Below are 53653 nucleotides of genomic sequence, written 5' to 3'. Positions count from 1 at the left end.
GGGGCAATAGTGCATCGCTCCCCGGGGAGAGCACGAAGGACACCGTGAAAACCATCGCGCAGGGAAGGCCGGGCGACCGGCAACACCTGTCGTCCACCCCGTGCGCGCTTCTTTCGCACGCGGGACTTCGGGTGCCAGCCGGCGCCCGGCCTTCCCTGCGCCCTTGCTTTCAGAGGGTGCAAGACCAATGCAAAGCTCGGGCAGAACACGCCGCGAGAATAAGCAATCACGTCCATCGCCCAACAACGGGCTCGTGCCCCGGACGCAGCGCAGCGCGCCCCCGGCGATGCGAAGCATCGTCCGGTGCGGCGTGGTGCGCTGCAGAGCCGGGGCCCATGCGTGAGCGGAACGTGCAGCCTGCTGGGTCCCGGCTCTGCGCAGCAGCGTAAGAACGCTGCAGCGCGTCCGGGACACGAGAGAGGCGCGTCTCAGGCGCCGTCATTGCGCGCGCAGCGATTGGCCCCCCGCTACGCCTTCTCCTCCAGCGCCCGGCGCAGCCGCCGGATGATGACGCCGCGGGCGCGGTCGTCGGCGGCGGCGCCGATCCTGTCGTTGATGTCGAGCATGAGCTCGGACATCTCGTTGTGCCAGTCGAGACGGGTGACGGCCTCCGGCGCGAGGCGGCGGCGATGATCGACATCGCGCACGCGCGGTTCGGGCGCAGCGAGCTCGTAGATGTCGTCCAGCATCGGCTGGTAGATCCTGGCCGCCGGAATGATACGCCCGGCGACGCGTGCGGCGAGGCCTGCAATCGCGCCTTCCTCGCCGTGGACCAGGAACAGCCCGCGCGAGATGGGCCGGCGCGCCGCGATCCAGCCGGCCATGCCGGCGCCGTCCGCATGGCCCGAATATTCGTCGATCATGCGGATGCGGGCCGCGACCTTGATCTCCTCGCCCTGGATCCGCACGGCCTTGGCCCCGTCCTGGAGGAAGCGGCCGAGCGTGCCGTTGGCCTGGAAGCCGGCGAGCAGCACGGTCGCGCGCTCGTTCCACAGCCAGCGCTTCAGATGATGGCGGATGCGGCCGGCATCGCACATGCCGCTCGCCGCGATGATGATATGGAATCCGGACAGGCGCATGATCGCCTTGCTCTCGTCCGCGGTCTCCGTGAATTTGAGATGCGGCGAGTTGAGCAGGCGCGCGGCATCGACCGACGGGTCGAGGCTCTCGGTATGGCGGCGGAACACTTCGGTGGCGCGGATCGCGAGCGGAGAGTCGAGGAAGATCGGTGCGGTCGGAATCTCGCCGTGCTCCATCAAATCGACGAGATCGACGATCAGCTCCTGGGTGCGCTCGACCGCGAAGGCGGGCATCAGCAGCGCGCCGCCGGCGCTTGCTGCCTCGCGCACCTCGGCTGCGAGATGCTGGCGGCGAAGGGCAGGGGTCGTGGCCTCGCGCACGCGGTCGCCATAGGTCGATTCCGAGATGACGTAGTCGAAATCGGTCGGCGCCTCGGGATCGGGCTGCAGCAGCTTGGCCTCCGGCCCGACGTCGCCGGAGAGCAGCACGCGCATCGGCCGTGCCGCGCCCTGTTCGGCGATCTCGAGCTCGATCGAGGCCGAGCCGAGCAGATGGCCGGCGTTCCAGTAGCGCGCGCGGACGCCGGGGATGACGTCGGTCCAGCTTTCATAATCGACCGCGCGAAACGATTGCAGCGACGCGATCGCATCGGACTGCGTGTAGATCGGCTGAACCTCCTTGCGCCCGCGCGAGGCGTTGCGCCGGTTGAGCTGGGTGACTTCCGATTCTTGGATGCTGCCGGCGTCGGGCAGCATGTAGGAGCACAGATCGATCGTGCCGCGCGTTGCCAGGATCGGCCCCTCGAAGCCAGCGCGCACCAGCTTCGGCAACAGGCCGCTGTGGTCGATATGGGCGTGCGTCAGCAGCACGGCGTCGATATCGGCGGGGCGGAACGGAAAGGCGCCGTAGTTGAGCTCCTTCAGCGTCTTCTGGCCCTGGAACAGGCCGCAATCGACCAGGAAACGGCCCGTTGCGGTCTGGAACAGGTAACTCGACCCGGTCACGGTGCGGGCGGCGCCGCAAAATCGGACGGTGATGCTCATGGCGTCGTCTCCGGAAGATGGGTGGTCAGTTCGGATCGCAACGCGGCTGCGAGACTCTCGTCGGCCAGTGTCTGGAGCGCGATCGTGCTCACGACGCTGACTTGCCCTGGGGGGCCTCGTGACCGTTGACGACGTAGCCGCTCTCCCCGGTGGCGGCATCGGCCGCCAGATCGTGTTCGGGACGGTCGAAGGTGTAGACCCGATAGAGCGGCTCGCCCTGCTCGACGCGGTCGCCGATCTTCTTGAACAGGCGGATGCCTGCGCCCTTGTCGAGCGGCGCGCCGGCGGTGCGGGCGAGGCGGTTCAGACGCAGGCAGTCGATCGCGGACACGATGCCGTCATGCGCCGCCTTGACGTCGAAGCTGAGCGGTCCGAGCTCATTGCTGCAGGTCGACGGGCCCTGGGCATCGATGATCTTCTGCATCTGCTTCAGCGCCGCGCCGCTGTCGAGCAATTCGCGCGCCCGGGCGTAGCCGGCGCCGCCGCGCAGCTTCGGATCATATTCCAGGAGGTGAGCGGCGAGCCGCAGCGATTTCTCGCGCAGATCGCGCGGCGCATCCTTGTCGTTGCCGAGCACGGCCATGACGTCATTGGCCTCGAGCACCGGCCCGATGCCGTTGCCGATCGGCTGGCTTCCGTCGGTCATGATCACCTCGACCGAGCGGCCAAAGCGGTCGCCGACGAATTCGAACAGCTTTCGCAGCCGCATCGCCTCGACGCCGCTGCTGACCTTCGCGGTCGGCCCGACCGGAATGTCGATCAACAGATGCGTCGAGCCTGCCGCGATCTTCTTGGACATGATGGAGGCGACCATCTGCTCGCGGGTATCGAGGCTCAGCGGACGTTCGACCGAGATCAGGACGTCGTCGGCCGGCGACAGGTTGACGTGCCCGCCCCAGATCAGGCAGCCGTTGCAGGCCGAGACGATCGCCTTCATCTCCTCGACGCCGACATTCACCCGCGCCAGCACTTCCATCGTGTCGGCAGTGCCCGCAGGCGAGGTGATGGCGCGCGAGGAAGTCTTCGGGATCGGCAAACCATGGGCGGCGACGATCGGCACCACCACCATCGAGGTGCGGTTGCCGGGAATGCCTCCGATGCAATGCTTGTCGACGACGACGGGGGTCGGCCACACCAGCTGCGTGCCCGCCTGGGCCATCGCCCCGGTGAGGGCGAGCAGTTCGTCGCTGGTGATGAAGCTTGCCGAGCCGATCAGGAAGGCGGCGATCTCCATGTCCGAGTAGCGATAATGCGCGAGGTCGTTGATGATCGCGCCGATCTCGGCCTGGCTCAGGGTTCGCCCGTGAATCTTCGCGCGCACCGCTTCAAGGCTCTCCGGCGGCGAGGCGGGCCTGACCGTCACATGCGTGCCCGCGCCTTGCGCGAAGCGGTGGAATGCGGGTTCAGAGAGGCCGATCTCGTCCGGGGAGACCAGCGTGTCGTCGTCCGTGATCAGCAGCGTCGCCAGCAGGACCTTGTCGCCCTGGCGAAGCTCGACGCGGCTGAAGCCGCGGAAGATCTCGGCACGCAGCGCCTTCGATTGCCTGGAGAGGACGACGACGTTCTCGCGTCCGGTATCGAGCCGGACGCGGCGGATTTTCAGTTGGGAGTGCGGAAGCTCTGGAGACATGGACGGACCGGCAGAGAGGAAACTCGGTCTCCATGCTTAGACGTCGCGGTCGCGGTGCTGTTGACCCAGATCATGGCCGGCGAGACCTGCTTGCCGGTGTGTCTTGCCGGTGTGTCTTGCCGGTGTGTCTTGCCGGTGTGTCTTGCCGGTGTGTCTTGCCAGTGTGTCTTGGCGATGTTGCCGGCGCCGGATGGCCGCATGCCGCCGGGCCGGGCGGTTACTTCGTGGCGGCGTCGATCGAGTTGAACTTGTTGTTGAGCAGGGCGCCGCCCGTGCTGTTCACGACGGTGACGATCGCGAGCGCGATGCCGGCCGCGATCAGGCAATACTCGATAGCGGTGGCTGCTTGTTCGTCGGCAAGAAAGGACCTGAGCAATGCCATCGTCAACTCCCGTTCGTCCGTCCAATGTATGCGGCGCCGTTTGCGAAATGCAGAAATCGATTCACGAAGTCTTCGCCGGGGCGCGTCAAAGCACTGGCGCGCTAGCCCCGACCTCTGGCGTTATATGCTGCCATTCGTTGACTTAAGGTTTCGTCACTCAATTTGGCCGGATTTGACGGGGTCTTTTTCAGGACCCGGCCGAGCCGCCGGGTGCGGCCTTGCCGGGGCGCCTCAGCACGGCGGCGAGGCGGCTGGCCAGATAGCTCATCACGCGCGGCTGCCACTGCACGGCGCCGTCGGTGAGGCGTTCGTCCTCGGTCGTGTCGCTGACGAGGCCGATATAGTTCTTCCTGGCGTCCTGCTTCTGCATGGCGTGGCAACCCTGGTCCAATCGAGGGCGGGACCTTGGTCGGCGCGAAGGCAATCAACGGTTAATTTTGTCTTCCGTAGGATTACGCGGTGCCTCGCCCATGCCGGGCGGCCGCCGAAGATGGCTGCGCGGTTTAACGGATTGTTGAGGCTATGGACCTGGCGGGCGGGCTCATTTGCGATTCCTGTCCGCGTTCAGCGCCCGCAGCATCGCGATGCGGGCGAACATCGTCCAGCCGCCGCCTTGCTCCGCCGCGTTGATCAGGGTCTCGATCGCGGTCTGCCAGTGGCCGGCGTGCTGCACGTCCTCGGGCAGCTGCATGATGTGATCGGCCGCCTGCTGCAGCGTCTGCAACCGGCGTCCGCCACGCAAGGAAATCGGATCGTCGAATGCCGCGGACCAGGGCATGTCAGGCCGACTGACGGGCGCGGGGAGACGTCACGGTGCGATCGCGCGTGCGTGCCGCTAGCCGGCCTTCTTCGTCCGCGCCGGCGCGCGCGCCGGCTTGTCGGCGGCCTTCCTGGGCGCGGTCGCGGCCTTCGCCGCGGCGTCCTTGCCGCCCTTGCCCGATATCGGCAGCAGCATCTCGCGCTGGCCCTCGACGCGCTTCTTGGGCTTCCTGGCCTTGGTCTCCTTGACAACCTTCGCCGCGGGCGCGGTGTCCTTCTCGTTGGCGATGCTCTTCTTCAGCGCATCCATCAGATTGATGACGTTGCCGCCGCTCTTCGGCGTCGTCTTGGCCGCGATCGGCGTCCCAGCGCGCTTCTTGTTGATGAGATCGATCAGCGCGGTCTCGTAATGGTCCTCGAACAGCTCGGGCTCGAACGCACCGGACTTCTTCTCGACGATGTGCCTGGCGAGGTCGAGCATGTCCCTGGTGAGCTTCACGTCCTGGATGTCGTCGAAATACTCCTTCTCGCTGCGCACCTCGTAAGGATAGCGCAGCAGCGTGCCCATCAGCCCGCTATCGAGCGGCTCGAGCGCGATGATGTGCTCGCGGTTGGTCAGCACCACGCGGCCGATCGCGACCTTGTCCATGCTGCGGATGGTCTCGCGGATCACCGCATAGGCGTCGTGGCCGACCTTGCCGTCCGGCACGAGATAATAGGGGCGGATCAGATAGCGGTTGTCGATGTCGGCCTTCGGCACGAACTCGTCGATCTCGATCGTGTGCGTGGAGTCCAGCGCGATGTCGTCGAGCTCGTCCTTGGTGACCTCGATATAGGTGTCGGTGTCGACCTTGTAGCCCTTGACGATGTCCTCGGATGTGACCTCGTCACCGGTCTCGGCATCGACCTTGAGGTACTTGATCCGGTGCCCGGTCTTGCGGTTGATCTGGTTGAAGGAGACCTTCTCGGTATCCGAAGTGGCCGGATAAAGCGCGACCGGACAGGTCACGAGCGACAAACGCAGAAAACCCTTCCAATTGGCGCGGGGGGCCATGGGCTACTCCAAACGCAACAGGGACAGACTTAAGAGGATACCATCGGGGAACACCGAATCATAGCAAGGCGGGACATTGAATCCTGCAACTGCGTTAACCGGCCGCGGGACGCGAGGTTGCGGCCCGATGGGGTGGCAAATGCCGGAACATCAACTCGGATCGGGCGTTGGCTCGGCATACACGGCTGCGAGGAGGTCGCGGTCATCGGAGGCGACATCCAGAGATTGAGGGCATCATGGCAACCACGCGAGAGCAGCATCAGATCGTCGAAACGGCAACCGAGGCGCGCCAGGGCGAACCTGGGCCGTCCGTTGCCGCACTGCTCGCCATCTCGACCGGGCTTGCGATCCTGATCCTCGCCGTCATCTGGTTCGTGTTCTTCCGGACCTGACGGCCGAATTCACGGGAAGGGCGGACCTTCCGAGGCGCCGCTTGACGCGGCCACATTGCGCCCGTCCTGCTCCGGCTCGTCCGGTTGCAGGGCGGGCGCAGTCGCGTTCGCCGCGAACACGTCGTATATGACCAAAAAGTAACGCGGCCGGGTTCCCGGCGTTCATATTCAGTTCACGCCGGAATTGCTCATCTGGTGCAGTGTTGATGCGGCCAATTTCTGGAGAGAAGCGTGCGCCTGCTCGTTGTTGAGGACGACCCCGATCTCAATCGCCAGCTCACCAAGGCGCTGACCGACGCCGGCTACGTCGTCGATCGTGCCTTCGATGGAGAGGAGGGGCATTATCTCGGCGACAACGAGCCGTATGATGCCGTCGTGCTCGACATCGGCCTGCCGAAGAAGGACGGCATCTCGGTGCTGGAGGCCTGGCGCCGCAACGGCCGCACCATGCCGGTCCTGATCCTCACCGCGCGCGACCGCTGGAGCGACAAGGTGCAGGGTTTCGACGCCGGCGCCGACGACTATGTCGCAAAGCCGTTCCACCTCGAGGAGGTGCTGGCGCGCATCCGTGCGCTGCTGCGCCGCTCGACCGGCCATGCCCAGAGCGAGCTCAGCTGCGGTCCCGTCACGCTCGACACCCGGACCGGCCGGGTCAGTGTCTCCGGCAATCCGGTCAAGATGACCTCGCACGAATATCGGCTTCTGGCCTACCTCATGCACCATTCCGGGCGCGTGGTGTCGCGCACCGAGCTGGTCGAGCACCTCTACGACCAGGACTTCGATCGCGACTCCAACACCATCGAGGTGTTCGTCGGCCGCATCCGCAAGAAGCTCGACGTCGACATCATCCAGACCGTCCGTGGCCTCGGCTATCTCCTGACCCCGCCGGCCGCTTGAGGCGTCCCGGGGCTTGACGGGCCGCCCGACAGGGGCCTTGGTCCGGTCATGACCTCTGACGCCCTGCCGTCCTGCGCCTTCCGGGATCGTTCCGATGGCCGCTAGCTCACTTGCCAACCGGCTATTCCTGTCGGCGACCGCCTGGCTCGTGGTGATCCTGGCCATCACCGGCGTGGTGCTGTCGTCGGTCTACAAGAACGCCACCGAGCGCGCCTTCGACCGCCGGCTCAATCTCTATCTCCGGACCCTCATCGCCGAGGTCGCCACCCCCGACGAGCCGCCGGACCGCCAGTTCCAGTCGCTGGGCGAGCCGCTGTTCGAGCTGCCGCTGTCGGGCTGGTACTGGCAGATCACGCGGACCGACACCGAGAAGCCGGAAGTGCGCTCCTCGCGATCGCTCTGGGACAAGAAGCTGCCGAAGCTGGAGGAGCAGGGCACCGAGCTCACCGCCGCCGGCATCCGGCTCGCTTACGTCGACGGGCCCGAGGGGCAGAACCTGCGCATGGTCGAGCGTCCCGTCGATCTCGGCGCCGACGGCAAATTTCTCGTCAGCGTCGCCGGCGACGACACCGAGATTTTCGACGAGACGCGCAGCTTCGACTATTATCTCGGCGGCACCTTCACCGCGCTCGGCATCGTCCTGCTGCTCACGACCGTATTCCAGGTCCGCTTCGGCCTCGCGCCGCTCAAGCGCATCTCGGAATCGATTGCCGATATCCGCTCGGGACGGGCGGAGCGGCTGGAGGGCGAATTCCCGGTCGAGATCGCGCCCCTGGCGCGCGAGACCAACGCGCTGATCGATGCCAATCGCGAGATCGTCGAGCGCGCGCGCACCCATGTCGGCAATCTCGCCCATGCGATCAAGACGCCGCTCTCGGTCATCGTCAACGAGGCCGGCAGCCATGCCGCCGAGCCGTTCGCGGCCAAGGTGATGGAGCAGGCGGATGTGATGCGCGACCAGCTCGCCCATCACCTGGAGCGCGCCCGCATCGCGGCGCGTGTCTCGATCGTCGCGACCGTGACGGAGGTGGCGCCCGCCATCGAGGCGCTGCGGCGGACCATGGAGAAAATCCATCGCGATCGCGGCATCGTGGTCGAGGCCAAGGCCGATCCGTCGGCAAAATTCCGCGGCGAGCGCCAGGATCTCGAGGAGATGGTCGGCAATCTCGTCGACAATGCCTGCAAATGGGCGGCCTCGCGCGTCTTCATCGAGGTCCTGGTGGAGACGCCGCACCAGGCGGGGGGCGGCCCGCGCCTACGGATCATCGTCGATGACGACGGCCGCGGCCTGTCGGAAGCCGAGCGTGCCCAGGTCTCCCGGCGCGGCCAGCGGCTCGACGAGTCCAAGCCCGGCTCGGGGCTGGGGCTGTCGATCGTGACCGATCTCGCCGCGCTCTATGGCGGCAGCCTCTCGCTTGGCGGCGCGCCGACCGGCGGCTTGCGCGCCGAGCTGGTCCTTCCGGGAGTGTAACGCATTGCCAAGACTTGGCTTTTTGTCCTCGCTGGGGCCCCGGTCCAAGCCAGGTGAAGGGATTCGGTCCCACTTGCTAAACGGCTTCTTAAGTGGGCCCCTCCTATGATCGCACCGGACACATCCCATGTCCGCCATTTTACCGTGCATTACCCGGGCGCATGAGCCAGACATCGATCGAGCGGCTGAGGGAATATCTCGCGCAGCTCCCGCCGCAGTCGCAGGCGCTGCTGATGCGGGAGTTCGAGCGTGCGCTCGAGCGCGGCCAGGACACGGCCGTGGCGACCCTCGTGCTCGAGCAGCTGCGCAAAATCGTCCGCAAGAGCGAGGCCGATGAGGCCCCGCCGCCACGCACGGACGATCTGTCGCGGCTGTTGTTCCAGGTGCTGGAACCGTTCCTGGTCGAAGCCGGCGTCCCGACACGGGTCGGCCAGATCCGCCGCTCCTCGTTGCAGCCGATCTGGCAATGGCTCGGCCGCGACGGCGCGCCGGACAAGGTCAATGAATTCGAGGCCGCGCTGGCGCGCATGCCGGCCGACAGCGCCGGGCAGGTCGAGGCCCTGGCGCAGAAGCTCCAGGCGGTGGCTGCCGATGCCATTTTCGAGCTGACGGGTCCCGGCGGCGGCGACAAGTCGCGCGCGCTGGCCCGGGTCGGCCCGCCCAACGTGATCGAGGACCTCTATTCGATCGGAGCGGTGCTGCAGGTCCGGGAAGCCATCGCGAGCCTGATCGAGAAGCTGCCGCGCACCTTGCGCGCTTTCGGCGATTCCCAGATCGCCTCGGTGACCTCCGCGCTCAACATTCCGGTGCTGCAGACCCCGCAGATGCTGCCCTTCGCGCTGTCGATCGTGGCGCAGCGGATGACCGCGCCGTGGCAGATCATTCGCCTCGCCATCAAGATTGCTGCCTCCGACGACGAGATCCGCGTCGCAGCGACGCCCTATGGTGTCGCGGTCACGATGGCGCTGCATGATCTGTCCTGCGTCGCCGCCGCCTTGCGCATGGACATCAAGCGCGGCCATTTCGACAACGTTGCCGGCAATCTCAAGACGTTGCACGACGGCGTCCGGGGCCTGCGCACCGAGCTCGACCTGCGCAACGATTCCGCCTGGGGCAAGCAGCTGACCTCGATCCGGGCCGACATCTCCAATGCGCTGCAATCCGAGATCGACAGCGTTCCCGGCCGCGTCCGCCGCATCCTGCGCCAGCGCCCCGAGAAGGACATTCCGCCGGGCGCGCGGATCGACGGCACCGAGGTCGAGGAAACGGCGGCGCTGATCGATTTCGTCGCGACCTGCCGCAACTATGCGAGCGAGCTTGCGATCAACGAGGTGACGCTGCGCACCTATTCCGACCTGCAGCAATATGTCGAACGCTCGACCGAGCAGCTGGTGCAATCTCTGCGCGCCGCCGATCACAAGGTCCGCACCTACAGGCAGCAGCAGGTGCAGGCCGCGATTCGCTTCTGCCAGGTGCTGTTCGGTGATGACTATGCCTCGCTGATGAGCCGGGCCGCGGAGAACGCAGCTACCGGCGAGCGCAAATCGTCGCGGGCAAGCTGATCCGAGCGCATATTTTCGTGATCACAATTTGAGGTTGACGGTGTAGGTCGCGCACCGTACGGTCCCGTGCAAGTCCGGGGAACTTCCATTTGTGGGCGCATGAAACCCGTTATCAGCTCCATCGAAATTGAGAACCGCGTCATCGTTGCCAAGTATCAAAGACTGATGGTCGGCGCCAAAGTGGTGCTGGTCGAGAAGGCAAGCGGTCGACAGGTGTCCGAGACAATCACGAGGGTTGCGTCGCCGGTTCCGGTCGGTGCGCTGCGCATCAGATTGCCGGATGCGGTCGCGCCGGGAACATACTTCCTGAAGGCCTTCAACGGCCACGGCGAGGACGCCGCGCAAAGTGTGGATTTCGAGATCGGCTAAGCCGTTGGATTTCCACCGTTTCGCGACTGCATGCGGTCGCGCCGAATTGACAATTGTCAATTGCCGCATCGTCCGGCCGTGGTGTAAAGGCACCTATGGGCGCGGTTTGCGCGCTGCCGGAAGCTTGCCAGATGACGCTATGGTTCGTGTTCGCGCTGATGACGGTCGCGGCGATTTTCGCCGTGCTCTTGCCGCTTGGCCGTAGAGCGCGCGCGCAAGACCAGGGCAGCGAGGTTGCGGTTTACAAGGACCAGCTGGCCGAGATCGAGCGTGATCTCGCCGCGGGCCTGATCCCCGCGCCGGACGCGGAGGCCGCGCGCGTCGAGATCAGCCGCAGGCTGCTCGCCGCGGCCGCCAGCGAGCCCGCGGTGGCACCGCAGTCGAATCTCAAATGGCGCCGCGCCGCGGCCGTGCTGGCACTCGCGGGCCTGCCGCTCGTTGCGGCCGGTGTCTACATGCCGCTCGGCTCGCCCAAGCTTCAGGACTTTCCGCTGGCACAACGGGAGCGCGCGCCGGGCAAGGCGCAGTCGCTCGAGAATCTCGTCGAGCAGGTCCAGCAGCATCTGGAGAAGAATCCGACCGACGGGCGCGGCTGGAACGTGCTTGCGCCGGTGCTGGAGCGGCTCGGCCGTTTCGACGAGGCGGTGCGCGCCTATCGCAACTCGCTCGCCTATAATGGCGAGAGCGCGGAGCGTCGGTCCGATCTCGGCGAAGCGATCTCGGCCGCCGCCGGCGGTGTGGTGACCGCCGAGGCCAAGACCGAATTCGAGCGCGCACACGCGCTGGACGCCGACGATCCCAAGGCCAACTACTTCCTGGGCCTTGCCGCCGAACAGGACGGCCGCAAGGACGATGCCGCCAATATCTGGCGCACGCTGCTTGCGAAGGCGCCCGCGGATGCGCCGTGGCGTGCCTTGGTGCAGTCCTCGCTGGTGCGTGTTGCCGGCGGGACGATGCCGGCGCTGTCCGACGAGACGATCGCCGCTTCCAGGGACATGGCCGAGGGCGATCGCAACGCGATGGTGCGCGGCATGGTCGAACGTCTCGCCACTCGGTTGAAGCAGAACGGCGAGGACGTCGATGGATGGCTGCGCCTGGTGCGCGCCTACCTCGTGATGGGCGACCGCGACAAGGCGGTCGGGGCGTCGGCCGATGCCCGGCAGGCCGTTGCCAGCGATGCCGAGCGGCTTCGCCAGCTCAACGATGGCCTCAAGACTCTCGGGCTCGGCGGATGACGATGCCGGAACGAGAGAAGCGGAGAACGGATACGCCATGACGCGCAAGCAGCGACGTATGACCATCATTGGCGGCTCACTCGCCGTGCTCGCGCTCGCCGCCGCGCTGGTGCTCAACGCCCTTCGCGACTCCATCGTGTTCTTCTCCACCCCGACCATGGTCGCCGAGAAGCATGTCGAGCCCGGCAAGCGGTTTCGCCTCGGTGGGCTGGTGCAGCCCGGCTCGCTCCAGCGCGGCGACAATCTCGCGGTGACCTTCGAGGTTGCCGACGGCAACGCCAAGCTGCCGGTGGCCTACAAGGGCATCCTGCCCGACCTGTTCCGCGAGGGGCAGGGCGTCGTCGCCGAAGGCGCGCTCGACGCCAATGGCGTGTTCAAGGCCGATACCGTGCTTGCCAAGCACGACGAGACCTACATGCCCAAGGACGTCGCCGATGCCCTGAAGAAGCAGGGGCACTGGAAGGACGACTACGGCGGCAAGCCTGCTGACAGCGGCAAGTCTTCCAACAGCGGCAAGACGTCCGACGCGGGCAAGCCCGCCGCGACGACCGCGCAGGGCAATCCGCAGGGAGCAGTGCGGTGATCGCAGAATCCGGACATTACGCGCTGGTGCTGGCGCTCGGGCTCGCACTGATCCAGTCGATCGTGCCGCTGATCGGCGCGCGCCTGAACGACGCCGCGCTGATGAACGTGGCGCGCTCCACGGCGCTGGCCCAGCTCCTGTTCGTCGGCGCCTCGTTCGTAGCTCTCGTGATGCTGCACGTGAACTCGGACTTCTCCGTCGCCAACGTCTATGAGAACTCCCACTCGATGAAGCCGTTGCTCTACAAGATCACGGGCGTGTGGGGAAACCATGAAGGCTCGATGCTGTTGTGGGTGTCGATCCTCGCCTTGTTCGGCGGGCTGGTCGCGGCGTTCGGCAACAATCTGCCGCTGTCGCTGCGCGCGCACGTGCTCGCGGTCCAGGCCTGGGTCGCCAGCGCCTTCTACCTCTTCATCCTCGTGACCTCGAATCCGTTCCTGCGCATCGCCAATCCGCCGATCGAGGGACGCGATCTCAATCCGGTGCTGCAGGACATCGGTCTCGCCGTGCATCCGCCGATGCTCTATCTCGGCTATGTCGGCTTCTCGATCTCGTTCTCCTTCGCCATCGCGGCGCTGATGGAGGGACGGATCGACGCTGCCTGGGCGCGCTGGGTGCGGCCGTGGACGCTGGTCGCCTGGATCTTCCTGACGCTCGGCATCGCAATGGGCTCGTACTGGGCCTATTACGAGCTCGGCTGGGGCGGCTGGTGGTTCTGGGATCCGGTCGAGAACGCCTCGCTGATGCCGTGGCTCTCCGGCACCGCGCTGCTCCATTCGGCGCTGGTCATGGAGAAGCGCAACGCGCTGAAGGTCTGGACCATCCTGCTGTCGATCCTGACCTTCTCGCTGTCGCTGCTCGGAACCTTCCTGGTGCGCTCGGGCGTCATCACTTCCGTGCACGCCTTCGCCACCGATCCGACCCGCGGCGTGTTCATCCTGCTGATCCTCTGCCTGTTCATCGGCGGCAGCCTGGCGCTGTTCGCGGGCCGCGCCACGTCGTTGAAGCAGGGCGGCCTGTTCGCGCCGATCTCGCGCGAGGGCGCGCTGGTCCTGAACAATCTGCTGCTCACGGTCGCCTGCGCGGTCGTGCTGTTCGGCACGCTGTATCCGCTTGCGATGGAGATGCTCGCCGACTTCAAGATGTCGGTCGGTGCGCCGTTCTACAACCTCACCTTCGCGCCGCTGTTTGCCATGTTGCTGCTTGCCGTTCCGTTCGGGCCGATGCTGGCGTGGAAGCGCGGCGATCTGCTCGGCGTGACGCAGCGCCTGCTCGCGGCCGGCGTCGCCGGGCTCGTGGCCGTCGCCATCGTCTGGGGCTGGGCGCGCGGCGGCAGTGCGCTGGCGCCGCTTGCGATCGGGCTTGGCGTCTTCGTCATCGCCGGCGCCGTGACCGACATCGTCGAACGCACCGGTCTTGTACGGCTGCCGTTCGCGACGGTGCTGCACCGGGCCCGCGGCCTGCCGCGCTCGGCCTGGGGCACGGCGTTCGCGCATGCCGGCCTCGGCGTGGCGCTGATCGGGATCGTGTGCGAGACCACCTGGAACAGCGAATATATCGCGACGATGAAGCAGAACGGCGTCGCCCAGATCGCCGGCTTCGACGTCAAGCTCGACGGGTTGCTGCAGCGTCAGGGCCCGAACTACCGCGAGATGATCGCCCAGTTCAACGTCAGCCGCGACGGCCAGCCCCTCAGCGTCATGACGCCCTCCAAGCGCAGCTTCACCACCCGCGGCTCGTCGACCACCGAGGCCGCGCTGCTGACGCGCGGCGCGAGCCAGCTCTACATTTCGCTCGGCGATGCCACGGCCGAGGGCGCCATTGCCGTGCGCATCTACTACAAGCCGATGGTGCTCATGATCTGGTGGGGACCGGTGCTGATGGCGTTCGGCGGCGTGCTGTCGCTGTCCGACCGGCGCCTGCGGGTTGGCGCGCCGAAGCCGGCGCGGGCCAAGCAGCGCCTCCAGCCGGCGGAGTGATCCGATGCGCCGGATGATGGTCGCGTTCATCGCTCTGATGCTGCTGGCCGTGCCCGCGGCTCACGCGGTGCAGCCCGACGAGATCATGGCAGATCCCGCCAAGGAAGCCCGTGCGCGCGAGCTGTCGCGCGAGCTGCGCTGCATGGTCTGCCAGAACCAGTCGATCGACGATTCCGATGCGCCGCTGGCGCGCGACCTGCGGCTGCTGGTGCGCGAGCGCATCGGCGCCGGCGACAGCAATTCGCAGGTGCTCGACTTCCTGGTCGCGCGCTATGGCGAGTTCGTGCTGCTCAAGCCGCGCTTCGAGCGGCAGACCGTGCTGCTGTGGCTGCTCGGGCCGCTGCTGCTGATCGGAGGCGGCGTGGCACTGTGGCTGCAAATCCGGCGCCGCGCCCGCAGCGGTGTCGATGTACCAGCACCTCCGCTCACGCCCGACGAACAGGCGAAGCTTGCGGCCCTGATGTCGGACGAGGCCAAATCTACGTAGCGACGCGATGTCGTCCTGGTTACGTAGTCTTACGTAGCCCGCCGGCCCGCTGCCGCGTGGTTCATGGTATTTTGACCTTTGTCTGGAAGCTTGTCGCGAGCTCTCATTCCAGACTCTGAGTCCCTCTGATGTTCGCGAACAGCAATCTGACGATCCGCTTCCTGGTCGGCGCCGTCGTCGCTGCATTATTGTTTCTGCTGGGCATCGGCGGCGGCACCGGCTTCATTGCGGTGCTCTATCTGAATAACGAGATCACCAGCCTGTCGTCGGACTTTGCCGCGCTGAGCGGTCCTGCGCGCGATCACGCCATGCAGACCTATCAGCAGGCGCAGGCCGCGTTCTCCTGGTTCCTGGCCGCCTGCGGCGGGATCGCCGTCGTCGCCTCTGCAATCTGCCTCACCACCTGGTTCGCCGTGCGCAACGGCATCCTCAGCCCGCTGGCGGCGATCGTGCATGCCATGCGCGAGGTCGCCGACCAGAAGTTCGAGACACCCGTTCCCGGACTCGGCCGCACCAACGAGATCGGCCTGCTGGCCGGTGCGCTGGAGGTCTTCAAGACCAACGGCATCGAGCGGCGCCACCTCACCGAGCAGCAGCTGCACGAAGCGCAGCACCAGGCCGAGCGATCGAAATTCCTGGACGAGCGGATCAAGAGCTTCAACGATCTCGTCGCCAGCGTCGTCGACAGCGTGGCGTCGTCGGCCGTGCATCTGAAGAGCAACGCCGAGACGCTGTCGCGGACGGCCAACGACACCAGCACCAAGGCCAATGCGGTCGCGAGCGCCGCGAACCAGGCCAGCGCCAGCGTGCAGACGGTCGCGGGCTCGGCCGAGGAGATGACGAACTCGATCGTCACGATCAGCCGCCGCGTCACGGACGCGACCCAGCGCGCCGAGGGCGCGGCGTCGCAAGCCGAGAAGAGCCGCGACACCATCCACACGCTGTCGGATGCCGCCGACAAGATCGGCGAGGTCGTCCAGCTCGTGCAGGCGATCGCATCGCAGACCAATCTCCTGGCGCTGAATGCCACCATCGAGGCGGCACGGGCAGGGGAGGCCGGCAAGGGGTTTGCCGTGGTCGCCTCCGAGGTGAAGAATCTGGCGCATCAGACCAGCAAGGCGACGGAGGAGATCACCTCCCATGTCGCCAGCATCCAGGGCATCACCGCGGAGACCCGCGGCGCGATCGACGGCATCTCAAAGACGCTGTCGGAGATCTCCTCGATCATGTCCGGCATCGAGGTCGACACCGCCCAGCAGCGCAACGCCACGCAGGAGATCTCGCGGAGCGCCCAGGACGCCGCGCACGGCACCCTCGACGTCTCGAACCACATCACCCAGATCACCTCGACCTCCGCGGAGACCGGCCGCATGGCCACCGAGGCCAGGGATTCCGCGGTCGACCTCTCGCAGCAGGCCGAAACCTTGAAGCGCGAAGTCGACGAGTTCATCGTCAGCGTCAGGGCCAGCTGAGCGCGTCAAAGCACGCCTGACGCGCCGTCACGGGAACCTGCTTAAGTTGCTGTGAGAGCGCAATTTTCAGCCTGCGCTGAACGGCCGCATCCCAGACCCTCCCTTCATTACAAAAGTTTAACCCCGCCGCCAGCGCGCGGTAAGGCGGGAGCCCCCATCTTCAGGTCGGCAAGGTGCTGGCATCCGGCACCAAATGGATTTCAAGGCCCTGGAGATTTCTGCATGTCCGACCGTATCGACCTCTCGAACCTTCCGTCCTACCGGCAGCCGCGCCGGTCGGTGTTCTCCGCGCGCAGGTTCGCGCTGATGGCCTCGGTGGTCGCCGGTCTCGGCGCGGCCGTCTACGGCTTCAGCCCGTCCACTTCGCCGGCCGATCTGTTCTCCAGCCCGGCGCATGCGCAGGTCAACAACGAGGTCCGCAAGGTCGAACGTCCCATCGGCTTCGCCGATATCGTCGAGCGCGTGAAGCCCTCGGTGATCTCGGTGAAGGTCAACATCAAGGAGAAGACCGCGAGCAACGACGACGGCGACGATTCCTCCTCGCCGTTCCAGCCGGGCTCGCCGATGGAGCGCTTCTTCCGCCGCTTCGGCGGTCCGGATGGCTTCCCGGGCATGAAGGGCGGCCGCGGCCGCGTGGTGCAGGGCCAGGGCTCCGGCTTCTTCATCTCGGCCGACGGCTTTGCCGTGACCAACAACCACGTGGTCGACGGTGCCGACAAGGTCGAGGTCACCACCGACGACGGCAAGACCTACACCGCCAAGGTGATCGGCACCGACCAGCGCACCGACCTTGCCCTGATCAAGGTCGAGGGCAGCTCGAGCTTCCCGTTCGCCAAGCTCGCTGACGCCAAGCCGCGGATCGGCGACTGGGTGCTCGCGGTCGGCAACCCCTTCGGCCTCGGCGGCACGGTGACCGCGGGCATCGTCTCGGCGAGCGGCCGCGACATCGGCAACGGTCCCTATGACGATTTCATCCAGATCGACGCGCCCGTGAACAAGGGCAATTCCGGCGGTCCGGCCTTCGACACCAATGGCGAGGTGATGGGCGTCAACACCGCGATCTACTCGCCCTCCGGCGGCAGCGTCGGCATCGCGTTCTCGATTCCCGCGAGCACGGTGAAGAGCGTGGTCGCCCAGCTCAAGGACAAGGGCTCGGTCAGCCGCGGCTGGATCGGCGTGCAAATTCAGCCCGTCACCTCCGACATCGCGGACAGCCTCGGCATGAAGAAGGCCGAGGGCGCGCTGGTCGCGGAGCCGCAGGCCAACGGTCCGGCCGCCAAGGCCGGCATCGAATCCGGCGACGTCATCACCGCGGTCAACGGCGAGACCGTCAAGGACGCCCGCGAGCTTGCCCGCACCATCGGCGGCATGGCGCCCGGCGCGACCGTGAAGCTCAACGTGCTGCACAAGGGCCAGGACAAGGTCGTGAACATGACGCTCGGCCAGTTGCCGAACACGGTCGAGGCCAAGGCCGACAACGACAATGACAGCGGCAAGGGTGCGAGCAAGGGCACCGACGTGCCCAAGCTCGGCATGACGGTTGCGCCCGCAAACTCCGTGGCCGGCGCCGGCAAGGAAGGCGTCGTGGTCACCGAGGTCGATCCGAAGAGCGCCGCGGCCGAACGCGGCTTCAAGGAAGGCGACGTGATTCTCGAAGTCGGCGGCAAGAGCGTGGCGACCGCCGGCGACGTGCGCGAGGCCATCAACACGGCGCGGACCGACAACAAGAACAGCGTCCTGATGCGCGTGAAGAGCGGCGGCCAGTCGCGCTTCGTCGCGGTGCCCCTCGCCAAGGGGTAAGCCTCGGGAAGCCTTGAGATGAAGGGTGTCGCCGGCATCAGTCGCCCCCGCCGCCGGCGCCCTTCGGGGAAGCAGCGTAACGTTCGCTTCCCCCGTCTACCTTCCGGTGGAATTACGCCCCCCTCCGTCGGAAGGCCTAGGGCGGTGAGGTCCCCCCAGCTTCACCGCCCGCCTTTTTCTCCATGCCGGCGTCTCCCACTCGGCTTGCATGCGATAGCCGCTCGCGCCATGTTTAGAGAAGGTTGACCTCCTTGACCGCCGCCGAACGCACGATGCGCCTCCTCATCATCGAAGACGACCGCGAATCCGCCGACTACCTCGTGAAGGCGTTCCGCGAAGTCGGACACATTGCCGACCACGCCGCCGACGGCGAGGAGGGCCTCGCCATGGCCGAGAGCGGCGATTACGACGTGCTGGTGGTGGACCGCATGCTGCCCAAGCGCGACGGCCTGTCGCTGATCGGGATGCTGCGCGACAAGGGCAACACCACGCCGGTGCTGATTCTCTCCGCGCTCGGACAGGTCGACGACCGCATCAAGGGCCTGCGCGCCGGCGGCGACGACTATCTGCCGAAGCCCTATTCCTTCGCCGAGCTGCTGGCCCGGGTCGAGGTGCTGTCGCGCCGCCGCGGCGGTCCCGCCGAGGACACGCTGTACCGCGTCGGCGATCTCGAGCTCGACCGGCTCTCCCATCGCGTCGCCCGCGGCAAGGACGAGCTGACGCTGCAGCCGCGCGAATTCCGCCTGCTCGAATATCTCATGAAGCACGCCGGCCAGGTGGTGACGCGCACCATGCTGCTGGAGAACGTCTGGGACTATCATTTCGATCCGCAGACCAACGTGATCGACGTGCACATCTCGCGGCTGCGCTCCAAGATCGACAAGGGATTCGAGCGGCCGCTGCTGCACACGATCCGCGGCGCGGGGTACATGATCCGTGACGGCATTCGGTAAACTCGTCCGCACCACGGCATTCCGGCTGACGCTGGTCTATCTGCTGCTGTTCGCGATGTTCGCGGCCTCGCTGCTGGCCTATTTCGCCTGGAATACGCGGCGGCTGATCACCGAGGAAATCACGCAGACGGTCAATGCCGAGACCTCGGAGATCTCCGATCTCTACGACAGGCGCGGCTTGCGCGGCCTGGTGCTCGCGATCGAGTACCGCGCGTTGCGGCCCGGTGCCAACCTCTATCTCGTGACCACGCCGACCGGGCAGGCGATCGCCGGCAATGTCGGCTCGCTCGCGCCCGGCGTGATGGCGACGCGCGGCTGGTCCGAGACCGCCTATCGCCGCATCGAGGATGCCGACGATCGCGACCATCGCGCGCTGGTGCGCGTCACCGAACTCGAGAACGGCTTCCGTCTCCTGATCGGCCGCGATCTTGCCGAACGTCGGCGTCTGTTCGGCATCGTCGCCAAGGCCGCGCAATGGTCTGTCCTCATCGTCGTCGTGCTCGGCCTCGGCGGCGGCATCTTCGTGGCGCGCAGGGTGCTTAGGCGCATCGATGCGATGAGCGGCACGGCGCATCGCATCATGACCGGCGATCTCAGCGAACGCCTGCCGGTCGGGCGCAGCGGCGACGAGCTCGACCGCCTCGCGGAAAACCTCAACGCCATGCTGGAGCGGATCGAGGCGCTGATGGCGGGGCTGAAGGAGGTCTCCGACAACATCGCTCACGATCTCAAGACCCCGCTGACACGGCTGCGCAACCGCGCCGAGGAAGCGTTGGCAAAATCGGGCTGCGAGGCCGACTACCGGGCGGCGCTGGAGCGGACCATCGAGGAATCAGACGGTTTGATCCGCACCTTCAACGCGCTTCTGATGATCGCGCGTGCCGAGTCCGGGCAGGCGCGCGGCAACATGGATGATTTCGACGCCGCCGATGTGGCCAATGGCATCCACGAGCTCTATGAGCCGCTGGCCGAGGACGACGGCATGACCTTGAAGGTCAAGGCCGATCCGACGCCGGTTCACGCCAACCGCGAACTGATCAGCCAGGCGCTCGCCAATCTGGTCGAGAATGCGATCAAATACGGCAAGCCTGTCGCGCAGACCGGGGGAACCGTGGTCAGCATGGACGCGCGGCCGATCTTGATCGAGGCCAGGCGCGAGGGCGACCAGGTGCTGCTCAGCGTCACCGATCGCGGTCCCGGCATCCCCGAGGCCGACCGCGAGCATGCGGTCGAGCGATTCGTTCGCCTGGAAGCGAGCCGCACGCAGCCGGGCTCGGGCCTTGGCCTCAGCCTCGCTTCGGCGGTTGCGACATTGCATGGCGGCGAATTGCGGCTGGGCGACGCTCAGCCGGGCCTCGTCGCCACGCTGGTGCTCCCCGCGCGCCTCCGTGCCGGCGACAGGGTTGCTCCGCCAATACCGGATGTGCCACAGAAGGTGGCATGAACCACTCCGCGCCGGGAAACGCGGACAAGCATGGTGAGAGGCTGGCCGCGCGCTTCGCGGAAGCTCCCCATATTGCCGCTTCCACAACCGACGAACGACGTCTGGAAAGCTGGCTGAGCGAGCTCGAGCCGGCCCAATCGGCCCGTCTCGAGGCGCTGCTGGTCCATCCTTTCGCGCGGGATATCCTGGCCGGTATCGCGGAATTCTCGCCTTATCTGTTCGATCTGGTGCGCGCCGATGCGTTGCGTCTGGTCCGGCTGCTCGAATGCGACCCGGATGCGCATCTGGCGGCCCTCATCGCGGACGCCAGAGGCGCAGTGCTCGCGGCGGCTGATGAGGCCGAGGTGATGCGGCTGCTACGCCGCATGAAGGCCGAGGCCGCGCTGCTGACCGCCTTGTGCGACATCGGCGGGGTCTGGCCGGTGATGCGGGTGACGGCGGCGCTGACCGACGTCGCGGTGTCCTCGGTGCAGGCGGCGCTCCAATACCTGCTGCGGCAGGAAGCCGCACGGGGCAAGATTTTGCCGCCCAATCCCGAGGCGCCCGAAGAGGGCTGCGGCCTGATCGTGCTCGCCATGGGCAAGATGGGTGCGGGCGAGCTGAACTATTCCAGCGACGTCGATCTCATCGTGTTCTTCGATCCCGATGCGACGACGCTGGCGCCCGATATCGAGCCGCAGCCATTCTTCGTCCGGGTCACGCAGGGGATGGCGCGGATCCTCCAGCAGCGCACCTATGACGGCTATGTGTTCCGCGTCGATCTGCGCCTGCGGCCCGATCCGTCCTCGACGCAGGTGGCGATCTCCAGGGACGCCGCGCTGAACTATTACGAGCGGGAAGGGCGCACCTGGGAGCGCGCCGCGATGATCAAGGCGCGCGCCTGTGCCGGCGATGCCAAGGCGGGCGAGGCGCTGCTGGCCGAGATCGCGCCCTTCGTCTGGCGCAAGCATCTCGACTTCGCCGCGCTCGCCGACGTCCACGACATGAAGCGGCAGATGCAGACCTATCGCGGCCAGAGCGAGGTCGCGGTGGAGGGGCACAACGTCAAGGTCGGCCGCGGCGGCATCCGCGAGATCGAGTTTTTTGCCCAGACCCAGCAATTGATCGCCGGCGGCCGTCATCCGGAATTGCGGGTGCGGCCGACGCTCAGGGCGCTCGACATTCTGGCGTCCAGCAACTGGATCACCGTTGCCGCGCGCGACGAGCTGACCATTGCGTACGAATTCCTGCGCCGGGTCGAGCATCGCCTCCAGATGATCGCCGACGAGCAGACCCATGCGCTGCCCGAAGACAAGGACGCCGTCGAGCGCTTTGCCCGCTTCTTCGGCTATCCGGATCGCGAAGCTTTTGCGGGCGATCTGCTGCGACAGCTCAAGATCGTGCAGGGCCACTACGAGAAGCTGTTCGAGGGCGACGATCCGACCGGCACCGCCAAGCTGCCCGCGCTCGACTATGGTGCCGGTCCCGACGATCCGCGGCTGCTCCAGCACCTCGCAACGCTCGGCTTCAAGAAGCCTGCCGCGGTGGCGCAGACCGTGCGCGACTGGGTCACCGGCGACTATCGCGTGTTCCGCAATGAGGCGACGCGTAATGCCTTCATCGAATTCGTGCCGGCCCTGATCGACGGGCTTGCCCATGCCGAGGAGCCGGATCGCGCCGTCGTGGCGTTCGATCAGTTCCTCGGGGCCTTGCAGCGCGGCGGCCGGCTGTTCACGCTGCTCGGCCAGAACCGCGATCTTGTCGCGCTGGTGGCGCTGGTGCTGGGCGCGGCGCCGCGGTTGGGCGAGATGCTGGCGCGGCAGCCGCAGCTGATGGACGGCCTGATCGATCCGCGCTTCTTCGGCGCCATGCCGGACAGGCAGGAATTGTCGGGACGGCTGGCTGCGACCGTGCAGGACGCGGGCTCATATGAAGAATTCCTCGACCGCCTGCGTCTGTTCGGGCAGGAGAGCCTGTTTCTGATCGGCACGCGGATCCTCTCCGGCACCGTCTCCGCGCAGCAGGCGAGCACCGCCTTCGCCGATGTCGCCGAAGGCATCGTCCACACCGTGCATGGCCTCGTCGCCGACCGCTTCGCCGCCCAGCACGGAAGGATCAAGGGGCAGGAGACCGCGATCATCGCGATGGGCCGGCTCGGCAGCCGCGAGATGACGGCCTCGTCCGATCTCGACCTGATCCTGCTCTACGATTTCGACGCCGACCATCCGGACTCCGACGGGCCGAAATCGCTGCAGGGCGCGCATTATTTTGCCCGCCTGACCCAGCGTCTGATCAGCGCGTTCACGACGCGCACCAATTACGGCGTGCTCTACGAGATCGACATGCGGCTGCGTCCCTCGGGCCGCGCCGGTCCCGTCGCTTCGAGCCTGGTCTCATTCGCGGACTACCAGGCCAACGAGGCCTGGACCTGGGAGCACATGGCGCTGACGCGTGCGCGCGTGGTGTCCGGCTCGCCCGAATTCCGGGAACGGATCGAGCGCGTCATTCGCGATGTCCTGACCCGCCGCCGCGATCGCGACATCACCGCCAATGACGTTGCCGATATGCGGCGCGCGATCGCCCAGGAGAAGGGCGAGGGCGATTGCTGGGATCTCAAATACGCCGCCGGCGGCATGGTCGATATCGACTTCATCGCGCAATATCTCCAGCTCGTGCACGCACACGAGATGCCCGAAATCCTCGACGTCGGCACGATGCAGGTGCTCGACAATGCGTGCAGGCTCGGCGTGCTGCCGCAGTCGGAGACCGAGATCCTGCGTGCCGCAGCCCGGCTCTATCACGATCTGACGCAGATCCTGCGGCTGTGCGTCAGCGATCGTTTCAAGCCGGAAACCGCCGGCACGGATCTGCAGCGCGTGATGGCGCGCGCCGGCGATGCGCCGGACTTCTCGTCGCTCGAGGCGCGGGTGAAGGAGACGCAGGGCGAGGTGCGGCGGGTGTTCAGGGCGCTGCTGGAAGCGTCGTAGTTTGCTTCAGCGCGGTGAGCGCCTCGCGGACGTCAGGCGCGAGACCCGCCCCGCCGGCGTCGAGATGCGCGAAGATCGCGCGTTTCATCCGGGGATCCCAGAACTTCTTGATGTGCTCGGCAATCCCCGGCACGGCCTTGCCGTGGCCCTGGCTTTGGAAGAACTTGCCGATCTGGTTGGCCATGTAGATCAGGCGGTCAGGCGACATCGGCAACCTCCGTGGCATGGCGGGCGACGACCCGGTCACCATGCGAAAACACTTCGAACCCGTCCTGGCGGGCAATGGCGACCAGCGTGATGCCGGCGGCTTCCGCGGTGCGGACCGCGAGCGCAGTGGGCGCGGACACCGCGATCATCACCGGCGCGCCGATTGCTGCCGTCTTCTGCACCATCTCGACCGAAACGCGACTGGTCAGCAGCACCATGCCGCAGCTCGCATCCGCGCGGCTGCGTGCCAGGGCGCCGGCGAGCTTGTCGAGCGCGTTGTGGCGGCCGACATCCTCGCGCAACGCGACGATGTTGCCTGATGGGGACCAGAACGCGGCGGCGTGAACGGAGCGGGTCTGCAGGTTGATCGATTGCAGCGGCGCGATCGCCTGCATTGCCGTCATGATCTGTTCGGGCGTGAAGGTCTGCCCCTGCGGCACGACCGCCGCGGGTCGCACCGCCTCGGCAATGGACTCGATGCCGCAGATGCCGCAGCCGGTGGGACCTGCGACGTGGCGACGGCGCTCGCTGATGAGCGCCGCATCTTCCGGTGCGAGCCAAATCCTGAGCTCGATGCCGTCGTCGAGGCGAACGATGTCGAGCGACTTGATGTCGTCGACCGACTTGATGATGCCTTCGTCGAGGCTGAAGCCGACGGCAAAATCCTCCAGGTTCTGCGGCGTCCCCATCATGACGGCGTAGGTGCCGCCATTATAGGTCAGCGCCAGCGGCGTCTCCTCCGGGATCAGGCGCACGCCTTCGGACGCGGCGCCGTCGCGCCAGATCTCGCGGTCGATGGCCTGGACGGGCACGTGCATGCCGTTACTCCGCGGCCTCGGCCGGCACGATGCGGCGGGATTGCCGCGCCTGCGCGTCATAGGCCTTCTGCCAGTCGGACGGGCCGTTCGAGGGCGAGACCTGCACCGCCGTGACCTTGTATTCGGGGCAGTTGGTCGCCCAGTCCGAATAGTCGGTCGTGATGACGTTGGCCTGCGTGTCCGGATGGTGGAAGGTGGTGTAGACGACGCCGGGCGCCACGCGATCGGTGATCTCCGCGCGCAGCGTGGTTTCGCCGGCGCGGCTCTTCAGCCGCACCCAGTCGCCGTCGCGCACGCCGCGCTGCTCGGCATCGTGCGGATGGATCTCGAGACGATCCTCGGCATGCCAGACCACGTTCTCGGTGCGCCGCGTCTGCGCGCCGACATTGTACTGGCTGAGGATGCGCCCCGTGGTGAGCAGCAGCGGATAGCGCGGGCCGGTGCGCTCGTCGGTCGCGACATATTCGGTGACGACGAACTTGCCCTTGCCGCGGACGAAGCCGTCGATATGCATGACCGGCGTGCCTTCGGGCGCCTTGTCGTTGCAGGGCCACTGCACCGAGCCGAGCTCGTCGAGCTTGGCATAGGAGACGCCGGCGAAGGTCGGGGTCAGCGCCGCGATCTCGTCCATGATCTCGGAGGGGTGGCTGTAGTTCATCTCGAAGCCCATCGCCTTGGCAAGGCCGATGGTGACCTCCCAGTCGGCCATGCCGTTCTTCGGCGTCATCACTTTGCGCACGCGCTGGATGCGGCGCTCGGCGTTGGTGAAGGTGCCGTCCTTCTCGAGGAAGCTCGAGCCGGGCAGGAAGACGTGGGCGTAGTTCGCGGTCTCGTTCAGGAAGAGGTCGTGGACGATGACGCATTCCATCGCCGACAGCGCCGCCACCACGTGGCTGGTGTTGGGATCGGACTGCAGGATGTCCTCGCCCTGCACGTAGATGCCCATGAACGTGCCTTCGACCGCGGCGTCGAACATGTTGGGAATGCGCAGGCCTGGCTCGGGATTGAGCTTGACGTTCCAGAGCGCCTCGAACTGGTCGCGCACGGCATCGCCGGAGATGTGGCGATAGCCGGGCAGCTCGTGCGGGAACGAGCCCATGTCGCAGGAGCCCTGCACGTTGTTCTGCCCGCGCAGCGGGTTCACGCCGACGCCGGGACGGCCGATGTTGCCTGTCGCCATCGCAAGGTTTGCGATCGCGATCACGGTGGTCGAGCCCTGGCTGTGCTCGGTGACGCCCAGGCCGTAATAGATCGCGCCGTTGCCGCCGGTGGCATAGGTGCGGGCCGCCTCGCGCAGATCCTTCGGATCGACGCCGGTGAGGATGGCGGTGGCTTCCGGGCTGTTGTTCGGCTGGGCGACGAAGGCCGCCCATTCCTCGAACTCGGTCCAGTCGCAGCGCTCGCGCACGAAGGTTTCGTTGACGAGGCCCTCGGTGACGATGACATGCGCGATCGCCGTCATGACCGCGACGTTGGTGCCGGGCATCAGGGGCAGGTGGAGCGCCCTGACGTGCGGCGACTCCACCATTTCGGTGCGGCGCGGATCAATCACGATCAGCTTGGCGCCCTGACGCAGCCGCTTCTTCAGGCGGGAGGCGAACACGGGGTGGGCCGAAGCCGGATTGGCGCCGATGATCACGACGACATCGGTGTCCTCGACCGAGTCGAAATCCTGCGTGCCTGCGGAGGTGCCGAAGGTGGTGGCAAGGCCGTAGCCGGTCGGGGAATGGCAGACGCGGGCGCAGGTGTCGACGTTGTTGTTGCCGAAGCCGGCGCGGATCAGCTTTTGCACCAGATAGGTTTCCTCGTTGGTGCAGCGCGAGGAGGTGATGCCGCCGATGGCGTCGCGGCCGTATTTTTTCTGGATGCCGCGCATCTTCGCGGCGGCAAACGAGAACGCCTCGTCCCAGGACACTTCCTTCCAGGGATCCTCGATCCGATCGCGGATCATCGGCTTGAGAATGCGTTCCTTGTGATTGGTGTAACCCCAGGCGAAGCGGCCCTTGACGCAGGAATGGCCGCGATTGGCCTTGCCGTCCTTGTACGGCACCATGCGCACGACTTCCTCGCCGCGCATCTCGGCCTTGAAGGCGCAGCCGACGCCGCAATAGGCGCAGGTGGTGACGACCGAATGCTCGGGCTGGCCGATCTCGATCACGGATTTTTCGGTCAGCGTCGCGGTCGGGCAGGCCTGCACGCAGGCGCCGCAGGAGACGCATTCCGAGCCGAGGAAGCTCTCGCTCATGCCGGGCGAGACGCGGCTGTCGAAGCCGCGGCCGGAGATGGTCAGCGCGAAAGTACCTTGCACCTCCTCGCAGGCGCGGACGCAACGCGAGCAGACGATGCACTTGGAGGGATCGTAGGTGAAGTACGGGTTGGACTCGTCCTTCGGCATCCAGTGGTCGTTGTCGCAGCCGTGGCTCTTGCCAGGTGTCTTGGCGAAGACGTGGTTTTCGCCCTCATAGCCGTAGCGCACGTCGCGCAGGCCGACGGCGCCGGCCATGTCTTGCAATTCGCAATCGCCGTTGGCGCCGCAGGTGAGGCAGTCGAGCGGGTGGTCGGAGATGTAGAGCTCCATCACGCCCTTGCGCAGCTTCTTCAGCCGCTCGCTCTGGGTATGCACGACGAGACCGGGCATCACGGGGGTGGTGCAGGACGCCGGCGTGCCGGCACGGCCCTCGATCTCGACGAGGCAGAGCCGGCAGGAGCCGAACGCGTCGACCATGTCGGTCGCGCAGAGCTTCGGGATCTGGTGGCCCGCGTCCATCGCGGCGCGCATGATCGAGGTGCCCTCGGGCACGGTGACCTCATTGCCGTCGATGGTCAGCGTCACCATCGTTTCCGATTTCGAGCGCGGCGTGCCGTAGTCGATTTCTTCGATCAGAGACATCGTCGTTCTCCTATTCCGCGGCCTGAAGCGTGCTCGGGGCCGGGACGAAATCCTCCCGGAAGTGCTTCAATGCGCTGAGCACCGGGTAGGGCGTGAAGCCGCCGAGTGCACAGAGCGAGCCGAATTTCATGGTGTTGCAGAGGTCTTCGACGAGCGCGAGGTTTTCAGCTACCCGCTCGCCGTTGATGATCTTCTCGATGGTCTCGACGCCGCGGGTCGAGCCGATGCGGCACGGCGTGCACTTGCCGCAGGATTCGATCGCGCAGAACTCCATCGCGAAGCGCGCCTGCTTGCGCATGTCGACGCTATCGTCGAACACGACGATGCCGCCATGGCCGATCAGGCCGTCGCGCGCGGCGAAGGCCTCATAGTCGAACGGCGTGTCGAACAGGGCGCGGGGGAAATAGGCACCGAGCGGCCCGCCGACCTGAACGGCGCGAACGGGGCGGCCGGTGAACGTGCCGCCGCCGATGTCGTCGACGAGCTCGCCGAGCGTCGCGCCGAAGGCCGTCTCGAACAGCCCGCCATGGCGGATGTTGCCGGCAAGTTGGATCGGCATCGTGCCGCGCGAGCGGCCCATGCCGAAATCGGCATAGGCCTTCGCGCCCTCGGCGAGGATGAAGGGGGCGGCCGCGAACGACAGCACGTTGTTGATGACGGTGGGCTTGCCGAACAGACCATGATGCGCCGGCAGCGGCGGTTTTGCACGCACGATGCCGCGACGGCCTTCGAGGCTCTCCAGCAGCGAGGTCTCCTCGCCGCAGACATAGGCGCCGGCGCCGACGCGGACTTCGAGATCGAAGCTGGAGGTGGAACCGCCGATCTTGTCGCCGAGATAGCCGCCGCGCTTGGCGGCCGCGATGGCAGCATTCATCGCCTCGACCGCATGCGGATATTCACTGCGGATGTAGATGTAGCCTTCGGTCGCGCCGACGGTGAGGCCGGCGATGGTCATGCCCTCGATGACCAGGAAAGGATCGCCCTCCATGATCATGCGGTCGGCGAACGTGCCGCTGTCGCCCTCGTCGGCGTTGCAGACGATGAACTTGCGGTCGGCCTTGGCCTGCGCGACGGTCTTCCACTTGATGCCGGTCGGAAAGCCCGCGCCGCCGCGGCCGCGCAGGCCGGACGCCGTGACTTCGTTGAGGATCGCGTCAGGTCCGAGCGAGACTGCGCGCTCAAAACCCTTGTAGCCGCCATGAGCGCGGTAGTCGTCGAGCGAGCGCGGATCGATCACGCCGCAGCGGGCGAAGGTGAGGCGGGTCTGGCGCTTCAGCCAGGGAATCTCGTCGGTTGCGCCCAGCCGCAGCAGGTGCGGCGTATTGCTGGCGAGCGCGTCGAGCAGGGACGGGACATCGGCTTCGGTCACCGGACCGAAGGCGATGCGGCCCTGCGGCGTCGCCACCTCGACCAGCGGCTCCAGCCAGTACATGCCGCGCGAGCCGGTCCTGACGATCTCGATCGCCACGCCGCGCGTGGCTGCTGCCTGCACCAGCGCCAGAGCAACTTCGTCGGCACCGACGGCGATCGCGCCGGCATCACGTGAGACGAACAGACGCAGGCTCATCGCTGTGCCTCCGCAACCAGCGCATCGAGGCGATTCTGGTCGAGCCGGCCGATCAGGCGACCGTCGAGCATTGCGGACGGTGCGGTCGCGCACAGGCCGAGGCAGTAGATCGGCTCCAGCGTGACGCGATGATCGGGCGTGGTGCTGCCGAGCGACACGCCGAGCTTTGCTTCTGCACGCGCCGCCAGCACATCGCCGCCCGCGGCCTGGCAGGCCTCGGCGCGGCACAGTTTCAGCACATGGCGGCCGGCCGGCTTGTGGCGGAAATCATGGTAGAATGTGAAGACGCCATGCACCTCGGCGCGCGACAGATTGAGCGCCTGCGCCACCATGGGAATGGCCGCCTCCGGCACGTAGCCGAACGCCTCCTGGATCGCGTGCAGGATGACCAGCGTCGCGCCCTCCTGGTTGGCGTGTTCGGCGATGATCTCGGCGCCGCGCGTCTCGTTCCAAGGCTCAAAAGCCGCTGTCATTCTTCGTTCTCAAGCTGAGCGTTCCCTCGGCGCAAACTAGTTGGAATCATTCGAAGATCAATAAAGCTGTCCCGTGCTGCGATTGCGGATTCCGATCGATTTGCAACCGCGATGGATCGATACGGATTGGCAATGAAAGTTGGATCGGCTGCTCGGTTTTTGCGTGTTGGCGCAGGCCCGGCATGCTAGCTTGCATGCCAGGCGAGAATTCGAGGGGACGACCGGTTGATCGACAAGCTTGAACTATTGCTGGCGCTGGCGAAGGAACGGCATTTCGGACGCGCGGCGGAAGTCTGTGGCGTGACGCAGCCGACGATGTCGACCGGGCTCAAGCAGCTCGAGGAAATTCTCGGCGTGATGCTGGTTCAGCGCGGGTCCCGTTTCCAGGGTTTTACCCCCGAAGGGGAGCGGGCACTGGACTGGGCGCGGCGGATCGTCGGCGATGCCCGCGCGATGCGTGACGAGATCAACGGGCTGAAGCATCAGCTCTCCGGCGAGATCCGCATTGCGGCGATCCCGACCGTGCTCGGCATGGTGGCCGCGCTGACGACGCCGTTTCGCGCCCGGCATCCCGACGTGCGCTTCCGCATCCAGTCCACCACCTCGTCCGAGGTGCTGGGGCTTCTGGAAAATCTCGAGGTCGATGCGGGGCTGACCTATATCGAGAACGAGCCGATCGGCAAGGTGCGCACCATTCCGCTCTACAACGAGAGCTATCGTCTCCTGACCGCGCCGGATGCGATGTTCGGCGACCGCGAGACGGTGACGTGGGAGGAGGTCGGGCAGGTGCCGCTATGCCTGCTGACGCCCGACATGCAGAACCGTCGCATCATCGACCGCGCGCTGCGCTCGGTCGGCGCGGAGGCGACGCCGACATTGACCTCGAACTCGCTGCTCGTGCTGTTCACGCATGTGAAGACGGGGCGCTGGGCGAGCGTGATGCCGGCCAAGCTTGCCGAGACGCTCGGCCTCTCGGACACCGTCCGCTCGATCCCGATCACCGATCCCGATGTCAATTACAGCATCGGCATGGTGATCCCGCAGCGCGATCCGATGACGCCGCTGATCGCGGCGCTGGTCAACGTCGCGCGCGAAGTCGCGCCGACGCTGCAGCTGTAGGGATCATGCCGCGGCCGAGACTCCGGGCGTGGCCTTGATCGCGTCGCGCGGCAGGGTCACGCGGACGACGGTGCCGACCTCGAGCTTGGAGCGCAGCCGCATCGAGCCGCCGTGGAGCTGCGCCAGCGAGCGGGCGATGGCAAGGCCCAGGCCCGAGCCGTGATAGGTCTTGGTGAGCTGGCTCTCGACCTGCTCGAACGGACGGCCGAGCCGCGCCAGCGAATGCGGCGCGATGCCGATGCCGGTGTCGGCGATCATCAGCACGATCCTGTCGTCGAGCTGCCGGCTGCGCACCACGACGCGTCCGCCGTCGGGCGTGAACTTCACGGCGTTGGACAGCAGGTTGACGATGATCTGCTTGGCGGCGCGGCGGTCGGCGACGACGGAGATGGACTTTGCGATGTCGGCATCGAGCGTGATGTGCTTGTCCTGAGCCCGGCCGGTGACGACGCGCAGGGATTCCGCCAGCGTTCGCGACAGGTCGAGCTGTTCCATGTCGAGCTTCATGCGGCCGGCCTCGATCTTGGACATGTCGAGGATGTCGTTGATGACCTCGAGCAGATAGTGGCCGCTGGTCAGGATGTCCTGGCAATATTCCTGGTACTTCTCGCTGCCGAGCTCGCCGAACATGCCTGAGCCCATGATCTCGGAGAAGCCGATGATGGCGTTGAGCGGCGTGCGCAGCTCGTGGCTCATATTGGCGAGGAATTTCGACTTGGTCTGGTTGGCTTCCTCGGCGCGGGTCTTCTCGCGCTGATATTTCTCGGCGAGATCGGCGAGCTCGACCGCCTGGCGCTCCAGCGCGGCCTGCGACCGCTTCAGGTCGATGACGGTGGCGCGCAGGCGCAGATCGTTGTCGACCAGCTTCTGCTCGTGCTCCTTGATGCGGGTGATGTCGGTGCCGACCGAGACGTAGCCGCCGTCCTTGGTGCGGCGCTCGCTGATATGCAGCCAGTTGCCGTCGTCGAGCTGCGCCTCGAAGGTGCGCGCGCCGGGTCCGACGCTCGCAGTCTCGTTGTGACGGGTGCGCACCTCCGGCATGCGGCCGACCTCGAGCACGGTCTCGTAGGAGGTGCCGGGGATGACTGCGCTGTCGGGCAGCTTGTGCAGGCGCTGGAAGTGCGAGTTGCAGAGCACGAGGCGGTCGCTCGCATCCCACAGCACGAAGGCTTCCGGAATGGTTTCGATCGCGTCGCGCAGGCGCAGGTCGGCTTCGACGGTGCGCTCGGCGAGGCTCTTCTGCTCGGTGATGTCGACGGCGATGCCGATCAGATGCACGCTGGAATCGGTCGCCCCGCGGGTCTTTTCGCAGCGGACGCGGAGCCAGATCCAGTGGCCGTCGACATGCTGCATGCGGAAGGTCCGGTCGATGTGGTCGATCTTCTCGGAGATGAGCTGATCGGCGATCGCGAACAGGTCGATGTCGTCTGACTTCACCAGCGCGTTGACCTCGCCGAAGGTGAGGAGCTCGTTGCGGCCGTCGAGACCGAGCATCGAGAACATCGATTGCGACCAGAAGATCCGGCCGCGCGACAGGTCCCAGTCCCAGAGACCGCAGCGGCCGCGGTTGAGTGCGGTGTCGATCCGGCCGCGCACGGCGTCGTTGATGAGGTCGCCCTCGCGGGCGCGGGTGGACTGCCAGTGGAAGGCGAAGCCGAGGATCAGGACGACGAAGCCTGTCGTTGCCGACAGCGTCACGGAGAGCGCGGCGTCGGAGCCCCAGATCGGCTCGTTGCGCTCCTGGATCACGGTGACGAAGCCCGGCAGCGACTTGATCTGCCGTGAGGTCGCCATCGCGGCGTTGCCGTTCGGCAGCGTCATGTCGGAGATGTTGCCGTCGCGCGTCGGCGCCGCGAGCAGTTGCGCCGTGGTGATGGCGTCGAGCAGGCGGTCATTGCCCGAGGGATCGCTGTCGACGGGGATGCGGGCGAGGACCCTGCGGTCGATGCCGGCCGAGGTGACGATGACGTGGCGGCCCGAGGCCGTTCCCCAGGACGGGATCAGGTCGGGCAGCAGCGCCGGCAGGCGCTCGATGTTCTTGAGCCGTTCCTGCCGTGAGGTGGTGAGGCGGTCGACGCGTTCGGCGAGCAGATCGGCGAGCGCGGAGATGTCGTGGCGGATCACCAGCCGCTTCTGGCGCGTCTGATCGACGACCTGCACGAACGCGCCGAGGCAGATCGTGATCAGGAACGCGATGATGAGCGTCGGCACGGCGCGACGAAGCGCCGGCTCTGCGATCAAGAGCCGATGATAGGCAGGTTTCGCGATCGATTGCGCCAATCCTTTGATCGAATCGGATTGGACGCACGCGTTCGCGGCGTCTGCACGCGACATGCCTTCGGCCCCCTGAAAACCAGCTTGCAACTGAAGTCCGGAAGCAGCCCCACATCGCTTCCGAATCACAGCGATTTGAATCCAGTTTTCGCGGGGTGTCGAGAGTCAATGAATCGTTAACGCGAAATTATTCTTATCCAACGCGCAGTTTGCGCAGTGTGCGTCCGCAAACTCACGGGCAGGAGGAGTCCGAAACGAGAACGTGTGACTCCTCGCACATTCTTCGTCGCTTCTGCTTCGTCACGCGCGCGGCGGTTCGGCGTGGCTGATCACGCGCTTCACGCTCGGGAATGCGTGCCGCAGCGCGCGCTCGATCGCGTCGACATGCTCGTGCACCTTGATCACGCTCATCGACGGGGTCGCGCGGCAGTGGAAGTTGACGATCTCGCCGGCATCGGTGTTGCGGACGCGGACATTATGGATGTCGTGGATCTCGCCGCCCGCGGCATATTCCGCCAGCGCGGTGGCGATGGTCCGCACCCGGTCCGGCGTGGCATCGACCCCGAACGGAAGTTCCGGTTCCAAGGGTTCGATATGGACGTCGACCTCGACGTCCTCGCCGAACTCCTCCTGGATGTTGCGCTCCAGCGTGTTGGCGATGTCGTGCGCGGCGTCGAGCTGCATTCCGCCGTCGACCTCGAGGTCGATGCTGACGATCAGCTTGCTGCCGAGGTCATGCACCGTGACGTGGTGGACGGCGAGGCCCGAATTGTGTGCGATCACCATGATGCGGTCGCGGACGGTCTCGTTGTCGCGCGCGACGGGTACCGGGGTGAAGGTCAGATCGGCATCGCCAAACGCCTTGTCGACGGCAGCATGCGCCTTGCGCTTGATCTCCTCGACCCGGTCGATCGGATAGGTTCGCGGCACCTTTGCGATGGTGTCGATGAACGTGGTCGCTCCGACCATGCGTACGCGCAGGCGTTCGACGTCGATCACCCCGGGCACGCTGCGGATCGCGGCCGTGGCCTTCTCCTGCGCGCCCTCCGGGGCGCGGTCGACCAGCGTCTGCACGGTCGAGCCGGCCATGCGCAGGCCGAGAGCTGCGATCATCACCGCGACCGCGGCAGCCGCCGCGGCATCGCCCCACCAGAAGCCGAGGGCGGCGAGGATCAAGCCGACGATCACGGCGAACGAGCCCATCACGTCGGAGGCGAAATGCAGCGCGTCGGCCGCCAGCGCCTGGCTCCGCGTCGCGCGCGCGGCGCGGTGCAGGGCGCGCGCGCGCCAGAGATTGACGACGATGTCGATCACCAGCACGACGAAGGGCACGGCCGAGATGGTCGGCGGCGGGGTTCCCTCGCTCAGCCGGCTGTAGGACTCGACCAAAATGCCGCCGGCGAGCACGTAGAGCAGGGCGGTGACGCCGAGCGCCGAGATGCTCTCCAGCTTGCCGTGGCCGTAATGATGCTCGTCGTCCGCCGGCTTGTCCGACACCCGCACCACCGCCCAGGTGATGATGGTGGCGACGAGATCGATCGAGGAGTGCAAGGCCTCGGAGATCAGCGCGAGCGAGCCGATCGCGATGCCGACCGCGAATTTGGCCGCCGCCATGCCGCCGCTGGCGAAGATCGAGATGGCCGCGACCGAGGTTTTGTCGTGCTGGGAGGTCATGGCGGGGATTTAGCAGGGCTTGAGTGAACATCAAGCGATGATCCACAGGGTTAGTCGCGACTGAGTTGCAGGAGCGGGACCTCAACGCCGTCATGCTCGGGCTTGTCCCGGGCATCCACGTTCTTCGCGGGGTGTGGCAAGACGTGGATGGCCGGGTCAAGCCCGGCCATGACGACCGATAGAGCGGCGCCTCACACCGTCACCACGATCTTCCCCAGGTGCTTGTTCGCCTCCATGTGCGCGAACGCCTGGTCGATGTCGTCGAATGCAAAGACCTTGTCGATCGGCAGCTGCAGCTTTCGCGATTCCACCGCGCCCCAGATGTCCTTGTGCACCTCCGCGAAGATCGCGCGGACCTCCTCGATGGTGCGGGTGCGGAAGGTGACGCCGACGTGGTCGATGCGGCGCGCCGCGTGCAGATCGAAGTTGAAGTCGGCATGGGTGCCGCCGAGCCGGCCGACATTGACGATGCGGCCCAGGACCTTCGTTGCGGCGAGGTTCTGGCTGGCGACCTTGCCGGAGACCTGGTCGACGATGAGGTCGACGCCTTCGCCGTTCGTCGCCGCCAGCACCTGGTCGACCCATTTGGGATCGGAGCTGTCGACCGCGAGATCGGCGCCGTACTCCTTCAGCCGGCCGCGCCTGTAGGCATCGGTGGAGGAGCCGATCACGAGCTTTGCGCCTTTGAGCCTGGCGATCTGCATCGCCATCAGGCCGACGCCGGAGCTCGCGCCCTGGATCAGCACGCTCTGGCCGGGCTGGAGGCCGCCGACGGTGACGACGGCATTGTGCATGGTCGCGAGTGCGACGGGCAGGGTGGCCGCCTCCTCGAAATTCATGTTCGAGGGCGCGTGGAACAGCCGGCCGTGGTCGGCCAGCGTGTACTCGGCAAACGCCGCGCCGCCCGAGCCCATGATGCGGTCGCCGACCTTGACGCCCTTCGCATCCGGTCCGAGCTCGGCGACCTCGCCGGCCCATTCCATGCCGAGCACGGTGCCGACGCCGCCGGCCGCTCCGTGCGCGTGGCCCTTGCGCATGCCGGTGTCGGCGCGGTTGAGGCCGCAGGCGCGCACGCGAACCAGCACCTGCGCACCCTTCGGCTTTGGTTGAGCGACGTCGGAAATCCGAGCGCCTTCAGGACCGTAGACGTAGGCTTTCATGTATGGCTCTCACTTCTTGCAGTGTCTATTCCGCCGCCTCGCGTTGCGGCTGAACGATCATCCCCTCCAGCCGGCCGCGGATGATCGCCTCCGCCTCGCGCACGATGCGGGAGATGAGCTCGCCGCAGCTCGGGATGTCCTGGATCAGGCCCTGCACCTGGCCGGCCGACCAGATGCCCTCGTCGGAATTCCCGGTCGCATAGACCATCTTGCCGCGGGCGCCCGCGACGAGCTCGCGGATGTCCTCGAACTTGGCGCCTTCCTTCTCCATGGCGACGACCCTGGTCGAGATCTCGTTCCTGGCGACGCGCGAGGTGTTGCGCATGGTGCGGAAGATCAGCTCGGTCTCGCGCTCGTCATTGGCGACGATCTTCTCCTTGATGAGCTGGTGGATCGGGCTTTCCTTGGTCGCCATGAAGCGCGTGCCCATGTTGATGCCCTCGGCCCCCAGCGCCAGGGCGGCGACGAGGCCGCGGGCGTCGGCGAAGCCGCCCGAGGCGATCATGGGAATCTTGACCTTGTTGGCGGCGGCCGGAATCAGGATCAGGCCGGGCGTGTCGTCCTCGCCGGGGTGGCCGGCGCATTCGAATCCGTCGATCGAGATGGCGTCGACGCCCATGCGCTCGGCCGAGAGCGCGTGGCGCACGCTGGTGCATTTGTGCACGACCTTGACGCCGTGCTTCTTGAACTCGTCGACATGCTCCTGCGGCTTGTTGCCGGCGGTCTCGACCACCTTGATGCCGGCCCCGATGATGGCGGCGCGATACTCGGCGTAAGGCGGCGGCTTGATCGCGGGCAGGATGGTGAGGTTGACGCCGAACGGCTTGTCGGTGAGGTCGCGGCAGCGCGCGATCTCGCGGGTCAGGTCCTCCGGCGTCGGCTGCGTCAGCGCCGTGATGAAGCCGAGCGCGCCGGCATTGGCGACGGCGGCAACCAGCTCGGCGCGCCCGACCCATTGCATGCCGCCCTGGACGATCGGGTGCTCGACGCCGACGAGTTTTGTGAACCGTGTCTGCAGCATGATGTGTTTCCCCCGGCTGTTGCGGCGCTCTGTTATCAGTTGATGGCAGCAGGATGCCGCCGGGGGTGGCAAATGTCTATTGCGCCGGCGTGCGGTGGAGGCGGGGTGTCATGCGGGCGGCGAGGGGATTCCGCAGGGCGGATAATTTGCGTTTCCACTCGCATTTCCATCGCGGACACAGCTTCTCGCTCTCGCGGCATGTTTCGCCCGAGCTTTGCTTGGTGCGGCGCCCTTATCGGGACAAGGGCGCAGGGAAGGCCGGGCGCCGGCGGCACCCGCGATCCGTGCGCGAAAAGATGCACACGGGGTGGACCACAGGTGTGCCGGTCGCCCGGCCTTCCCTGCGCGAATGGTTTTAACGGTGTCCTTCGTGCTCTCCTCGGGGAGCGTTGCACTATTGCCCCCGTCGCCTTGCGGATGATCGATGCGCGGACCGGTTGGCCGCCACATCACCGCGAGGCTTGACGCCAGAACCGCGGGCGTCGGGACCACACGACTTCTCCGTCCGCGCACGTCCTCGCTGGGACCCCGAGGGGTGGCGTGTGCTCGCCCCCGAAGCCATGCGAAGACGCTGTCGGCGCCGTGTCGTTGGCGCGAGAGCCATTGCTCACGGTTGCCCGCCCTGCAATGCCCATCACGCCCGACGCCGTCGCGTCCATCGCTGCCCGGCCCGCGGTTCGTGACGATCGCGATCCGCCCCTTGTCTCGGGCCAGGGTGTTTCGCTTGTACGACAAATCCGAATTTCGGTAAAGTGGAATATTTGAACCGGTGGGGCTTGACAGCCGGGTTGCAGGAATTGGCGGGGTGTTTTGCCCGACGGGTGAGCAGAACGTCGCCACGCCTCACACTGTCATGCCCCGGCTTGACCGGGGCATGCAGTACGCCGCGGCTTGTCGGTTCCTGCCTTGCTGTCTCTGGAATACTGGATTGCCCGCTTTCGCGGGCAATGACACCGAGTGTGGAGAGAGCCGCTACTCCGCCGACAGCCGCACCATCTGGCGGCCGCCGTTCATTTCCTTGAGGCGGTTGACGAAGTTTTCCGGGCGCTGCCAGCGGTTGGGGACCTCGAGGCCCATGAACTCGGCGATGTCGCCGATGAAGCCGGTGCAGTTCATGGTCTCGGCGTTCCACACCGGTGAGGTTGCCTGCTTCTTCTTGATGTAGGCGAACACGCGCTTGGCGTCGGCCTCGTTCAGATAGACGCGATAGCTCGCGGTCAGATATTCCGGATCGAGGTCGCCGTAGCTGGCGCCGGTCTCGGACGGCACGAAGGTGATGTGACCGAGCACGTAAGCGAGCGTGTCGCCGGCGGGCGTCAGCCCTGCGACCTCGACCGCCTTCTCGCTGGTCTTGCCGTACCAGACGAAGGCGTGCCCCCAGCTCGCGGCGGTCCGCGCCCGGAAGTCGACGTAGTAGGGGCCTTTCTCCGCGCGCGCGACGGAGCGGCGCGTCGATTGCGGTGCGGGTCGTGGTGCGGCGTCGGTCGTGGCAAGCGCGTTGGCATCTGCAACGCGCTTGTTCGCTTCATGGGCCGAGGCCGAGGGCGTCGTACACGCGATCATGGCCGCGAGGGCAAACCCCGCAAGGATGCAGGGTCCCGATCGATCAGGTTTGTTGGTCACGCTGTGCCCCTCGACTGTCGGCCGCTTACGCAGATCCTGCGTTTGATCTGTTGCGCGTCAGTAGCGCGCGGCGACCGGGCCCGGCGCCTTGCCGATCGGGGCCTTTCCAACCGGGCTTTTGCCAATCGGCATCTTGCCGATCGGGGCCTGCTCGGCCGGATAGACCGGCACGGGCTGGCGGCGCGGCAGATCCGCAGCGTTCGCAGCCGTCACCAGAGCAAGCGTGGCACCCAGAACAAATACAATCTTCTTCACAGCGATACCCCTAGAAGGTTTGGTCCAAACACGGCTGAGCCGTGCCCCCAGACACGCCTCGCAGAAGGGCGGCCGAATGCGACCAAGTTGCGGCGCGCAGGGGGCATGTCAGCGGCATATGTCTGACGCGCGCAGATGTGATGTGTCTGGATGTTTCCGAGTAACGAGGGTCAGTTGCGTCCGACGAACGGCCAGCGCTTGCCGATTTTGATCGTGAACCAGGTCGCTTCTGGCGTAGGCTGGTCATCGATTGCGCGCGGCTCGAACCTGCATGCCAACAGCGCTGCTGTTACCGCTTCGTCCAGCCTCGGCGATCCGCTGCTCGCCGTCACCTTAGTCTCTCTCGGCATCCCGTCAGGACCGATCAACAGAGAGATCGTCGGCATTGCCAGCTCGTTCAAGCCAGATTCAGGCGATGGAGTAGCTGGGCACGATTCCCAAATGATCCGCGGTTCTTTGGCGAAAGGCCCCAGGAGCAGTTGTCCGCTCCGGTCAGCGATTCGAGCACGTAGGCCACGCGCGATTGCTTCGCAACCTCTTGCATAGCGGGTATCGTGCGGAAATGGAAATGCGTTGAGAAGCGCGGCAGGATTGGTGAAGTGGAAGACGTGGGACGTGTTTTCGATTGCCGTCCGTTCGGCCTCGGCTCTCCTCGACTTCAGTTCGTCTGGCGCAGCTCGAGGATCAATTCGACCCCACAACTCGATATGGATCGCTCCGATGAGGAAGGGAGCGGGGGTGCAGCCGGTATGGGCCTGTCCGCTTCGGTCATCGATTGTGGTGAGAAGAATAAGATATGGCGAACTCGATCCGTCGCGAACCGCTGCCACAAAATCGTTGTGTGATTGATGCGGGTCAGCCGCGCAATCGTTCGCATGGCTGATCAGCAGGATCGAGAAGACGAAGGAGACAAGCATCCATTTTCTTTGTCGGCCGTGCATCCGCCACCAATTTCCGGAACAGCTCATGCGTGCGACTATAACGGGAGGTGTCGTGTCGCCGCCAGTCCTAGACGGCGCCTCACCCGATCCGGTTCAGGCTATTCCTGATCGTGGCGAAGATGCCGCCGATGTCCTTGCGCAGAGCATCGAGCGCGTTGAAGTTCTCGAAGATGCGGGCGAGGCGGTCTTCGACCTCGCGCTTGCTCTGGGCCAGCGTCTCGACGCGCGCGGCGAGGGTGACGTCGCCATTCGCTTCGATCTCGCGGACGGTTTTCGCGAGGAGATCGCGGGTGGCGCCGACGTCCGCGATCAAGGCCTCGATGCCGAACACCGGGGCCTTGAGCGGGACGAGGTCGGCCTGCGATTTCGACAGCTCAGCCTTGAAGGCGTTCAGCGTTGCCAACGTCTCCTGCAAGGCGCCGAGGCGCTGGCGCGACTGCAGGACGAAATCGTTCAGCGCGTTCTGGCGCTCGGTGAGGCTCTTGCCGTCGGCATCGGTCTCGACGTCGGCGAGCGCGCGCTCGAGCTGAGTCCGGCGCTGGCCGAGCTCCTCGAAGTCGAGCCGGATGGCCTTCAGGATGTTGAAGCTGTCGTCGATGCGGGCGAGGCGCTGCTCGATCTCGTTTCTGTTCTTCGACAGCGTCTCGACGCGAATGGGAAGCGGCGTCTCGCCGCCGGTCTCGAGCTCGTCGATGGCCTTGGCAAGGTGGTCATGGTCGAGGCTGAGCTCGCCGATCAGGGCGTTGATCCCGGTGTCGGAGGCGCGCAGCGGCGCCAGCTCGGCGTGGGATTTCGCCAGATCCGCCTTGTACTGGTTGAGAGCGGCAAATGAGTCCTGGACCGCGTTCACCCGCCCCAGCAGCGCCGCCACGTCGCGCGCGATGTCTCTCTGCCGGTCGGCGAGGTTGTTCTTGCGATCGTCGGTCTCGAGGTCGTGCAGGGAGCGTTCGAGCTGGTTCTGGCGGTCACGGATCTCGGTGAAGACCGGCTCGATCGCACGGCGCTGATCGGCGACTTTGCCGACCATCTCGCGCAGCGCCTGCTGGCGGCGGCGGATGTCGGCGAGCTGGTCGTGCATGTCGGTGGATTCGTTACGGCCCTGCTGAAGCAGTGCGCGCTGCTCGGTCTCGCCGAGCTTGTCGTGGAGGGCGGAGACCGCTTCCCGGGGATCGCTCTCGATCAGATGCTGGACGGTGGCGTCGAGATGGTTCTGCAGGGCATGGGCGACGACGACGTCCTCGCGGGTCTTCTTGAGGCGATCACGCAGCATCTTCAGGTTACGGTCCTGACGTGACAGCCGCCATGCGGAGGCGCCGATCAGAGCCAGCGCCAGGGCCGGGATCACGGCGGTCGCGATGCGCTGCGGCACCGGCAGGCCCGCGAACCAGGCGGCAAGGTGACTGATGTCGTATCCGAACGCCTGCTGGGCGAAGATCGCGACCACGGCCAGCAGGCCGAACCAGGCAACCAGGAAAAACAGCCACATCGTGAATTCCTCACGCCGGCGCACATTTTCGCCATGATTGCCAAGAGCTGAACCAAGCGCAAGGGGCGGGGACAGTTACGGCTGGTTTCGGACCGCGTGATCCACGGCTGGTTGCGTTGGCTGGACGACGGAGGGGCGGTGCCGGGTTTTCCCGGAGTCCCTCCGCTGTCATCCCCGAGCCCGGAACATCCATCGGGCGGCATCGCGCCGCGCGCTCTCAGCTGCAGTCAGTCGTCGCATGCGTAGCGACGCGCAGCTTCACGCGAACAGCCCGGACGTTCGCTCATCCGGGTCAGAGCATCTTTCGCGCCATCATTTTCCAAGGAAGTTCGAGCGCATCTTGTCGGCGAACCAGACCGCGAAGATCGCAGCAAACGCGAGAGCAAAGTACAGAGCCGTCCACAAAAGCGCATTGCTTGCATTCGTCATGGCATCCTCCCTGGCCTCAGAAATCGATTGCGGGGAAGGATAAAGCGGCCGTGCCGGCGCGATTTGCGCCGGATCAATTTTGCTGCGCCGCGGCGAGAATAAGTCGGGACCACGCGAAGACCCGTTCCGGATGTCGCTTCCGCCTTCGCTCTCCGAGCTTCGGCGGACAAGCCGCTCATCCGGGCTACGTACGGTGTTTGCGGCTACAGCCGAAATTCGTTGGTGAGCTCGCCGATGCCGTCGATGGCCACCGTCACCGTGTTCACCTCCTCCTTCATCACGCCGACGCCGACAGAGGTGCCGACGGCGATGAGGTCGCCGGGGAGCAGGGTCATGTCGTGGGAGATCCTGCTGACCAGCTGCTGCGCCGAGAAGATCATGTCGGAGATCGGGTAGTTCTGCCGCTCTGCGCCGTTGAGGATGGTGCGGACGGTGAGCTTGGACGGATCGAGGCCGGTCGCGATGACGGGGCCGAACGGGCCGTAATCGTCGATGCCCTTGGCGCGGGCCCATTGCGGGAAGGTGGGGTCGCTGGACAGGATGTCGTTGGCGGTGATGTCGTTGACGCAGGTGTAGCCGAAGATGAAGCTGTCGGCTTCATCAGGCGAGACGCGGGCGCAGGTTCCGCCGATGACGATGCCGAGCTCGCCCTCATAGGTGGTCTTGCCGTCGTAATAAGAGGGGCGGCGGATCACGGCGCCCGGCGTCGTGATTGTGGTGGTGGCCTTGAGCAGATAGAGCGGCTCCGGCGGCTCGGGCTGGTTGAGCTTGGCCGCGAGCGCGTGGAAGTTGTTCCAGAGCGCGACGATCTTGCTGGGCGCGCAGGGCGCGAGCAGCTCGACCCCCGACAGCGCCAGCGTCCTGCCGGTGGCCGCATTGCGGCCGAACATCTCGCCCTCGTGCACGCTGATCCCCGACGGCGTCAGCGTGCCGAAACCGGTCGTGCCGGCGTGGCGGAAACGCAGCCACTGCTTGATCTCGCCAACCATCACGCCACCGCCAGTGCGCGCGGATCCGATGGCGTCGAGACGCCGTCATAGAGGCCGGCGATGCGGGCGCGCTGGGTCACCATCGCCAGCACCGAGTCGAGTGCGGGCGTCGCGATGCCGGTGAGGCGGCCCATCTCCTGCACCACGGTGACCAGCGGGTCGATCTCCATGGGGCGGCCGCGCTCGAGGTCCTGCAGCATCGAGGTCTTGTGCGCGCCGACCTTGCGGGCACCCTCGATGCGGCGCTCGACGTCGACGCGGAACTTGACGCCGAAGGTCTCTGCGATGGCTTGCGTCTCCATCATGATCGCACGCGACAGCGCGCGGGTGGACGGATCGGTGCAGATCACGTCGAGCGTTGCATGGGTCAGCGCGCTGATCGGGTTGAAGCAGACATTGCCCCACAGCTTGAGCCAGATTTCGTCGCGGATGCGGTCGAGCACCGGGGCCTTCAGCCCGGCCGCGACGAAGAGATCGGCGAGGCGCTGCACGTCGGGCGTGATCTCGCCGGAGGGTTCGCCGAGCGGAAAATTATTGCCATAGACGTGGCGGATCACGCCGGGCGCTTCGATCTCGGTGGCGGGATAGACGATGCAGCCGATGGCGCGCTCGGCGCCGAGCTCGCGCCACTGCCGCCCGCCGGGGTCGATGCTCTCCAGCGTCGAATTCTCGTATTGGCCGCCGTGCTTGTAGAAGTACCAATAGGGGATGCCGTTGACGGCGGTGACGATGCGGGTGTGCGGCCCCAGCAGCGGCTGCATCTTCTCGATCACGCCGGTGATCGAATGCGCCTTCAGCGTGATGATGATGGTGTCCTGCACGCCGAGCTCATTGGGATCGTCGGTGCAGCGCGGATGCACGGTGTGCCTCTCCTCGCCGGCGAGCAGCGTCAGGCCACGCTCGCGCATGGCGGCAAGGTGCGCGCCGCGTGCGATGAGGCTGACATCGGCGCCTGCGCGCGCAAGCTGAACCCCGAGATATCCGCCGATCGCGCCGGCGCCGTAGATGCAGATCTTCATGAAGTCCTCGCGAAGGGAGCCGAAGCCGGAATTTGGGACGAAAGATCCGGTCCGGCTCGGAAGGATCCGAGCCGGGGCCGGTCGTCGCAGGGGAAGAGTCGTGTTGCTTTAAGCTGCCGCTTGCGGCTTGCCGTTGATTGCCTCGTCCATGGCAGCGGCGATGTCGCGCATGCTGATGACGGAGACGAGGCTGTAGTCGTCGATCACGGGCAGATGCCGGATGTGATGCCGGTTCATCAGATGGCGGACGTGCTCGATCGTGTCGCCGGAGCTGCAGGACACCAGCTGCTGCACCGAGACGAGCTGCGAGACCTTGACGTTGACGGCGTTCGCGCCGTGCTCGGCGACCGCGCGCACCACGTCGCGCTCGGTGAACATGCCGACCGCGGTATTGCCCTCGGAGCGCACCACGTCCTTGACCACGAGCGCGCTGATGTTGTTGGCGCGCATCAGCTTGGCGGCGATACCCACCGATTCGTTCATTCGCACCGTGACAACGCGCGGTGTCTTCTTGCGCAGAATGTCTCCGACCAGCATTGCAACCTCCCTGGGTGAATGTTGAGGAAGTGTGGTATACATAATGCCAATCGTCAAGCGCTGGATTTGGGCGATCCGAAAAATCTTGCGACAGCGATGCTGACGTTTGTCGTCGATGCAAAAAGACAGGGGCGCATTGCTGCGCCCCTGTCTCGTCGTGCAGATGCGTGGGGCGGTTACGCCGTCTCGGTTTTGGCGCCGCCAGTCGCGGCCTCGGCGCTCTCGGCTTCCTTGCCGAGAATGAAGGAGCGGCGCAGCGGCTTGATCACGAACAGCGCCATCAGCGCCGCCGTCGCGTTCAAGGCGACCGCGACCACGAACACGGCCTTCCAGCCATAGGCGGCCGAGATCACGCTGGCGAGCGGCACGAGCAGCGAGGCGGTGCCCTTGGCGGTGTAGAGCATGCCGTTGTTGGTGGTTGCGAATTTCGAGCCGAAGGTATCGCCGCAGGTCGCGGGGAACAGCGAGTAGATCTCGCCGAACACGCCGAAGTAAACCGCGGTCGCCAGCACGAAGACGACGGGCACGTGGCCATAGGCCGACAGTGTGAGCAGCATCAAGGCCGCCGTGCCGAAGGCGATGAACATGGTGTTCTCACGGCCGATCGTGTCGGAGACGAAGCCGAAGAACGGGCGGCCAAACCCGTCGAAGATGCGGTCGAGCGAGATCGCAAAGGTCAGTGCCGCCATCTGGAAGCCGGCGAGCGTGACCGGCGTGCTCGCGATCTTGAAGTCGTGCGCGATCGGGGCGATCTGCGCCGCCGTCATCAGCCCGCCCGAGGCGACCATGACGAAGACGAGATACATCACCCAGAAAATAGGGGTGCGCAGCACCTGCGGCGGGGTGAAGTCGATCTTGGTCTGCGGCAGATTGAGCTGCTTCTTCTTCGGCGGGATCGAGAGCCGCGGCGGCTGGATGAAGAAGGCGAGCACGAACACGATCACGCCCTGGCCGATGCCGAAGGTGAGGAAGGCGTGCTGATAGCCGCTCGATGCGATCATGGAAGCGATCGGCACCACGGTGAGAGCTGCGCCCGCGCCGAAGCCCGCGGCGGTCGCGCCGGCAGCGAGGCCGCGGCGATCGGGAAACCATTTCAGCGCATTGCCGACGCAGGTGCCGTACACTGCGCCCGCGCCCATGCCGCCGATGATGGCAGCGGCGTAGAGCAGCGTGAGCGAGTCGGCATAGGAGTTGAGCACCCAGGACAGTGCGATCATCACGCCGCCGAACATGATGACGATGCGGGGGCCGTATTTGTCGACGAACCACGCCTCGACCGGCACCAGCCAGGTCTCGGTGACGACGAAGATGGTGAAGGCGAGCTGGATCGCGGCGCGTCCCCAATGATGGGCCGCATCGATCGGATCGACGAACAGCGTCCAGCCGTATTGCAGATTGGCGATCATCGCCATGCAGACGATGCCCATGACGAGCTGAAGCCAACGGAAACTTGTACGAAGAGGCGCGGCCGTGACGGCGCCATCCGTGCTGGAAATCATCAAGAACCTCCCAACGCGCCTGATTGATTGCGACCTGGGATGGCAAGATGACCCAGTGTCGCAAATATTGTGGCTTATCGTCGCAAGCGCGGCGGGCAGCTTGGTATACCATATTCCAGAAAGCAAGTCCTAACTGCGGCGGATTGTCACAAAATCTACGGTTCCAGTCCGGGGGGCAGCGGCCACGACTGCGCCCAAACGAAAACGCCCGGCCGTGAGGCCGGGCGTCGTCGTCTTGAAGCTGCTGTAGAGTTCGTCAGGCGACGGTCGACTTCGCGACCACGATCTTGCGCCAGGGCTTGAGCAGCGCGATCGCCAGCAGCGAGGCCAGGATGTTGGCGCCGGCTGCGATGATGAACACGCTGTCCCATGTGCCCGACGACTGCTGCATGTAGTTGGCGATCGGCACCAGCAGCGCGGCTGTGCCCTTCGCGGTGTAGAGCAGGCCGGCATTGGTGGTCGCGAACTTGGCGCCGAACGTGTCGGTGCAGGTCGAGGGGAACAGCGAGTAGATCTCACCCCAGGCGAAGAACACGAAGCCCGAGAGCAGCACGAACCAGATCGGATCGTGGCCCCAGAGGTAGAGCATCCAGATGCCGAAACCTTCCATGCCGAAGGCGATGAACATCGTGTTCTCGCGGCCGATCATGTCGGAGATCCAGCCGAAGAACGGACGCGTCAGGCCGTTGAGCACGCGGTCGATCGTGGCCGCGAACGTCACAGCCGTCATCGTCACCGCCATCAGCGTGACCGGCACGTTGTCGACCTTCCAGTCGGCGGCGATCGGCTTCAGATTTGCCGTCACCATCAACCCGCCGGCGCCGACGATCACGAACATGAAGTACATCAGCCAGAAGATCGGCTGACGCAGCACCTCGGTCGGCTGATAGTTGCGTCGCGTCTGCAGCAGGTTGGCGTTGGCGACGACGTTCGGCACCTGGCCCGCTTTCGGCGCCAGCAGGAAGAAGGCGAGGATGCAGATGATGATGCCCTGGCCGAGGCCGAAATAGAGGAAGGTGGTCTGGAAGCCGGAGTCCTTGATCATGGCCTGGATCGGCGCCACCGTCAGCGCGGAGCCTGCACCGAAGCCCGCGGCCGTGATGCCTGCGGCAAGACCGCGCTTGTCCGGAAACCACTTCAGCGCGTTGCCGACGCAGGTGCCGTAGACGCCGCCGGCGCCGATGCCCGCGACGATCATGCCGAGGTAATAGCCGTTGAGCGTGGTGGCCTGTGCGTTGATCGCCCAGCCGAGGGCGCAGAGCACGCCGCCGACCAGCACGACGATGCGCGGACCGTATTTGTCGACGAACCATCCTTCGATCGGCACCAGCCAGGTCTCGAACAGGACGAAGAGGGTGAAGGCCCATTGGATCGAGGCGCGATCCCAGCCGAACTTCTTCTGGATGTCGGGGACGAAGAACGTCCAGCCGTATTGATAGTTGGCGATCATCACCATCGCGCCTACACCGATCGCCAGTTGCGCCCAGCGATACGTGTCGCTAACGCGCGCTGTTGTAGGGGCGGTTGCCTGCACCATGTCCGTCATAAAGCCTCCCGTGGCGCCTCTAATTTTTATGCGAGCGCTGGAGGGGCATTCTTGTATGCATTATGCCAAGCTTCAAGCGCTGGTCCGGCCACCGTGCGCAAATGCCGCAGGCTTGCTCCCGCCGCGGCTGTGACTCGGGACAGCACAAGTAGAAATGGCCCCGTCGTGCGGGGCCATTCATCAAAAGTCGTATGCGAGCTGCTCTGAAACCCGGCCGAGCTGTGTGGCGGCGCGGGAAAGCCGGCTTACAGGCCGAAACGGGGCAGGTCGCCATTGTGGTTCGAGATCTCGGCGCTCGCCATCAGGAAACGGTCAACCGCAGCCAGAAAGCGGCTGAACAGCGAGGCGGACGGAGCGAAAGCGACGGAAGCGGTCTTGGCCATTGGAAATCCTTTTCTCGAGACGGTCAGTCCTGGTGTCTCGTTTCGCAGGACAATCTATGTATACCAGATGCCAACGTTTACGCATTTGTTTGCATGGCAGCATGGGAAGCACCGCATTGCAGCATAATGCCGGGTTAATACGACCGATCCGGGCTTAAATACGCCGGCGAAAAGGGAGCTCCGGCCGCCCGGCGGCCCTATTCGGCCGCGAAAAGCTACGGAATCAGGGGTGAGCGGTCGGGCGCGCCCCGAAGAGGGCGGCCATGGCCGAGGCCTTGGCAGGGCAAGTCAAAGCCGCTAGTGGTCTGCCCCCTTCCAATCATCTGTCAGAGTGGTTCATGTCGAGCGCCCCGCCCGCCGTCTCGATCGGCATCGATTTTGGGACCAGCAATACCGTTGTCGCCCTTGCGGCTGACGACCGCCGGGTCGAGGCCATCCGCTTCGATCACGGCGGACAGCGCCACAGCGTCTACGTGTCCGCCCTGTGCTTCTGGGAGGACCGGCCGGGCGCGGGCGCCCAGGCCGAAGGCGGGCCGTGGGCGATCGAGACGTTTCTCGAAGGCCGCCACGTCTACCGCTTCCTGCAGTCGTTCAAGACTTTCGCGGCCAGCAGCAGCTTCAACACCACCCAGGTGTTCCGGCAGCGTTTCAAGTTCGAGGACATCCTGGCGGCGTTCCTGCGGACATTGGCGCGCCATGGCGGCGAGAAGTTCGGCTTCGAAACGTCGACGATTACCGTCGGCCGTCCCGTGCGCTTTGCCGGCGGCAATCCCGACGAGGCACTGGCGATGCAGCGCTACCGCGCCGCGTTCGAGCGCCTCGGGGCCGGCCACGCGCGCTATGTCTACGAGCCCGTCGGCGCGGCGTTCTCCTTTGCCCGGCGGCTGGAGCGCGATGCCACCGTGCTGGTCGCCGATTTCGGCGGCGGCACCAGCGACTTTTCCGTGATGCGCTTTTCGCGCGCAGGCGGTGCCTTGCGCGCCGAGCCGCTGGGGCACGCCGGCATCGGCGTTGCCGGCGACACGTTCGACTATCGCATCGTTGACCATGTCGTCTCACCGCGGCTCGGCAAGGGCTCCAGCTTCCGCTCGTTCGACAAGGTGCTGCCGGTGCCGAGCGGCCATTACACCAATCTCGCGCGCTGGCATCAGCTGGCGATGATGAAGAGCAACGGCGATCTGCGCGAGCTCCGCGAACTTGCGCGCACCGCGCTGAAGCCGAAGCTGCTCGAGGATTTCATCACCATCGTCGACCTCGACCTCGGCTTTTCGCTGTATCGCGCGGTGTCCGATGCCAAGGTTGCGCTGTCGGCGCAGGACGAGGTCGATTTCCACTTCAAGGGCGGCGGCGTCGACATCGGCGCAGCCATCACGCGGAAGAATTTCGAAGGCTGGATCGCCGACGACATCGCCCGGCTGGGCGCCACCGTCGACAAGGTGCTGAACGAATCCGGCATCACCGCGCGCGACGTCGAGAAGGTGTTCCTGACCGGCGGCACGTCGTTCGTACCTGCGGTGAGAAAACTGTTCGCTGACCGGTTCGGCAATGAACGGCTGATGTCGGGCGACCAGTTCGAGTCGATCGCCTATGGCCTGGCGCTGATCGGCCACAGCCCCGACCCCGATCGCTGGACGGCCGATGGCGGGCTGGCGCCGAAGGCGGGCGGGTAGCAATCGTCCATTCCCTCGTTGCGAGCGTAGCGAAGCAATCCAGGCTGTCTCCGCGGCGAGGCCGGGAAGCTTTGTGCATCTGATCGAACAGGGCCGAGGGCGGGCAAAGCGACTTGTCCGCCGTAGCTCGCAGAGCGAAGGCGGAAGCGTGCCCACGCGCCTGTCGCCGTATCAGGAAGATCGTGGGCACGGCGCAAGCGCGCCTTTGCCCCCCGATACTGATCGAACCGCTACTGGTTGATCTCGGGCTCGACGAGCTTCGCCAGATTGCGCAGCGATTCCTGCCAGCCGAGATAGCAGGCTTCGACGGGAATGACGTCGGGAAGGCCTGACTGCGTGATGTCGATCTCGGTGCCGACCGACACCTTCTTCAGGATCACTGTCACCTGGATCTCGCCGGGCAGGTTGGGATCGTCGAACCTGTCGGTGTAGCGGAGCCGTTCGCCGGGCACGAGCTCGAGAAATTCGCCGCCGAAGGAATGGCCATTGCCTGTCGTGAAGTTCCGGAACGACATCTTGAAGGTTCCGCCGACCTTGGGCTCGAAGTGATGCACGGTGCAGGTGAAGCCGTTCGGCGGCAGCCATTTCGCCATCGCATCGGCCTCCAGGAAGGCGCGATAGACTTTTTGCGGGCTGGTGGCGAGAACGCGGTGCAGGCGGACGGTGCCGGGCATGTTTCTTGATCCTTTTCCAATTGGTGGGCCCGACATCGGCGTCTATGGCCCAACCATGTCACGAGGACGACGCGGACGTCGCCGATCCGACAGGCGTCCTCGATTTTTTTTGAGAAGGCGTCCGGCCGGGTCGCTAGACGGTTGCGACATCCTGCGCTGTCATCGTGAAGCCGAGCCGATAGCGGCCAGTCTTGATGTCGTCGCGCGCACCTGCGCCGTGAAGCCATGGCGGGGAGAGCTGGCCGGCGATCACGTCATCGACCACATCGGCATCGTAACCCGACAGCAGCACGATCCAATCGGCAGCGCGGTCCTTGCCGCGGATCTGCTGTTCGGTCGTGGGAGAGCTCGTCCTCGGCGTATCGGTCAGGAGGAGATGGCCACCGGTCAGTCCCGGCTGCTGCGCCAATGTGCCAAGCGTCTCCGAGAGGCGTGCTCGAAGCTCCGTCTCCCGTCCAACCTGCGGCGAAAGCCTGATGGTCGTAAGCGCCGTCGCGACGCCGCCGCCAAAGCTCGACGCCACCCGGCACTGGCTGCGAACCATGCCGAGATGATGCGGCATCATCTTCGTCGACCACGGCGTCGGCGCGTTGAGCCGGTCGAGATATCCTGTCGATGTGAGAATCTCGTACTGCTCCAGCTCATAGAGCACGAAGAAGCCTTCCGCGTCCGTCGTGCTGGTCCAGCGCGATCCGCGCCGGAAGCCGGGGATGCTCATCCGCTCCGGAAAGTGCTCATGTGAATGCCAGTCGCCGAACTCGGTGCGCTGCTCGGGGCGAACGCTCCACCACATCGCGACGGCGGCCTTGCCGAGCAGTGACATGCTGACCTCCCATTCGTTTGCCGGCAGCTTGCTTCAGGATGCGCGCCTGATCAATCAGCCACAATTTCGCTATCGTTCCCCGATCAGCTCCCGCCCGAAATCGGGGGGATTTTCGTTGCGCAGCACGCTTTGGGCTTTTGCCGCCATCCTTTGCTGTTTTGGCTCGCCTGTGCAGGCTGCAGGCATTCAACTGCTCCAGTCCGATTCAGCGCTATCAGGCGCGATCTGGTATCCCTGCGCGGCCGCGCCGACGCATGTGGCGTTGGGCAGTCTTTCCGTTGGCGCCGATTTCGACCTGAAGGGCGTGAAGGATTGTCCCGTCACGGGTGCAAAGCTGCCGCTTGTCGTCTACTCGCACGGCCGAGGCGGATTTTTCGGTCAGCAGCACGACACGGTGGAGGAGCTGGCCGATGCCGGCTTCATCGTCGCCGCCATCAATCATGCCGGCGATACGTTCAGCGACTCCTCGAAGCGCGATACGCTGTCGGTCTGGGGATCGCGCCCGGCGGACATTGTGCGCCTGCTCGATTTTCTGTTGAGCGACTGGAAGGACAGGGCGGTGATCGATCCCGCCCGGATCGGCTTCTTCGGCTTCTCGCTCGGAGGCGCGACCGGCCTCGTGCTGATGGGGACCAAGCCGGATTTTGGCAGGGTCGCCAATCTCTGCAAGGAGACGACCGGCGTTTGCGCACAGCTGCACAACGGCGAGACGCCGCCTGAACCGGTGCACGATGCGCGTATCCGCGCGGCTGTCATCATCGATCCCGCGCCGACTGTCCTGACGCGCGAGAACCTCGCCGCCGTCAAGGTGCCTTTCCAGTTCTGGCGCTCGCAATTCGGCGGGCCCGGCGTCGGCGACGGCGCAGGCAACGCGCGCGTCGCGGAAGGCTTGCCGGGCAAGCCCGACATTCATGTCGTGCCGGCCGGCCACTTTGCGTTCCTTGCACCGTGCTCGGCCGATCTCGCGGCGGCCGTCCCGCGCATCTGCACCGACGTGCCGGCAGGCTTCGACAGGGTGGCCTTTCACCGCGACTTCAACGCCGCCGTGGTGCAGTTCTTTCGCGGGCAGCTGCTCGGCGGAGATCGCTGAGCGCTCGATCCAGGTTCAGTCCAAGTGTTGCGTCAGGTCGGAGCCCTTCGCCGCTGCAGCAGTCGCTTGCGCGAGGCGTCTCGCACGGTCCGTCACCGGCTTTCGCGGCTTGACGACGATCAATCCGTCGCGAATGGCCTGTTTCCACGCCTGCTTTCTGAGGCGTCGCACGGCATCAGATTTCCGCCGTGCCGCCGCCTCCGATGGTTTCTCGTAGAAGCGCGCGCCGCATCTGCTTGAACACCCCCTCGCGCAGCATCTTTCGATTCAATAGGCGGAGTGCTTGATCGACATTGTTGTCGCGGACGAAAATCTGCACCGATGGCTCCCTTGTTCGACCAGCCTCTGGCATGTGTGCCAGATATCGGCAGTCGCATCCTCGCTGCCAAAACGGTCCGCCGGAGGGGCAGGGGTTAATTAAATCCGGCTCATGCCTTGTAAGTGATCGCAAGGAGGTATATCTTCAGCTCGTTCGTTCAGCCGCTGTGCTTGTTGAATGCGCCTGCGGGCTCCTTTTCCATAGACATCGACGAATTGAATCGATCTGCGTGAGCGTCACGCGGAATGCGCGCCTATGCGCTTTGGAGAAGATCATGACGACAGGTACTGTGAAGTGGTTCAACGGCCAAAAGGGCTTTGGATTCATTCAACCCGACGACGGCGGCAATGACGTGTTCGTTCACGTCAGCGCGGTCGAGCGGGCTGGTCTTGCGGGTCTCGCCGAGGGCCAGAAGGTCAACTTCGAGGCCAAGACCGACAAGATGCGGGGCAAGGTCAGCGCTGAGAATCTCTCGCTGGCTTGAGTTCTGTACGGCCGTTTCACGGATGTACTGAAACGGTTATGCGACCCGCTCGATCGTGAGGATTGAGCGGGTTCTCTCCGTTGCCGAGCAGGCAAAAAGGTGAGCGCGAAGAGATGAGCGCCAGGAAATCGGCCGAACCGTCTGTCGAATCCATCGCGCGGTCAGAGCGCCGACGCGTGGCCGCCGAAGACGGCGCACGGGCAATTGCGGATGCCGAAAAGCAGCGGGTTGATGTCCGCAAGAACATGGCGCGGCTTCGCGAACTGCGTGAGGCCAAGGAAGCGGCCGATGCCAGTCTTCGCGCATCGTCGCCGGTGCCTGCGCCGAAGAAGCGCACGAGGAAATTGCCGAGATAGCCTGACACGGCAGTGCAGACGACAATCTGAAGAGGGCCGTTCACATGCGAAAGAGTGCGGATCGTGCCTAGGATCAAGCCGGATGGCGGCGGCACAATCACCTTCTTTCTCGCGCTTGGCGCAGGCCGACAGCTATGCCGTCTTGCGACGACCTTTCAGACGCAGAAGCAGGCCTTGAGCTACCTTCAAAAATACCGGACGGAGTTCGAGCGTATCGCGCGGGCGCGACTGGCGTCCGGAGATCTCGAGGACGGAGTGGTCGTTCTCTCGATGCTCTGAAGCATGATCCGGAAAGAGGCCACGGGACTTGAAGGGCGATAACGCTCGATCTGCCGCTCACCGCGCATGGCGGCAGAGAGCCGTCCCTGATGTCGACATCCCTTTATCTGGGACGACTTCCCTTCGCCTCTCGCGCCAGCCGTTCCGCTTTCAGGCGCTCGCGATTGTCACGCTGGGATTGTTCCGCCTTCGCATAGTCGGTCATCGGCTTCTTGGTCTCGGCCGGCTTGAACGCTTTGTTGGCTTCCCGCAGAGTCCGGGACGGGGGATGATCTCTCGTCATGTCGACCTCGATGTGGGCGATGGGCGCGACCTGGAAACGCGCGGACCCGGCGTGTCCAGATCGCGGGCCGGGAGCGATTGATTGTCGCTGGATGGTCGGCCGCTTCAAGGGCGCGCCAGTGCGAGAGGACAACGGGGCGGAACCCTGTCTGTTCCTCGGACGCAGCTTTAATTCGGCATGGGTTGCTGCCTCGCTTCGCGCGGTGCGATGTCGTCCGGCGTCGACGGGATGATTGCGCTTGGTCGGAATTTTCCGGGATGCCAGGGA

49 protein-coding genes are annotated in these 53653 nt (G+C 65.7%); 20 read left to right on the top strand and 29 right to left on the bottom strand.

The features are described 5' to 3' along the window. Positions 1-467: 467 nt before the first annotated feature. From TSA1_RS16810 to ku, 6 genes are all read right to left on the bottom strand, one after another. Positions 468-2063: an MBL fold metallo-hydrolase gene (locus tag TSA1_RS16810; protein ID WP_100177331.1), complete on the bottom strand. Its 1596-nt coding sequence runs from the start codon at positions 2061-2063 to the stop codon at positions 468-470. 88 nt (positions 2064-2151) lie between these two features. After that, the gene (locus tag TSA1_RS16805; protein ID WP_100177330.1) at positions 2152-3693 is read right to left on the bottom strand and encodes a thymidine phosphorylase family protein; all 1542 of its coding nucleotides are present in this window, start codon (positions 3691-3693) and stop codon (positions 2152-2154) included. Positions 3694-3910: 217 nt separating this feature from the next. Then, on the bottom strand, positions 3911-4075 hold the full coding sequence (locus TSA1_RS16800; RefSeq protein WP_097662975.1) for a Flp family type IVb pilin: 165 nt from the start codon (positions 4073-4075) through the stop codon (positions 3911-3913). Positions 4076-4262: 187 nt separating this feature from the next. After that, positions 4263-4445: a hypothetical protein gene (locus TSA1_RS16795; RefSeq protein ID WP_100177329.1), complete on the bottom strand. Its 183-nt coding sequence runs from the start codon at positions 4443-4445 to the stop codon at positions 4263-4265. A 171-nt stretch (positions 4446-4616) separates the two neighbouring features. Continuing rightward, the gene (locus TSA1_RS16790) at positions 4617-4853 is read right to left on the bottom strand and encodes a hypothetical protein (RefSeq protein ID WP_100177328.1); all 237 of its coding nucleotides are present in this window, start codon (positions 4851-4853) and stop codon (positions 4617-4619) included. 57 nt (positions 4854-4910) lie between these two features. Next, positions 4911-5888, bottom strand: coding sequence for a non-homologous end joining protein Ku (gene ku, locus TSA1_RS16785; protein ID WP_100177327.1), 978 nt, complete (start codon positions 5886-5888; stop codon positions 4911-4913). 236 nt (positions 5889-6124) lie between these two features. Between ku and TSA1_RS39705 the strand changes: the two genes are divergently transcribed. The 14 genes from TSA1_RS39705 (at position 6125) to TSA1_RS16720 (ending at position 23498) form a co-directional block, all read left to right on the top strand. Continuing rightward, on the top strand, positions 6125-6280 hold the full coding sequence (locus tag TSA1_RS39705) for a hypothetical protein (RefSeq protein ID WP_174718932.1): 156 nt from the start codon (positions 6125-6127) through the stop codon (positions 6278-6280). 231 nt (positions 6281-6511) lie between these two features. Further along, on the top strand, positions 6512-7177 hold the full coding sequence (locus TSA1_RS16780) for a response regulator transcription factor (protein ID WP_018315821.1): 666 nt from the start codon (positions 6512-6514) through the stop codon (positions 7175-7177). Between the two features lie 94 nt (positions 7178-7271). After that, a complete protein-coding gene (locus TSA1_RS16775) occupies positions 7272-8648 on the top strand; it encodes a sensor histidine kinase (RefSeq protein ID WP_100177326.1) in 1377 nt (458 codons plus the stop codon). Positions 8649-8809: 161 nt separating this feature from the next. Further along, positions 8810-10210 (top strand): hypothetical protein, encoded by a 1401-nt coding sequence (locus tag TSA1_RS16770; protein ID WP_100177325.1) that lies wholly within the window; start codon positions 8810-8812, stop codon positions 10208-10210. A gap of 99 nt (positions 10211-10309) precedes the next feature. Then, on the top strand, positions 10310-10579 hold the full coding sequence (locus TSA1_RS16765) for a hypothetical protein (protein WP_100177324.1): 270 nt from the start codon (positions 10310-10312) through the stop codon (positions 10577-10579). 131 nt (positions 10580-10710) lie between these two features. Further along, positions 10711-11814, top strand: coding sequence for a c-type cytochrome biogenesis protein CcmI (gene ccmI / locus TSA1_RS16760; protein WP_100181170.1), 1104 nt, complete (start codon positions 10711-10713; stop codon positions 11812-11814). A gap of 37 nt (positions 11815-11851) precedes the next feature. Then, the gene (gene ccmE, locus TSA1_RS16755) at positions 11852-12397 is read left to right on the top strand and encodes a cytochrome c maturation protein CcmE (protein WP_100181169.1); all 546 of its coding nucleotides are present in this window, start codon (positions 11852-11854) and stop codon (positions 12395-12397) included. Further along, positions 12394-14376 carry a heme lyase CcmF/NrfE family subunit gene (locus tag TSA1_RS16750; protein WP_100177323.1) on the top strand — a complete coding sequence of 661 codons (1983 nt, stop codon included), beginning with the start codon at positions 12394-12396 and terminating at the stop codon, positions 14374-14376. The genes ccmE and TSA1_RS16750 overlap by 4 nt, the downstream gene beginning before the upstream one ends. A gap of 4 nt (positions 14377-14380) precedes the next feature. Beyond that, positions 14381-14863, top strand: coding sequence for a cytochrome c-type biogenesis protein (locus TSA1_RS16745; RefSeq protein WP_100177322.1), 483 nt, complete (start codon positions 14381-14383; stop codon positions 14861-14863). A 128-nt stretch (positions 14864-14991) separates the two neighbouring features. Continuing rightward, complete coding sequence (locus tag TSA1_RS16740; protein WP_100177321.1) at positions 14992-16335, top strand: methyl-accepting chemotaxis protein; 1344 nt, start codon at positions 14992-14994, stop codon at positions 16333-16335. A 222-nt stretch (positions 16336-16557) separates the two neighbouring features. Then, entirely contained in the window at positions 16558-18135 is a 1578-nt protein-coding gene (locus TSA1_RS16735; RefSeq protein WP_100177320.1) for a Do family serine endopeptidase, read from the top strand. Between the two features lie 272 nt (positions 18136-18407). Further along, a complete protein-coding gene (locus TSA1_RS16730; protein WP_100181168.1) occupies positions 18408-19088 on the top strand; it encodes a response regulator transcription factor in 681 nt (226 codons plus the stop codon). Then, entirely contained in the window at positions 19072-20532 is a 1461-nt protein-coding gene (locus TSA1_RS16725) for a sensor histidine kinase (RefSeq protein ID WP_100177319.1), read from the top strand. The genes TSA1_RS16730 and TSA1_RS16725 overlap by 17 nt, the downstream gene beginning before the upstream one ends. Next, the gene (locus tag TSA1_RS16720) at positions 20529-23498 is read left to right on the top strand and encodes a bifunctional [glutamine synthetase] adenylyltransferase/[glutamine synthetase]-adenylyl-L-tyrosine phosphorylase (RefSeq protein ID WP_100177318.1); all 2970 of its coding nucleotides are present in this window, start codon (positions 20529-20531) and stop codon (positions 23496-23498) included. The genes TSA1_RS16725 and TSA1_RS16720 overlap by 4 nt, the downstream gene beginning before the upstream one ends. On the opposite strand, the gene TSA1_RS16715 is transcribed toward TSA1_RS16720, so the two are convergent. The 5 genes from TSA1_RS16715 to TSA1_RS16695 are packed head-to-tail and all read right to left on the bottom strand — an operon-like array spanning position 23473 to position 29453. Then, positions 23473-23706, bottom strand: coding sequence for a formate dehydrogenase subunit delta (locus TSA1_RS16715; RefSeq protein WP_174718931.1), 234 nt, complete (start codon positions 23704-23706; stop codon positions 23473-23475). The two genes, TSA1_RS16720 and TSA1_RS16715, sit on opposite strands and share 26 nt — an antisense overlap. After that, the gene (gene fdhD / locus TSA1_RS16710) at positions 23696-24523 is read right to left on the bottom strand and encodes a formate dehydrogenase accessory sulfurtransferase FdhD (RefSeq protein ID WP_100177316.1); all 828 of its coding nucleotides are present in this window, start codon (positions 24521-24523) and stop codon (positions 23696-23698) included. Before fdhD ends, TSA1_RS16715 begins: the two co-directional genes overlap by 11 nt. 4 nt (positions 24524-24527) lie before the next feature. After that, positions 24528-27413 carry a formate dehydrogenase subunit alpha gene (gene fdhF / locus TSA1_RS16705; protein WP_100177315.1) on the bottom strand — a complete coding sequence of 962 codons (2886 nt, stop codon included), beginning with the start codon at positions 27411-27413 and terminating at the stop codon, positions 24528-24530. A gap of 10 nt (positions 27414-27423) precedes the next feature. Next, a complete protein-coding gene (locus tag TSA1_RS16700; RefSeq protein ID WP_100177314.1) occupies positions 27424-28980 on the bottom strand; it encodes a formate dehydrogenase beta subunit in 1557 nt (518 codons plus the stop codon). Then, complete coding sequence (locus tag TSA1_RS16695; protein ID WP_100177313.1) at positions 28977-29453, bottom strand: formate dehydrogenase subunit gamma; 477 nt, start codon at positions 29451-29453, stop codon at positions 28977-28979. The genes TSA1_RS16700 and TSA1_RS16695 overlap by 4 nt, the downstream gene beginning before the upstream one ends. Positions 29454-29678: 225 nt before the next feature. Between TSA1_RS16695 and TSA1_RS16690 the strand changes: the two genes are divergently transcribed. Then, positions 29679-30572: a LysR family transcriptional regulator gene (locus tag TSA1_RS16690; RefSeq protein WP_100177312.1), complete on the top strand. Its 894-nt coding sequence runs from the start codon at positions 29679-29681 to the stop codon at positions 30570-30572. Positions 30573-30575: 3 nt separating this feature from the next. Here TSA1_RS16690 and TSA1_RS16685 read toward each other — a convergent pair whose 3' ends face one another. The 14 genes from TSA1_RS16685 to TSA1_RS39700 all read right to left on the bottom strand — a co-directional run bounded on the left by TSA1_RS16685 (position 30576) and on the right by TSA1_RS39700 (position 47408). Then, complete coding sequence (locus TSA1_RS16685) at positions 30576-32906, bottom strand: PAS domain-containing sensor histidine kinase (protein ID WP_100177311.1); 2331 nt, start codon at positions 32904-32906, stop codon at positions 30576-30578. 240 nt (positions 32907-33146) lie between these two features. Continuing rightward, positions 33147-34520, bottom strand: a complete 1374-nt coding sequence (locus TSA1_RS16680) for a cation-efflux pump (RefSeq protein ID WP_100177310.1) — start codon at positions 34518-34520, stop codon at positions 33147-33149. A gap of 191 nt (positions 34521-34711) precedes the next feature. Next, positions 34712-35680 (bottom strand): zinc-binding dehydrogenase, encoded by a 969-nt coding sequence (locus tag TSA1_RS16675; RefSeq protein WP_100177309.1) that lies wholly within the window; start codon positions 35678-35680, stop codon positions 34712-34714. A gap of 25 nt (positions 35681-35705) precedes the next feature. After that, complete coding sequence (locus tag TSA1_RS16670) at positions 35706-36701, bottom strand: NAD(P)H-dependent flavin oxidoreductase (RefSeq protein ID WP_100177308.1); 996 nt, start codon at positions 36699-36701, stop codon at positions 35706-35708. A gap of 972 nt (positions 36702-37673) precedes the next feature. Beyond that, positions 37674-38324: a hypothetical protein gene (locus TSA1_RS16660; protein WP_100177307.1), complete on the bottom strand. Its 651-nt coding sequence runs from the start codon at positions 38322-38324 to the stop codon at positions 37674-37676. 57 nt (positions 38325-38381) lie between these two features. Beyond that, entirely contained in the window at positions 38382-38585 is a 204-nt protein-coding gene (locus TSA1_RS16655) for a hypothetical protein (RefSeq protein WP_100177306.1), read from the bottom strand. Between the two features lie 164 nt (positions 38586-38749). After that, positions 38750-39496, bottom strand: a complete 747-nt coding sequence (locus TSA1_RS16650; protein ID WP_161497239.1) for an energy transducer TonB — start codon at positions 39494-39496, stop codon at positions 38750-38752. Between the two features lie 103 nt (positions 39497-39599). Beyond that, positions 39600-41006 (bottom strand): hypothetical protein, encoded by a 1407-nt coding sequence (locus TSA1_RS16645; protein ID WP_174718930.1) that lies wholly within the window; start codon positions 41004-41006, stop codon positions 39600-39602. Positions 41007-41638: 632 nt separating this feature from the next. Then, positions 41639-42424 (bottom strand): fumarylacetoacetate hydrolase family protein, encoded by a 786-nt coding sequence (locus TSA1_RS16640; RefSeq protein WP_174718929.1) that lies wholly within the window; start codon positions 42422-42424, stop codon positions 41639-41641. Beyond that, positions 42424-43443 carry a 2-dehydropantoate 2-reductase gene (locus TSA1_RS16635; RefSeq protein ID WP_100177302.1) on the bottom strand — a complete coding sequence of 340 codons (1020 nt, stop codon included), beginning with the start codon at positions 43441-43443 and terminating at the stop codon, positions 42424-42426. Before TSA1_RS16635 ends, TSA1_RS16640 begins: the two co-directional genes overlap by 1 nt. Positions 43444-43551: 108 nt before the next feature. After that, positions 43552-43980 (bottom strand): CBS domain-containing protein, encoded by a 429-nt coding sequence (locus TSA1_RS16630; RefSeq protein ID WP_100177301.1) that lies wholly within the window; start codon positions 43978-43980, stop codon positions 43552-43554. Between the two features lie 176 nt (positions 43981-44156). Then, complete coding sequence (gene oxlT, locus TSA1_RS16625; RefSeq protein WP_100177300.1) at positions 44157-45479, bottom strand: oxalate/formate MFS antiporter; 1323 nt, start codon at positions 45477-45479, stop codon at positions 44157-44159. Between the two features lie 256 nt (positions 45480-45735). Further along, positions 45736-47025 (bottom strand): oxalate/formate MFS antiporter, encoded by a 1290-nt coding sequence (gene oxlT, locus TSA1_RS16620; protein ID WP_100177299.1) that lies wholly within the window; start codon positions 47023-47025, stop codon positions 45736-45738. Positions 47026-47270: 245 nt separating this feature from the next. Continuing rightward, positions 47271-47408 (bottom strand): hypothetical protein, encoded by a 138-nt coding sequence (locus TSA1_RS39700; protein ID WP_174718928.1) that lies wholly within the window; start codon positions 47406-47408, stop codon positions 47271-47273. Positions 47409-47746: 338 nt separating this feature from the next. Here TSA1_RS39700 and TSA1_RS16615 point away from each other — a divergent pair, with 338 nt between their 5' ends. Then, on the top strand, positions 47747-49078 hold the full coding sequence (locus tag TSA1_RS16615) for an Hsp70 family protein (protein WP_100177298.1): 1332 nt from the start codon (positions 47747-47749) through the stop codon (positions 49076-49078). Positions 49079-49308: 230 nt separating this feature from the next. On the opposite strand, the gene TSA1_RS16610 is transcribed toward TSA1_RS16615, so the two are convergent. Together TSA1_RS16610 and TSA1_RS16605 are read right to left on the bottom strand one after the other, a co-directional pair. Beyond that, positions 49309-49752, bottom strand: a complete 444-nt coding sequence (locus tag TSA1_RS16610; RefSeq protein WP_097663009.1) for an SRPBCC family protein — start codon at positions 49750-49752, stop codon at positions 49309-49311. A gap of 133 nt (positions 49753-49885) precedes the next feature. Then, the gene (locus TSA1_RS16605; RefSeq protein WP_100177297.1) at positions 49886-50575 is read right to left on the bottom strand and encodes a hypothetical protein; all 690 of its coding nucleotides are present in this window, start codon (positions 50573-50575) and stop codon (positions 49886-49888) included. A 115-nt stretch (positions 50576-50690) separates the two neighbouring features. Between TSA1_RS16605 and TSA1_RS16600 the strand changes: the two genes are divergently transcribed. Continuing rightward, a complete protein-coding gene (locus tag TSA1_RS16600) occupies positions 50691-51665 on the top strand; it encodes an alpha/beta hydrolase family protein (protein WP_100181167.1) in 975 nt (324 codons plus the stop codon). A gap of 175 nt (positions 51666-51840) precedes the next feature. On the opposite strand, the gene rpsU is transcribed toward TSA1_RS16600, so the two are convergent. Then, positions 51841-51984, bottom strand: coding sequence for a 30S ribosomal protein S21 (gene rpsU, locus TSA1_RS41145; protein ID WP_430649765.1), 144 nt, complete (start codon positions 51982-51984; stop codon positions 51841-51843). 274 nt (positions 51985-52258) lie between these two features. Here rpsU and TSA1_RS16590 point away from each other — a divergent pair, with 274 nt between their 5' ends. The 3 genes from TSA1_RS16590 to TSA1_RS16580 all read left to right on the top strand — a co-directional run bounded on the left by TSA1_RS16590 (position 52259) and on the right by TSA1_RS16580 (position 53103). Then, entirely contained in the window at positions 52259-52468 is a 210-nt protein-coding gene (locus TSA1_RS16590; protein ID WP_100181166.1) for a cold-shock protein, read from the top strand. A gap of 113 nt (positions 52469-52581) precedes the next feature. After that, entirely contained in the window at positions 52582-52824 is a 243-nt protein-coding gene (locus tag TSA1_RS16585) for a transcriptional regulator (protein ID WP_100177296.1), read from the top strand. Positions 52825-52878: 54 nt separating this feature from the next. Further along, complete coding sequence (locus tag TSA1_RS16580; protein WP_100177295.1) at positions 52879-53103, top strand: hypothetical protein; 225 nt, start codon at positions 52879-52881, stop codon at positions 53101-53103. A 103-nt stretch (positions 53104-53206) separates the two neighbouring features. Here the strand turns inward: TSA1_RS16580 and TSA1_RS40270 are convergent, their stop codons facing one another. Continuing rightward, a complete protein-coding gene (locus TSA1_RS40270) occupies positions 53207-53386 on the bottom strand; it encodes a hypothetical protein (protein WP_100181165.1) in 180 nt (59 codons plus the stop codon). Positions 53387-53653: the final 267 nt, after the last annotated feature.

The sequence above is a fragment of the Bradyrhizobium nitroreducens genome, assembly GCF_002776695.1.
GTDB classification, from domain to species: Bacteria; Pseudomonadota; Alphaproteobacteria; order Rhizobiales; family Xanthobacteraceae; genus Bradyrhizobium; species Bradyrhizobium nitroreducens.
Note: the sequence above shows the minus strand (reverse complement) of the source record. Positions and strands in the feature narration are given on the sequence as shown.

Excerpts from the sequence above, each read along its gene's own strand:
- TSA1_RS16810 (WP_100177331.1), bottom strand. The coding sequence starts at position 2,063 with ATGAGCATCACCGTCCGATTTTGCGGCGCCGCCCGCACCGTGACCGGG.
- TSA1_RS16735 (WP_100177320.1), top strand. The coding sequence starts at position 16,558 with ATGTCCGACCGTATCGACCTCTCGAACCTTCCGTCCTACCGGCAGCCG.
- TSA1_RS16610 (WP_097663009.1), bottom strand. The coding sequence starts at position 49,752 with ATGCCCGGCACCGTCCGCCTGCACCGCGTTCTCGCCACCAGCCCGCAA.
- ccmE (WP_100181169.1), top strand. The coding sequence starts at position 11,852 with ATGACGCGCAAGCAGCGACGTATGACCATCATTGGCGGCTCACTCGCC.
- TSA1_RS40270 (WP_100181165.1), bottom strand. The coding sequence starts at position 53,386 with ATGACGAGAGATCATCCCCCGTCCCGGACTCTGCGGGAAGCCAACAAA.
- TSA1_RS16715 (WP_174718931.1), bottom strand. The coding sequence starts at position 23,706 with ATGTCGCCTGACCGCCTGATCTACATGGCCAACCAGATCGGCAAGTTC.
- TSA1_RS16770 (WP_100177325.1), top strand. The coding sequence starts at position 8,810 with ATGAGCCAGACATCGATCGAGCGGCTGAGGGAATATCTCGCGCAGCTC.
- TSA1_RS16605 (WP_100177297.1), bottom strand. The coding sequence starts at position 50,575 with ATGTCACTGCTCGGCAAGGCCGCCGTCGCGATGTGGTGGAGCGTTCGC.
- TSA1_RS16615 (WP_100177298.1), top strand. The coding sequence starts at position 47,747 with ATGTCGAGCGCCCCGCCCGCCGTCTCGATCGGCATCGATTTTGGGACC.
- TSA1_RS16645 (WP_174718930.1), bottom strand. The coding sequence starts at position 41,006 with ATGTGGCTGTTTTTCCTGGTTGCCTGGTTCGGCCTGCTGGCCGTGGTC.
- TSA1_RS16630 (WP_100177301.1), bottom strand. The coding sequence starts at position 43,980 with ATGCTGGTCGGAGACATTCTGCGCAAGAAGACACCGCGCGTTGTCACG.
- TSA1_RS16695 (WP_100177313.1), bottom strand. The coding sequence starts at position 29,453 with ATGACAGCGGCTTTTGAGCCTTGGAACGAGACGCGCGGCGCCGAGATC.
- TSA1_RS16640 (WP_174718929.1), bottom strand. The coding sequence starts at position 42,424 with ATGGTTGGCGAGATCAAGCAGTGGCTGCGTTTCCGCCACGCCGGCACG.
- TSA1_RS16675 (WP_100177309.1), bottom strand. The coding sequence starts at position 35,680 with ATGAAAGCCTACGTCTACGGTCCTGAAGGCGCTCGGATTTCCGACGTC.
- oxlT (WP_100177300.1), bottom strand. The coding sequence starts at position 45,479 with ATGATTTCCAGCACGGATGGCGCCGTCACGGCCGCGCCTCTTCGTACA.
- TSA1_RS16680 (WP_100177310.1), bottom strand. The coding sequence starts at position 34,520 with ATGACCTCCCAGCACGACAAAACCTCGGTCGCGGCCATCTCGATCTTC.
- ku (WP_100177327.1), bottom strand. The coding sequence starts at position 5,888 with ATGGCCCCCCGCGCCAATTGGAAGGGTTTTCTGCGTTTGTCGCTCGTG.
- TSA1_RS16700 (WP_100177314.1), bottom strand. The coding sequence starts at position 28,980 with ATGAGCCTGCGTCTGTTCGTCTCACGTGATGCCGGCGCGATCGCCGTC.
- TSA1_RS16685 (WP_100177311.1), bottom strand. The coding sequence starts at position 32,906 with ATGTCGCGTGCAGACGCCGCGAACGCGTGCGTCCAATCCGATTCGATC.
- ccmI (WP_100181170.1), top strand. The coding sequence starts at position 10,711 with ATGACGCTATGGTTCGTGTTCGCGCTGATGACGGTCGCGGCGATTTTC.
- TSA1_RS16650 (WP_161497239.1), bottom strand. The coding sequence starts at position 39,496 with ATGCTTGTCTCCTTCGTCTTCTCGATCCTGCTGATCAGCCATGCGAAC.
- fdhD (WP_100177316.1), bottom strand. The coding sequence starts at position 24,523 with ATGCACGTGCCCGTCCAGGCCATCGACCGCGAGATCTGGCGCGACGGC.
- TSA1_RS16740 (WP_100177321.1), top strand. The coding sequence starts at position 14,992 with ATGTTCGCGAACAGCAATCTGACGATCCGCTTCCTGGTCGGCGCCGTC.
- TSA1_RS16670 (WP_100177308.1), bottom strand. The coding sequence starts at position 36,701 with ATGCTGCAGACACGGTTCACAAAACTCGTCGGCGTCGAGCACCCGATC.
- fdhF (WP_100177315.1), bottom strand. The coding sequence starts at position 27,413 with ATGTCTCTGATCGAAGAAATCGACTACGGCACGCCGCGCTCGAAATCG.
- TSA1_RS16745 (WP_100177322.1), top strand. The coding sequence starts at position 14,381 with ATGCGCCGGATGATGGTCGCGTTCATCGCTCTGATGCTGCTGGCCGTG.
- TSA1_RS16730 (WP_100181168.1), top strand. The coding sequence starts at position 18,408 with ATGCGCCTCCTCATCATCGAAGACGACCGCGAATCCGCCGACTACCTC.
- TSA1_RS39700 (WP_174718928.1), bottom strand. The coding sequence starts at position 47,408 with ATGGCCAAGACCGCTTCCGTCGCTTTCGCTCCGTCCGCCTCGCTGTTC.
- TSA1_RS16590 (WP_100181166.1), top strand. The coding sequence starts at position 52,259 with ATGACGACAGGTACTGTGAAGTGGTTCAACGGCCAAAAGGGCTTTGGA.
- TSA1_RS16790 (WP_100177328.1), bottom strand. The coding sequence starts at position 4,853 with ATGCCCTGGTCCGCGGCATTCGACGATCCGATTTCCTTGCGTGGCGGA.
- oxlT (WP_100177299.1), bottom strand. The coding sequence starts at position 47,025 with ATGACGGACATGGTGCAGGCAACCGCCCCTACAACAGCGCGCGTTAGC.
- TSA1_RS16585 (WP_100177296.1), top strand. The coding sequence starts at position 52,582 with ATGAGCGCCAGGAAATCGGCCGAACCGTCTGTCGAATCCATCGCGCGG.
- TSA1_RS16635 (WP_100177302.1), bottom strand. The coding sequence starts at position 43,443 with ATGAAGATCTGCATCTACGGCGCCGGCGCGATCGGCGGATATCTCGGG.
- TSA1_RS16805 (WP_100177330.1), bottom strand. The coding sequence starts at position 3,693 with ATGTCTCCAGAGCTTCCGCACTCCCAACTGAAAATCCGCCGCGTCCGG.
- TSA1_RS16775 (WP_100177326.1), top strand. The coding sequence starts at position 7,272 with ATGGCCGCTAGCTCACTTGCCAACCGGCTATTCCTGTCGGCGACCGCC.
- TSA1_RS16720 (WP_100177318.1), top strand. The coding sequence starts at position 20,529 with ATGAACCACTCCGCGCCGGGAAACGCGGACAAGCATGGTGAGAGGCTG.
- TSA1_RS16765 (WP_100177324.1), top strand. The coding sequence starts at position 10,310 with ATGAAACCCGTTATCAGCTCCATCGAAATTGAGAACCGCGTCATCGTT.
- TSA1_RS16800 (WP_097662975.1), bottom strand. The coding sequence starts at position 4,075 with ATGGCATTGCTCAGGTCCTTTCTTGCCGACGAACAAGCAGCCACCGCT.
- TSA1_RS39705 (WP_174718932.1), top strand. The coding sequence starts at position 6,125 with ATGGCAACCACGCGAGAGCAGCATCAGATCGTCGAAACGGCAACCGAG.
- TSA1_RS16795 (WP_100177329.1), bottom strand. The coding sequence starts at position 4,445 with ATGCAGAAGCAGGACGCCAGGAAGAACTATATCGGCCTCGTCAGCGAC.